The 57671-nt window shown below is 71.7% G+C and carries 54 protein-coding genes (2 of these 54 only partly in view); 21 read left to right on the forward strand and 33 right to left on the reverse strand.

The features are described from left to right. The 3 genes from ACYVIP_RS34285 to ACYVIP_RS34295 form a co-directional block, all read right to left on the reverse strand. Nucleotides 1-66, reverse strand: partial view of a hypothetical protein gene (locus tag ACYVIP_RS34285; protein ID WP_460404002.1) — the 5' portion only. It extends 1512 nt beyond the left edge of the window; the window shows 66 of its 1578 coding nt (coding positions 1-66); it begins with the start codon at nt 64-66; its stop codon lies beyond the left edge, outside the window. 151 nt (nt 67-217) lie between these two features. Beyond that, complete coding sequence (locus ACYVIP_RS34290; protein WP_460404003.1) at nt 218-430, reverse strand: hypothetical protein; 213 nt, start codon at nt 428-430, stop codon at nt 218-220. Nucleotides 431-546: 116 nt separating this feature from the next. After that, nucleotides 547-831, reverse strand: coding sequence for a hypothetical protein (locus ACYVIP_RS34295; RefSeq protein WP_460404004.1), 285 nt, complete (start codon nt 829-831; stop codon nt 547-549). Nucleotides 832-936: 105 nt separating this feature from the next. Here ACYVIP_RS34295 and ACYVIP_RS34300 point away from each other — a divergent pair, with 105 nt between their 5' ends. Next, nucleotides 937-1821: a helix-turn-helix domain-containing protein gene (locus tag ACYVIP_RS34300; RefSeq protein ID WP_460404005.1), complete on the forward strand. Its 885-nt coding sequence runs from the start codon at nt 937-939 to the stop codon at nt 1819-1821. 21 nt (nt 1822-1842) lie between these two features. Beyond that, nucleotides 1843-2025, forward strand: a complete 183-nt coding sequence (locus ACYVIP_RS34305; RefSeq protein ID WP_460404006.1) for a DUF397 domain-containing protein — start codon at nt 1843-1845, stop codon at nt 2023-2025. Nucleotides 2026-2078: 53 nt separating this feature from the next. Here the strand turns inward: ACYVIP_RS34305 and ACYVIP_RS34310 are convergent, their stop codons facing one another. The 5 genes from ACYVIP_RS34310 to ACYVIP_RS34330 form a co-directional block, all read right to left on the reverse strand. After that, complete coding sequence (locus ACYVIP_RS34310; protein WP_460404007.1) at nt 2079-2468, reverse strand: hypothetical protein; 390 nt, start codon at nt 2466-2468, stop codon at nt 2079-2081. 123 nt (nt 2469-2591) lie between these two features. Next, nucleotides 2592-3443, reverse strand: a complete 852-nt coding sequence (locus ACYVIP_RS34315) for a M23 family metallopeptidase (protein WP_460404008.1) — start codon at nt 3441-3443, stop codon at nt 2592-2594. Nucleotides 3444-3551: 108 nt separating this feature from the next. Beyond that, a complete protein-coding gene (locus ACYVIP_RS34320) occupies nt 3552-5234 on the reverse strand; it encodes a serine/threonine protein kinase (RefSeq protein WP_460404010.1) in 1683 nt (560 codons plus the stop codon). Beyond that, nucleotides 5231-5782, reverse strand: coding sequence for a hypothetical protein (locus ACYVIP_RS34325; protein WP_460404012.1), 552 nt, complete (start codon nt 5780-5782; stop codon nt 5231-5233). The genes ACYVIP_RS34320 and ACYVIP_RS34325 overlap by 4 nt, the downstream gene beginning before the upstream one ends. Beyond that, the gene (locus ACYVIP_RS34330) at nt 5779-6321 is read right to left on the reverse strand and encodes a hypothetical protein (protein WP_460404014.1); all 543 of its coding nucleotides are present in this window, start codon (nt 6319-6321) and stop codon (nt 5779-5781) included. The genes ACYVIP_RS34325 and ACYVIP_RS34330 overlap by 4 nt, the downstream gene beginning before the upstream one ends. 141 nt (nt 6322-6462) lie before the next feature. Between ACYVIP_RS34330 and eccD the strand changes: the two genes are divergently transcribed. Then, nucleotides 6463-7845, forward strand: a complete 1383-nt coding sequence (eccD, locus tag ACYVIP_RS34335) for a type VII secretion integral membrane protein EccD (protein WP_460404016.1) — start codon at nt 6463-6465, stop codon at nt 7843-7845. A 1-nt stretch (nt 7846) separates the two neighbouring features. Then, entirely contained in the window at nt 7847-9256 is a 1410-nt protein-coding gene (gene eccB, locus ACYVIP_RS34340; RefSeq protein ID WP_460404019.1) for a type VII secretion protein EccB, read from the forward strand. Nucleotides 9257-9430: 174 nt separating this feature from the next. On the opposite strand, the gene ACYVIP_RS34345 is transcribed toward eccB, so the two are convergent. From ACYVIP_RS34345 to eccCa, 3 genes are read right to left on the reverse strand one after another with little or no spacing between them, the layout of a single operon-like run. Further along, a complete protein-coding gene (locus ACYVIP_RS34345) occupies nt 9431-11125 on the reverse strand; it encodes a hypothetical protein (RefSeq protein ID WP_460404021.1) in 1695 nt (564 codons plus the stop codon). Next, nucleotides 11104-11457, reverse strand: coding sequence for a hypothetical protein (locus ACYVIP_RS34350; RefSeq protein WP_460404023.1), 354 nt, complete (start codon nt 11455-11457; stop codon nt 11104-11106). Before ACYVIP_RS34350 ends, ACYVIP_RS34345 begins: the two co-directional genes overlap by 22 nt. A 19-nt stretch (nt 11458-11476) precedes the next feature. Further along, nucleotides 11477-15445: a type VII secretion protein EccCa gene (gene eccCa, locus ACYVIP_RS34355; RefSeq protein ID WP_460404025.1), complete on the reverse strand. Its 3969-nt coding sequence runs from the start codon at nt 15443-15445 to the stop codon at nt 11477-11479. Between the two features lie 151 nt (nt 15446-15596). Between eccCa and ACYVIP_RS34360 the strand changes: the two genes are divergently transcribed. Beyond that, nucleotides 15597-15908, forward strand: coding sequence for a hypothetical protein (locus tag ACYVIP_RS34360; RefSeq protein WP_460404027.1), 312 nt, complete (start codon nt 15597-15599; stop codon nt 15906-15908). Between the two features lie 15 nt (nt 15909-15923). Then, nucleotides 15924-16226, forward strand: a complete 303-nt coding sequence (locus ACYVIP_RS34365) for a hypothetical protein (protein ID WP_460404029.1) — start codon at nt 15924-15926, stop codon at nt 16224-16226. Nucleotides 16227-16304: 78 nt separating this feature from the next. On the opposite strand, the gene mycP is transcribed toward ACYVIP_RS34365, so the two are convergent. Further along, the gene (gene mycP, locus ACYVIP_RS34370) at nt 16305-17573 is read right to left on the reverse strand and encodes a type VII secretion-associated serine protease mycosin (RefSeq protein ID WP_460404031.1); all 1269 of its coding nucleotides are present in this window, start codon (nt 17571-17573) and stop codon (nt 16305-16307) included. Between the two features lie 128 nt (nt 17574-17701). Here mycP and ACYVIP_RS34375 point away from each other — a divergent pair, with 128 nt between their 5' ends. Genes ACYVIP_RS34375 through ACYVIP_RS34390 form a run of 4 tightly spaced genes read left to right on the forward strand, consistent with a single transcriptional unit; the run spans nt 17702 to nt 25399 of the window. Continuing rightward, the gene (locus ACYVIP_RS34375) at nt 17702-18094 is read left to right on the forward strand and encodes a YbaB/EbfC family nucleoid-associated protein (RefSeq protein WP_460404033.1); all 393 of its coding nucleotides are present in this window, start codon (nt 17702-17704) and stop codon (nt 18092-18094) included. Further along, nucleotides 18091-18438, forward strand: coding sequence for a hypothetical protein (locus tag ACYVIP_RS34380; protein ID WP_460404035.1), 348 nt, complete (start codon nt 18091-18093; stop codon nt 18436-18438). Before ACYVIP_RS34375 ends, ACYVIP_RS34380 begins: the two co-directional genes overlap by 4 nt. Before the next feature lie 11 nt (nt 18439-18449). Beyond that, complete coding sequence (locus tag ACYVIP_RS34385; RefSeq protein WP_460404037.1) at nt 18450-25034, forward strand: WXG100-like domain-containing protein; 6585 nt, start codon at nt 18450-18452, stop codon at nt 25032-25034. Then, the gene (locus ACYVIP_RS34390) at nt 25031-25399 is read left to right on the forward strand and encodes a hypothetical protein (RefSeq protein WP_460404039.1); all 369 of its coding nucleotides are present in this window, start codon (nt 25031-25033) and stop codon (nt 25397-25399) included. The genes ACYVIP_RS34385 and ACYVIP_RS34390 overlap by 4 nt, the downstream gene beginning before the upstream one ends. Here the strand turns inward: ACYVIP_RS34390 and ACYVIP_RS34395 are convergent. The 6 genes from ACYVIP_RS34395 to ACYVIP_RS34420 all read right to left on the reverse strand — a co-directional run bounded on the left by ACYVIP_RS34395 (nt 25389) and on the right by ACYVIP_RS34420 (nt 33786). Further along, nucleotides 25389-27491, reverse strand: a complete 2103-nt coding sequence (locus tag ACYVIP_RS34395) for a transglutaminase family protein (RefSeq protein WP_460404041.1) — start codon at nt 27489-27491, stop codon at nt 25389-25391. The two genes, ACYVIP_RS34390 and ACYVIP_RS34395, sit on opposite strands and share 11 nt — an antisense overlap. Continuing rightward, nucleotides 27488-28645, reverse strand: coding sequence for a DUF58 domain-containing protein (locus ACYVIP_RS34400; protein ID WP_460404043.1), 1158 nt, complete (start codon nt 28643-28645; stop codon nt 27488-27490). The genes ACYVIP_RS34395 and ACYVIP_RS34400 overlap by 4 nt, the downstream gene beginning before the upstream one ends. Beyond that, the gene (locus ACYVIP_RS34405) at nt 28645-29619 is read right to left on the reverse strand and encodes an AAA family ATPase (RefSeq protein WP_460404045.1); all 975 of its coding nucleotides are present in this window, start codon (nt 29617-29619) and stop codon (nt 28645-28647) included. Before ACYVIP_RS34405 ends, ACYVIP_RS34400 begins: the two co-directional genes overlap by 1 nt. Then, entirely contained in the window at nt 29616-31757 is a 2142-nt protein-coding gene (locus ACYVIP_RS34410; protein WP_460404047.1) for a fibronectin type III domain-containing protein, read from the reverse strand. Before ACYVIP_RS34410 ends, ACYVIP_RS34405 begins: the two co-directional genes overlap by 4 nt. A 101-nt stretch (nt 31758-31858) precedes the next feature. Continuing rightward, on the reverse strand, nt 31859-33106 hold the full coding sequence (locus ACYVIP_RS34415) for a sensor histidine kinase (RefSeq protein WP_460404050.1): 1248 nt from the start codon (nt 33104-33106) through the stop codon (nt 31859-31861). Continuing rightward, entirely contained in the window at nt 33103-33786 is a 684-nt protein-coding gene (locus ACYVIP_RS34420; RefSeq protein ID WP_460404052.1) for a response regulator transcription factor, read from the reverse strand. Before ACYVIP_RS34420 ends, ACYVIP_RS34415 begins: the two co-directional genes overlap by 4 nt. A gap of 143 nt (nt 33787-33929) precedes the next feature. Between ACYVIP_RS34420 and ACYVIP_RS34425 the strand changes: the two genes are divergently transcribed. Genes ACYVIP_RS34425 through ACYVIP_RS34440 form a run of 4 tightly spaced genes read left to right on the forward strand, consistent with a single transcriptional unit; the run spans nt 33930 to nt 38300 of the window. After that, nucleotides 33930-35285 (forward strand): type VII secretion protein EccE, encoded by a 1356-nt coding sequence (locus ACYVIP_RS34425; RefSeq protein ID WP_460404054.1) that lies wholly within the window; start codon nt 33930-33932, stop codon nt 35283-35285. Beyond that, complete coding sequence (locus ACYVIP_RS34430; protein WP_460404057.1) at nt 35282-35983, forward strand: helix-turn-helix transcriptional regulator; 702 nt, start codon at nt 35282-35284, stop codon at nt 35981-35983. The genes ACYVIP_RS34425 and ACYVIP_RS34430 overlap by 4 nt, the downstream gene beginning before the upstream one ends. Continuing rightward, nucleotides 35983-37629 (forward strand): right-handed parallel beta-helix repeat-containing protein, encoded by a 1647-nt coding sequence (locus ACYVIP_RS34435; RefSeq protein ID WP_460404059.1) that lies wholly within the window; start codon nt 35983-35985, stop codon nt 37627-37629. Before ACYVIP_RS34430 ends, ACYVIP_RS34435 begins: the two co-directional genes overlap by 1 nt. A 23-nt stretch (nt 37630-37652) precedes the next feature. Beyond that, nucleotides 37653-38300 (forward strand): response regulator transcription factor, encoded by a 648-nt coding sequence (locus tag ACYVIP_RS34440; RefSeq protein ID WP_460404061.1) that lies wholly within the window; start codon nt 37653-37655, stop codon nt 38298-38300. A 46-nt stretch (nt 38301-38346) separates the two neighbouring features. On the opposite strand, the gene ACYVIP_RS34445 is transcribed toward ACYVIP_RS34440, so the two are convergent. From ACYVIP_RS34445 to ACYVIP_RS34455, 3 genes are all read right to left on the reverse strand, one after another. Next, on the reverse strand, nt 38347-38943 hold the full coding sequence (locus ACYVIP_RS34445; protein ID WP_460404063.1) for an LURP-one-related/scramblase family protein: 597 nt from the start codon (nt 38941-38943) through the stop codon (nt 38347-38349). 86 nt (nt 38944-39029) lie between these two features. Further along, nucleotides 39030-39443 (reverse strand): PIN domain-containing protein, encoded by a 414-nt coding sequence (locus ACYVIP_RS34450; RefSeq protein WP_460404065.1) that lies wholly within the window; start codon nt 39441-39443, stop codon nt 39030-39032. Continuing rightward, the gene (locus ACYVIP_RS34455) at nt 39434-39562 is read right to left on the reverse strand and encodes a hypothetical protein (RefSeq protein ID WP_460404067.1); all 129 of its coding nucleotides are present in this window, start codon (nt 39560-39562) and stop codon (nt 39434-39436) included. The genes ACYVIP_RS34450 and ACYVIP_RS34455 overlap by 10 nt, the downstream gene beginning before the upstream one ends. Nucleotides 39563-39638: 76 nt before the next feature. Between ACYVIP_RS34455 and ACYVIP_RS34460 the strand changes: the two genes are divergently transcribed. Next, nucleotides 39639-39956: a DUF4873 domain-containing protein gene (locus ACYVIP_RS34460; protein WP_460404069.1), complete on the forward strand. Its 318-nt coding sequence runs from the start codon at nt 39639-39641 to the stop codon at nt 39954-39956. Between the two features lie 42 nt (nt 39957-39998). Here ACYVIP_RS34460 and ACYVIP_RS34465 read toward each other — a convergent pair whose 3' ends face one another. From ACYVIP_RS34465 to ACYVIP_RS34495, 7 genes are all read right to left on the reverse strand, one after another. Then, the gene (locus tag ACYVIP_RS34465; RefSeq protein ID WP_460404071.1) at nt 39999-40745 is read right to left on the reverse strand and encodes a hypothetical protein; all 747 of its coding nucleotides are present in this window, start codon (nt 40743-40745) and stop codon (nt 39999-40001) included. A gap of 208 nt (nt 40746-40953) precedes the next feature. Further along, nucleotides 40954-41835: an alpha/beta fold hydrolase gene (locus tag ACYVIP_RS34470; protein WP_460404073.1), complete on the reverse strand. Its 882-nt coding sequence runs from the start codon at nt 41833-41835 to the stop codon at nt 40954-40956. Nucleotides 41836-41904: 69 nt separating this feature from the next. Further along, nucleotides 41905-43590 (reverse strand): alpha/beta fold hydrolase, encoded by a 1686-nt coding sequence (locus ACYVIP_RS34475; RefSeq protein ID WP_460404075.1) that lies wholly within the window; start codon nt 43588-43590, stop codon nt 41905-41907. A 21-nt stretch (nt 43591-43611) separates the two neighbouring features. After that, on the reverse strand, nt 43612-44805 hold the full coding sequence (locus tag ACYVIP_RS34480) for an ABC transporter permease (protein WP_460404077.1): 1194 nt from the start codon (nt 44803-44805) through the stop codon (nt 43612-43614). Continuing rightward, entirely contained in the window at nt 44799-45464 is a 666-nt protein-coding gene (locus ACYVIP_RS34485; protein ID WP_460404079.1) for an ABC transporter ATP-binding protein, read from the reverse strand. Before ACYVIP_RS34485 ends, ACYVIP_RS34480 begins: the two co-directional genes overlap by 7 nt. Further along, nucleotides 45461-46507: a peptidoglycan-binding protein gene (locus tag ACYVIP_RS34490; RefSeq protein WP_460404081.1), complete on the reverse strand. Its 1047-nt coding sequence runs from the start codon at nt 46505-46507 to the stop codon at nt 45461-45463. The genes ACYVIP_RS34485 and ACYVIP_RS34490 overlap by 4 nt, the downstream gene beginning before the upstream one ends. After that, entirely contained in the window at nt 46507-47001 is a 495-nt protein-coding gene (locus ACYVIP_RS34495) for a hypothetical protein (protein ID WP_460404083.1), read from the reverse strand. The genes ACYVIP_RS34490 and ACYVIP_RS34495 overlap by 1 nt, the downstream gene beginning before the upstream one ends. 135 nt (nt 47002-47136) lie before the next feature. Here ACYVIP_RS34495 and ACYVIP_RS34500 point away from each other — a divergent pair, with 135 nt between their 5' ends. The 3 genes from ACYVIP_RS34500 to ACYVIP_RS34510 are packed head-to-tail and all read left to right on the forward strand — an operon-like array spanning nt 47137 to nt 49602. Then, on the forward strand, nt 47137-47820 hold the full coding sequence (locus ACYVIP_RS34500) for a response regulator transcription factor (protein ID WP_460404085.1): 684 nt from the start codon (nt 47137-47139) through the stop codon (nt 47818-47820). Between the two features lie 3 nt (nt 47821-47823). After that, nucleotides 47824-49059, forward strand: coding sequence for a sensor histidine kinase (locus tag ACYVIP_RS34505; RefSeq protein WP_460404087.1), 1236 nt, complete (start codon nt 47824-47826; stop codon nt 49057-49059). A gap of 6 nt (nt 49060-49065) precedes the next feature. Then, nucleotides 49066-49602 (forward strand): hypothetical protein, encoded by a 537-nt coding sequence (locus tag ACYVIP_RS34510; RefSeq protein WP_460404089.1) that lies wholly within the window; start codon nt 49066-49068, stop codon nt 49600-49602. Here ACYVIP_RS34510 and ACYVIP_RS34515 read toward each other — a convergent pair. The 4 genes from ACYVIP_RS34515 to ACYVIP_RS34530 form a co-directional block, all read right to left on the reverse strand. Further along, nucleotides 49599-49910 (reverse strand): DUF4387 domain-containing protein, encoded by a 312-nt coding sequence (locus tag ACYVIP_RS34515; protein ID WP_460404091.1) that lies wholly within the window; start codon nt 49908-49910, stop codon nt 49599-49601. The genes ACYVIP_RS34510 and ACYVIP_RS34515 overlap by 4 nt on opposite strands. Next, complete coding sequence (locus ACYVIP_RS34520) at nt 49903-51258, reverse strand: acyclic terpene utilization AtuA family protein (RefSeq protein WP_460404093.1); 1356 nt, start codon at nt 51256-51258, stop codon at nt 49903-49905. The genes ACYVIP_RS34515 and ACYVIP_RS34520 overlap by 8 nt, the downstream gene beginning before the upstream one ends. 155 nt (nt 51259-51413) lie before the next feature. Next, nucleotides 51414-52352, reverse strand: a complete 939-nt coding sequence (locus ACYVIP_RS34525) for a phosphoglycerate dehydrogenase (RefSeq protein ID WP_460404095.1) — start codon at nt 52350-52352, stop codon at nt 51414-51416. Next, nucleotides 52349-53590 carry an MFS transporter gene (locus tag ACYVIP_RS34530; RefSeq protein WP_460404097.1) on the reverse strand — a complete coding sequence of 414 codons (1242 nt, stop codon included), beginning with the start codon at nt 53588-53590 and terminating at the stop codon, nt 52349-52351. Before ACYVIP_RS34530 ends, ACYVIP_RS34525 begins: the two co-directional genes overlap by 4 nt. Nucleotides 53591-53711: 121 nt before the next feature. On the opposite strand from ACYVIP_RS34530, the gene ACYVIP_RS34535 reads away from it, so the two are divergent. Next, complete coding sequence (locus tag ACYVIP_RS34535; RefSeq protein ID WP_460404099.1) at nt 53712-54410, forward strand: GntR family transcriptional regulator; 699 nt, start codon at nt 53712-53714, stop codon at nt 54408-54410. A 208-nt stretch (nt 54411-54618) separates the two neighbouring features. On the opposite strand, the gene ACYVIP_RS34540 is transcribed toward ACYVIP_RS34535, so the two are convergent. Next, nucleotides 54619-55455 (reverse strand): NAD(P)-dependent oxidoreductase, encoded by an 837-nt coding sequence (locus tag ACYVIP_RS34540; protein ID WP_460404101.1) that lies wholly within the window; start codon nt 55453-55455, stop codon nt 54619-54621. A gap of 86 nt (nt 55456-55541) precedes the next feature. On the opposite strand from ACYVIP_RS34540, the gene ACYVIP_RS34545 reads away from it, so the two are divergent. Next, a complete protein-coding gene (locus ACYVIP_RS34545; protein ID WP_460404103.1) occupies nt 55542-55895 on the forward strand; it encodes a winged helix-turn-helix transcriptional regulator in 354 nt (117 codons plus the stop codon). Between the two features lie 75 nt (nt 55896-55970). Further along, nucleotides 55971-57671, forward strand: the 5' portion of a protein-coding gene (locus ACYVIP_RS34550) for a 2OG-Fe(II) oxygenase (protein WP_460404105.1). It continues 564 nt past the right edge of the window; only the first 1701 of its 2265 coding nucleotides appear in the window; it begins with the start codon at nt 55971-55973; the stop codon falls past the right edge of the window.

Below are 57671 nucleotides of genomic sequence, written 5' to 3' on the forward strand. Positions count from 1 at the left end.
GTCGTCATCGCTGTCGGCGAGCTGGATCGGCACGAGTACGGCAGCGAGCAGCACGACGGCCAGCACCGGAAATAGCAGCCAGAGCCAGTGTCGAGGCTCCTTCTGGGGTGGCTGTCGGGGTGGTTGGAACCGCGACCGCGGATACTGTCCTCGCGGACTCCAGGTCGGTTGGTTGGCATGACTCACGTTTTCCCCCAGGATCGCGACGAAGCCAACTTCAGTGTTGCGGGCCGGCGAGGCGCACACATCGTTGGCACGGAACGGAACATGGCCGGCGAAGTGCGGGATCGAGCACCACCGCCCGGCCGCACATCGACCAGCCGATCGGTATCCGCCGGAAGACCATCCGGTCGGCGTCGGGCAGGACGGCGTGCAGCCGGTCGGTGAAGTAGCCGGGCAGCCACGCCGGCCGGTCGGCGGACGCGGTCACAGCGGTGGGCCGGCCAGGAGCGCCAGGCCGCAGACCGCGAACCCGACCCACTCCAGGGTGGGTTCGAGGATCGAATGGCCCCAGCCGGCCTCGGTACCGTCGCCGGTCGACACGGGTCACTCCGGTGCCGGTGGCGTGACCCAGACCAGCCGGGCGGTCACGTCCGGGGCCTGGCACAGCGCCTGCCGAACCCGCTCGGGGCTGCGGAGACTGAATACTGAGCCGCGGCCGGCCACGGCGGTGGTGTGGTCGGCGAACGCCATGCCCCACGCGGCGATCCGGCCGTCGACACGCTCACCCAGCTCCTGGACGACGGCGAACAGGCGTGGCGCCTCCTCGTCGACCATCTCCTTCACCAGCTCGGTGAACTCTTCCTCGCACATCGCGGGCAACTCATCCATAGCCACATCCCGTGTTCGATTGATCACCTGACGTGAGATACGATCGTCCACGCCAACTTGGATGAAAAGTGGGAATCCCATTTTCCACTCGAAAGGGGGTATGGAGTGTCCGAAGAGAACAAGTGGGTGGTCACCGCGACGGTGCGGCAGTGGCAGCTCACCGAGACGTTGCGTCAACTGCGCGAACAACACGGCTGGACGATCGATGAGGTGGTCGAGCGGCTGACCAAACTTGGTGGCAAGTGGTCGTCCTCGAAGCTCAGCCGAATCGAGACACGGCAGCAGGGCGTGAAGTCCTTCGACGTGGAGCGGCTACTCGACGTTTACGAAGTGTCCGACCCGAACACCCGCGAGTGGGTCATGGGCCTGTCCGCGCGGGCCGGCGAGCGCGGCTACTGGCTGGCGATCCGCAAAGACCTGCCGGTGGACTTCCAACAATTGCTGCACGTCGAGGCGACCCTGCTCGCCGTACGACAACTGGAGACGCTCGTCGTACCGGGCCTGTTGCAGACACCGGAATACACACGAGCACTGGTAAACGGCTCGAACCCGGGACTGGACTTCGAACTGACCGAACGCCGGGTGATCGCCCGGATGGCTCGGCAACGAGTGCTGAATCGCCCCAAACCGTTGCGATACCACGTAGTTCTGAGCGAGACGGTGCTGACCACCCCGATCGGCACGTCGTCGGTGATGCGCGGCCAGCTCGCGAGGTTGGTGGACGCGGCCGAGGCCGAGCACATCACCATGCAGGTGCTCCCCCGCTCGGCGGGCGCGACGCCGGCGGTCAATGGCCCCTTCTCGATTCTCACTCTGCCTGAACCGATCCCCGACTTCGGCTATGCCGAGAGCCCAGGTGGCGCGATGTACATCGAAGACCGCGAACACGTGCGGTCACTGCTGGAGAAGTGGGGCATCCTCACCGGTCGCGCGCTGACGCCAGCCGATTCACTGGACGCCATCAAGGCCGCCGGGGAGACTTGCGGGTAGGACAAAACCGGAAGGATTCCCATGACCCTCACCTGGCGTAGGAGCAGCTTCTCCGGCGACGGAGGCACTGGCGGCGGCAACTGTGTGGAGGCCGCCCGGTTGGAAGCCGACCGGTTCGCCTTACGTGACAGCAAGAATCCCCGCCCCACCCTGGAACTCTCCAGTGGTGGTCTGACCGCGTTGCTACGGCACCTATCCGACTGAGCTCGGTGGGGTCGTCCGGCGGCGGCCGTTCGCGGTCGCCCCGGAACGCTCACTCAGGAACAGACCGCGTCAAGTTCGTCCAGCTGATCCCGCACACTGGTCTTGAATTCCTCGATGTACCGCTCGAATTCTGGATCCTGCTGGAGTGCGGTCGGTCTCTTGGACATGTCCGGACTGAAGTCGGTGAAAGTCTGCGACAGCTTCGTGAAGGCGGCCTTGACATCTTCGTCGTCCGCGTCATCGGCTCGCTCCTTGAACTCCGGAGCCACCCCTTCCGCTAAAGTGACCATAATTTCCGGCGGGCCACTCTCGATCATCCCCTGCACATATTTTCCTTGCTTCTTACCCGCCGTGCACGCTTCCGCGGACGCCTCACTGAGACCACATCCACTGACAGAAAACGCGGCGACAACTGCCATGAACCCGAGGATTCTTACCTTCATGAGGGCAAGCCTACGAGGCCCAACCCGGATTCGACACGTGGCGACCGGCGGAATATTCCGCCCCGGCAGCACCACCGCCACCTCGTGCCGGGCGAACAGGGTGCTCGCCCGGCACGAAATGTCTCAGCCGCAGTGTTCCCATGGGCTGGTGTACGTGTTGGTGCCGATCTTGCCGCCCCACTTCACGCAGGTCGACGGGGCCGATTTGCGGACCGGGCCGGCGTAGTAGGAGAACGAACCGGAGTCCGTCGCCCTGGTGCCGCCCTGGGGTTCGACGAACGCCGACATCGAGGTCGCGCTGCCCAGGTTGGTCGACTTGAGCGTGACCACGCAGTTGGTGCCCCCGGACTTGTAGAGCAGGTACACCTTGCCGGCCGAACCGAGCGCCGCCGAGTCGATCACCGAGTAGCCGGCGCCGCAGACCTCGGTCGGCGTGTACGGGTTGCCGCCGCCGCCACAGTTGTTGCTCGTGTAGTTGCGAGAACCCCAGTACAGGATCTGGGAGCCGTTGAACTTGATCTTCACTGCCGAGCCGCCGGAGCGCTGCTCGTAGTGCAGGTGCGCGCCGGTGGAGCCGCCGGTGTTGCCGACGTCGCCGATCCGCTGGCCGCGGCTCACCGCCTGGCCGACGCTGACCCGCTGCACCGAAAGGTGGGCGTACCTGCTGGTCCACCCGCTGCCGTGGTTGATCTCGATCCACCGGCCGTAGCTCGTGCTGCCCTCGTTGGCGACCCTGGACACCGTGCCGGCGGCGGAGGCGACCACCGGGTCACCGGAGTCGTTGGTGCGGTTGAAGTCGACCGCGTTCGCCGGGCTGTGGTTGGTCCTGGTCTGTCCCTGCCACGTCTGCCCGCAAGGGAAGGGCATCTGGAACGCCGGCGCGGCACTGGCCTGCGGGGTGCCGACCAGGTTGACGACCGTGGTGGCGACTAGTGCCGCGCCAGCTAATGCTGCTAACCATAGTGAACGTTTCACTTTCCCTCCAAGTGTCACAGCAACTTGACGTGACCATCCGAACACATGGAGGCTCGTTCGCATAGAGGTTTCGAGAAGGTTCTTTAGGTAGTTACCTCTTCACCACGATCACTTCTGGCAGACGGCACCGCGCAACGGCCGCGGTCTGCTCTCGTACACCTGGTCACCGTCAGACGCCTGGATCAGGAAGCAGTACCTGCGGTTCGGGTCGACGTCGACGGTCATCGAGTGCGCCCGCTCGGCGAGCAGCACCTGCGTGCGCTGCCCTTCGGCGGCGATGACCACGGCGAAGTCCAGGTCGCGGGTGGCCTTCCAGGTGAGCCGCACGGTGCTGCGGAGGTCGGTCGGCTCGGCGAGTTCGACCGTCACCGCGTCGGTGTCCACGCCGTTGGCGACCGGGACTCGAGGAGTCGTGGAGATCTCCTCGGGGTCGCCGCGCAGCAGGAGCAGGGGGACGAGCGCGAGCAGGGCGAGCAGCAGGGCCGCGCCGGCGAGCAGGTCGTAGCGGATCAGTCGGCGGCTTGGTTGGTCCGGTCGTTCCAGTGGGCCGGCCAGGACCGTGGCCCGGGCGGCGGCACCGAAATCGTCGGCGAAACCGTCGTCGGTTTCGACGGTGCGGCGGGGGGCGCTGAGGACGACGCCGGGTTGGGTGGATGACGGGTGTGGTCCGGTGGTGGCCGGTGGCTCGGCATCTCCGGATGCCGGCGGCAAGACCTCGACCGGCGCGACAACATCCGGCGGCGGGGCGGCTGGCGCCGGCACACCCTCGGACATCGGAGCCTTGACCGGTGGCACTGCGTCCGGCGAAACCGGCGGGGCCGAAACCAGTGGTGGCGGGGCGATCGGTGGCGGCCCACCACGCTCGACCGGCGACCACCCCGTCACCTCTGGTGGTGCGGGCATCGGTGCCCAACCAGCACCAGGCCCGAAGTCGTCGAAGTCCGGGGGGCCCTCCGCCATCACCGGCGTCCCGGCCGCCGGCGCGTCGAAGTCGTCCCAGTCCTCGGTTCGGGGGGTCGGTGGGTCGGGGAGCATGAACGTCAACTGGTCGGCCACGGTGGCCGCCTCGCCCGGGCGGTGTTCCGGGATGGCCGCCAGGAGTCTCGCCACCAAAGTAGACAGTCCTACCGGGACATCCGGTCGGTTGAGTGCCGGCACCGGCTCGCCGAGGATGCGCAGCACCCGCTCGCCCGGCTGTTCGCCCAACCGCCCCGGGTGCGGCGACCTGCCGGTCAGCGCGAAGTGCAGCACCGCGCCCAAACCGTACAGATCGGTCAGTTCGTCCAACGTGCCGGTTCGCAGCGTCTCCGGTGGCAGGTACTCGATGGCGTGCAACGGATCCCTGGTGAACGCCTGCCGCAGCGTCACCCCGAAGTCGCCCAGCGCCGGCTCGCCGTTCTCCCGGAACAGCACATTGCTCGGCGACACCCCACCGTGCACCACCCCAACACCGTGCGCCGCGGCCATGGCCACCGCCATGGCCCGGCCGAGCACCGCGACGTCGGCCGCCGCCAGCGGGCCGGACCGCTCGATCAGGCCGGCGAGCGACTGGGTACACAACTCCATCCGCAACGCGGGCTCACCGGTCGGCAGGTCCTCGACACCGTCCACCATCAGCACCGAGGTGATCCGCCGGACCGTCGACAGCTTGGCCTGTTCCTTGGTGAACGCCGACATGGTCCGCTTGTCGAACCGTTTGGGGAACACCTTGAGTGCCACCGGCACCCCGGCTCGGTGTCCTGAATAGACAGTCGCCACCGGACCGTCGGCTATCCGGTGCAGGTCGGTCATCTGGCCTTGTCCAGGTAGCCGCAGCTGTTGGCCAGCAGGGGGCGCACGTCGGCCAGCGCCTCGGCCGCCAGGCCGGCCGCCGGCACCGCGACGCCGCCCACCTTCAGTCGGATCTCACAGGTGTGCCACAACGTCGGCGCCACCGCCGCCCACTGCCACAACTCGTAACTCCCAGCGGACAACACCGCGGGCTCCTGGCCGGGCAGTCCGACGGCGTACGCGTCGGGCAACTCCGGGGTGTTGCCGAGGCCGACCAGCAGGGGGCGTAGGCGGTAGGTCATGGCGAACTCGACCGCGTCGGTCACCGCGACCAGCAGGCCAACCGACAGCAGCCGCCGTACCGCCGCCTCCGCCTCGAGTAGCTCGGCTTTGGCCGCCAGTGACAACAGGTCCTCAGTACTCCACCGTGGACTGTCCTGATGGGACAACACCCAGACGCCGAACTCGTCGTCGGTCATGGTCTGGTGTTCCAGGCCCACGCGGACGTGGTGCAGGCCTTCGGGGTGCCGCACGCCGACGTAGTGGCCGATCGGGAACACCTCGCTCACGCCGGTCCCCCGATCCGCACGTCGAAACACGCCACCCGGGCCGCCAACAGCTCCGGCGCCGTCGCCAGCGCCCCGGCGAGCACCTCCGCCGGATCGGTCTGCGTCGGCTCGTCGACCCCCGCCCGCGCCGCGACCGCCGCCGCCTCCTGGCAGGCCGACCACAGATCCGGCGACAGGTGCGCCCACTGCCACAGGTCATACAGCGGCCCGGTCATCGCCAGCATCGGCTGGTACAGCAACCCGACGGAGAACAGCCACGGTTCGTCGACGGCGTTCCCCAAGCCCAACGCCAGCGGCAGCAACCGGTGGCCGGACGCGAACGCCACCGGATCGGACACCTCGGCCAGCAACCGGCGGTCCAGCAACGCCCCGGTCATCGGGTCGTCCCGGCGCAGCTGGTCGGCGTGTGCCGACGACCAGGCCACGTACTGACTCTCGGACAGCTCGGCCAACTCCGCGCCGACCCGAACCTGCCTGGCACGACCACCGGCGCCGTCGTGCACCACCCCGAGATCGTGGCCGACGGGCACCAGGTCCACCAGCCCACCTCCCCCGCGGTGTCCGCAAGCTGCCGAGGCCGTTCCCCGGCTCTCTCCTGCCGGACATGGTAAGTGCGTCCATCCGTTCCGTCAGACCCGTCGGCAGGAACCTGTCGTCGACGGCCGGCAGCGAGGAGCGCCATGAACACCACTGGCCTGGTGCGCGTCACCGTCGCGGCGCCCGCCCGCCGGATCGACCTCGCGCTGCCGGAACGCTCGCCGCTGGCCGAACTGCTCCCCGGTCTGCTCCGGCACGCCGGCGAGGACCTCGCCGACCTCGGCGCACCGCACGGCGGCTGGGTGCTGCGCCGCGCGGACGGCACGGCGCTCGACTCCGCCCGCACCCTGGCCGCGCAGCGGGTGCGCGACGGCGAGGTCCTCCACCTCACCCACGCGCACACCGACTGGCCGGAACTCGAGTACGACGACCTGGTCGACGCGATCGCCACCGGCTCGGCGCGCACCGGAGCCAGCTGGGGACCACGGCACACCCGGCAGACCGGGCTCGCGATCGGCGCGATCTCGGTCGGGCTCGCGATCGCCGCCGTCACCCGGTCCGGACCGCCGTGGACCGGGCCGGCGTGGTGGTCGATCGGGGTCGCGGCCGTGCTGCTCACGGCGGCGCTGTTGTTGGCACGAGCCGGGGGTGACACCGACGCCGCCGCGATAGCGGCGGGCGTCGGGTTGCCGTTCGCGTTCATCGGTGGGGCGTTGATGTTCGCCGGGGACCGTGGGTTGCTGGACCTCGGCGCGCCGCAGTTGCTCGGTGCCGGCGCGGCGCTGCTGTTGGAAGCGGTGGTGGCGCTGCTGGGGGTGGTCGATCGGCTGCCGTTGTTCGTCGGGGCGGCCACGGTCGCGGTGTTCTCGGTGATCGGCGGCTGGCTCGCGACCCTCGACGTGTTCGACGGCCACGAGGCCGCCGCGATCATCGCCGGCGCCGGGCTGGCGTTCTCCCCCGTGCTCGCGCCGCTGTCGATCAGGCTGGCCAGGGTGCCCATGCCGGTGCTGCCGAAGGTCGCCGCCGACCTGCTGCGCGACGACCCGCAGCCACCGCGCTCGGCCGTCTACGCCGCCGTGTTGCGCGCCGACGGGCTGTTGACCGGCATGGTCGCCGGGCTCGCCGCGGTCGTCGTGCCCTGTCAGGTCCTGCTGATCACCAGTGGCAGCGAGGCCGGCCTGATCCTGGTGATGATCCTGACCGCCGGGTTCCTGCTGCGTGCCCGGCTGTATCCGATCGTGCGGCAGCGGGTGCCGTTGCTGGTCGCCGGGCTGTCCGGGGCGGTGTGTCTCGGGCTCGGGCCGCTGATGGCCGAACGCGCCGAGCTGCTCTCGGTCGCCGGGCCGGTGCTGCTCGCGGTCGGGGTGGTGGCCGCGCTGCTCGGGGTCGTGCACAGCGTCCGGGAACCCAGTCCCTATCTCGGTCGGTACGCGGAGATCCTCGAGGTCGTGCTGGTGTTGGCGATCGTGCCGGTGCTGTGCTCGGTGCTCGGGCTGTACGGCTTCGCGCGCGGGCTGGCCGGCTGACATGGCCTCCAAGCGCGACCAGCTGCACGCCTACCAGTTCCTGGTCCAGCGGGTGATCTCCGCGCTGGTGACCAGGGAGACCGACCCCGAGCAGCCGCCGTTTCGCCGCCCGGTCAACGGCGCGTTCGGCGGCATCGCGATCGCGGTCATCGCGCTGGCCGCAGCCGGGGTGTACGGGCTGATCAATCCGGGCGGCAACGACGCGTGGATGGACGGCAAGTCGGTCGTCGTCGAGGAGGAGACCGGCACCCGGTACGTCTATCTCGACGGGCGGCTGCATCCGGTGGCGAACTACACCTCCGCGCTGCTCGCGATCGGCGAGCACGCGCGGACGGTCACCGTGTCCCGCGACTCGCTGTCGGGGGTGGCGCGAGGGCCGAGGATCGGCATCCCGGACGCGCCGGATTCCCTGCCGGGCAAGGACGGGCTGCTCGGTGGTGGCTGGACGCTGTGCTCGCAGCCGAGCAGGGACCTGACCGGGACGGTCGTGCCGACCTCGGTGCTGCTGGTCGGCCAGTCGCTGCGGGGCGGGGCGTCGCTGGCGGAGCGCGCGGTGCTCGCCGACGTGCCGGAGACCGGTGAGCGATATCTGCTCCACCGCGGCTACCGGCATCTGATCGGCGATCCGGACGCGGCCGCCGTCGCGCTCGCGCTGCGGCCGACGCCGGCCGTCCGGGTCAGCCCGGCGGTGATCGAGTCGATTCCGGCCGGGCTGCCGATCGCGCCGATCCCGGTGGCCGGGATGGGGGAGCCGGCGCATGTGGCCCGGCCCGAGGTGCTCGCCGGGCAGCTGTTCGCGGTCAGCACGTCCGGTGGGATCCAGTACTACCTGGCCGAGGTCGGGCAGCTGCGGCCGATCACCGAGCTGCAGTACGACCTGCAGCGGGGCTACCAGGCGACCGCGAAGGCCTATCCGAACGCCGAGCCGGTGGCGCTGCCGATGGGGCTGATCGAGGCCGGCGGCGCGCCGCGACCGTCGGTGGCCTCGGCCAGGGCGGGTGATCCGCCCGCGGTGCGGCCGGAGTTCGTGCTGGCCGACGACGGCGCGTCGGTGTGCCTGATGTTCGCGCCGGGGGCGGGGACGCCGGTGGTGACGATCGCCCCGCCGATGCCGTCGGCCGATCCGCTCACCGCCACGCCGAGGCGGACCGAGGAGGGTGCGGTGCTCGCCGACCGGGTGCTGGTGCCGCCGGGGCGTGCCGCGGTGGTGGAGGCGGTGCCGACGATGGACACGCCGAGGGGCACGTTTCTCGTGGTGACCGATCAGGGGGTCACGCATCCGGTCGCGTCGGCGGATCTGTTGCGGGTGCTCGGCTATGAGCAGGTGCGGCCGGTGCGGCTGCCGGCCGGGCTGGTGGCCCGTATCCCACTCGGCTCCGGACTCAGCCACGAGGCCGCGCTGCGCCGGTAGCCGGTGGCCGCGAACCGCGATGAGGGCGTCCTGCGCTGCCGTGAAATGCAGTGAAGGGTCCCTTCGCTGCGGTGGGTGCAGTGAAGGGACCCTTCGCTGCGTTCTTCGGCGCGGGCGGGCACGAAACTGCGGCCCCGAGGCGTTTGTGCGCCTCGGGGCCGTTGTGCTCCTGGGTCAGTGGGCTCGGTGTGTCGGGGCGGTGATGCGCTCGTCGGCGGCCGGTTTCTGGTCCACCTGCCAGAGGTCCTCGTCGATGAGCTGGACGGTCGTCGGCACGTCGGACTCCTCGGTCTGCCGGCGGCCCCGGCCGGCGAACGCGTTCACGTCCGCCCAACCCGCCTTGCCGCTGAGCATCACCGGTAGGCCCGGCGTGACGACGTCCTTGCGGCGGTTGTTGCGGCCGTTGCCACTCGCGCGGGAGCCGGTGCCGGCGCCCGGCCCGCCGCCGGCACCACCGGCGCCCATGCCCATCGGCGGCATCATCGGCGGCATTCCGCCGCCACCACCCATGGCCGTGCCGCCGGTCGTCGAGGACAGTCCGGGTGGCGTGGTGGGGGCCGCGACGGCCGGCGCGGCCGTGGCCGGTGCCTGGACCGGGGTCGAGGCCGCCGGGATCGTCGGGCTGCCCGCGCCAGCACCGAACCCGCCAGCACTGACGCCAACTCCGCCGACGCCGCTCCCACCGCCACCGCTACCAACGCCGCCTGCGCCGATGCCGGCACCACCGCCAACGCCGCCCAGGCTCACGCCGGGCAACTTCACGCCACCGGACCCGACACCCGGACCGCCGCCACCCGGTCCGCCGCCGGGACCGCCGCCGATGGGCGGGATGACGGGACGGACACCGTTCGGGCCGCCGCCGACCCCACCAACCGGCGGGATGACCGGCGCGGTGACCCCGCCACCACCGCCGCCCGGCGGCACGGCGCCACCACCGGGCGGAGCCGTCGGCACCGTCGGCGCGCTGACCGGCGGCGTGCCCCCGAGTCCACCGCTCAGCTGCGGATCCTCGCTCTGGCCGGTCAGCGCCGGATCGCCGCCGACGTCCGGCCCCCCGGTCAGGTTCGGCGCGGTGACCTGCGGACTACCCGTCGGGCTGACCCCGTTCGGCGCGGTGACCTGTGGGTTGCCCGTCGGGTTGACGCCGTTCGGCCCGGTCTGCGGCAGGTCGGTCCTTGGCACCGTCGTGCCCTGCAGGTCCGCACTCGGCACGCCGACCGGCGTGCCGGCGGGAGTACCGGTCGGGGCAGCCCCGGCGACCGTGCCGCCGGTGCCGCCGTCGGTGCCGCCGGTGACCGATGGCCGCTTGGGCGGCTTCTGCTCAACCTGGTCGTTGACCCCCTCGTACTTACCGCCGGACGAGGCCGTGTCCACCGCCTTGGTCGCCCGCCCGTACAGGTCGGCGATCCGGTTCATCATCGACCCGGACAGCTGGCGCCAGTTGTACGGCGGGTAGATCTCGGCGCCCTCCCTGGTGTACCCCTCCTTGGTCAACGCCTCCTGGTTCTCCGCGTACCACAGGTCGAACTGCTTGATCTGGTTGGTCAACGCCGCGTGGGTCGTCGGGATGAGCGTGGCGAGTTCCCCGAGCACCTGGTCCGGCTTGGCCGTGGTGATGTTGTGGTGCCACTTGGCCAACGTCTTCTCGGTGTTGCGCGCCCGCTCGACGAACTGCTGACCGGCGGTGTCCTTCCAGTCCGGCTCCAGCTTGTCGGTCTCCTTGCCGATCTCCTTACCGGCCTTGCCCAGCTCCGCACCGGCCTTGTTCCACATGGTCGACTTGGCCTCGAGCATGTTGGTGTTCTTGGCCTCCTGTCCCATGATCTTCAGCTGCGCGGCCAACGGCATCACCTCATAGTTGGCGGCCATTCCGACACCACCCCCACCCTGCTGGTCACGTTGCTGATCGGCTCGTGGAGCCGGCTGATGCCCTTGATTCCCTGCTCGGCCGCCTCGTCGGAGTCGAGGTAGTCGTGGCCGGCCGCCTTGGCCTTGGTGTTGTAGGCGTTCGCGCCCAACGCGGCGGCCTGCACGAACTCGACGAGGGTCCTGGTCGCCGGGGCGTCCTTGGCCTGGTACGTCTTGCCCTCGTCCATCCCGGGGACCAGGTCGGCCGCTGGGTTGATCAGCGGACAGCTGTTGGTTTTCCAGTGCAGCATCGTTTCTGGCTTGCCATCGATTTCGTCCTCCGGGCCTGCCATCGATCCCTCCTTCTCGAGTTCACTCGGTCGGTGGCAGCCACGCGAGCTGCACGAGCAGTGGTTCGCCGCGGCGGGTCACGAGCTTGGCCCTGCCTGGCGGGAGTTCCTCGGCCTTCTGGCCGCCGATCAGCTGACCCTCGGCCTTGTCGCCGGACAGCAGCAGCCCGATCGCGCCGACGTCACGCAGGCGGGTGAGGAACTGTTCGAACAGCGCGCGGCCCGCGCCACCCATCCGGCGGGTGAGCACCACGTGCAGCCCGATGTCCCGTCCCTGCGCCAGGAACTCCAGCAGCGGCAGCAGCGGGTTGTCCATCGACGTGGTCACCAGGTCGTAGTCGTCGACCAGCACGAACAGCTCCGGGCCGGTCCACCAGCTGCGCCGGCGCAGCTGCTCGGGGGTGACGTCGGCGCCGGGGAGCCGGCCGCGCACACCCTGCGCGGTCGCGGCGACCAGCTTGGTCGTGGTCGCGCTGTCGGTGCCGTAGCCGAGCAGGTACTCCGCCGGCACCTCGCCGAGCAGGCTGCGACGGTGGTCGACGAGCACGATCCGGGCCTGCTCGGGGCGGTAGGTGTCGACGATGCGGCGCGCGAACGCCCGGATGAACGTCGTCTTGCCGGAGTCGGCATCGCCGAGCGCCACCACGTGCGCGTCCGCGTCCAGGTTGAGCCGTACCGGGCCCAGGTTGGTCTCGGCGATGCCGACCGACAGCGCCCGGCGGTTCGGGTCGTCGGCGGGCAGTTCCCGGTAGGGCAGGCGACTGGGCAGCATCCGCACCGCGGGCGCCGGCTCCCCCGGCCAGGCCGTGCGGAGCCGCTCGACCAGCTCGGCCACGCCGGCGGACAGGTCAGCGGTGGTCCCGTCCAGGCGGGGCAGCGCGGTCAGGATCTGGTGTTTGGACGGGCCGATCCCCCTGCCGGGCGCGTTCTCCGGCACCCGCAGCGCGCCCGCGCGGTCGATCATCGTGTCCATCGGGTCGCCGAGGCGCAGCTCGATCCGGCTGCCGAGCAGGTCCCGCACCTGCGGGCGCAGATCGAACCAGCGGGCGCAGGACACCAGCAGGTGCACCCCGTAGGCCAGGCCGCGCTGGGCGATGCTGGTGACGATCTCCTCCTGGTCCTCGAAGTCCTTGCGCAACGTCAGCCAGCCGTCGATGACCAGGAACACGTCGCCGTGCGGGTCCTCGACCGTGCCATCGGCGCGCAACGCCCGGTAGCTGGGCATGCCGTCGACGTCCAGCTCGGCGAACCGGCGTTCCCGCTCGGCGAGCACGGTGGCCACCTCGGCGACCGTCCGGCGCACCGCGCCGCTGTTCTGCCGGCCGGCGACCCCGCCGACATGCGGCAGCGCACGCACCGAGCCGAGGGCGCCGCCGCCGAAGTCCAGGCAGTAGAACTGCACCTCGCGTGGGGTGTTGGTGAGCGCGAGCCCGGTGATCATCGCCCGCAGCGCGGTGCTCTTGCCCGACTGCGGGCCGCCGCACACGACGCCGTTGCCCGCCCCGCCGGCCAGGTCGAGCACCAGCGGGTCCCGGCGCTGGTCCAACGGCCGGTCCACGATCCCGAACACCGCGTGCAGCGCGCCGTTGTGGGTGGCGTCGGTCGGTCGCAGGCCCCGCTCGGGGTCGACGGTCAGCTCGCCGAGCACGTCGGTGAGGGTCGGCGGCGCGTCCAGCGGCGGCAGCCACACCTGGTGGGCGGGCACGCCCCGGTCGGCGATCCGGTCGACCAGGATGTCGAGCAGGCTCTCGCCGACCGCGTCGTCGTCGACCGCGTCCGGTGGCTGTTCGTCCGGTTCCGCTGCCAGGTCGGGGGCGACGTAGCCGGTGGAGTAGACGTTGAGGCCCAACGGTTCCTGGCCGTCCGGTTGCGTTCCATGTGGACGGTCGGCGCGGTGCACGCCGGAGACGTAGGCCGAGCGGAACCTGGCCATCGGCTCGTCGCCGTAGCGCAGGAAGCCGTGGCCGGGGGCACGCGGCAGGGAGAACGCGTCCGAGACGCCGAGCACGGTGCGCGAGTCCATGTCGGAGAACGTGCGCAGGCCGATCCGGTAGGACAGGTGGGTGTCCAGGCCGCGCAGCCTGCCTTCCTCGAGGCGTTGGCTGGCCAGCAACAGGTGCACACCGAGCGACCGGCCGACCCGTCCTATTTGGACGAAGTTGTCGATGAAGTCGGGGCGCGCGGACAGCAGTTCGGAGAACTCGTCGACCACCACGAACAGGGTCGGCACCTCGGGCAGCGGTGCGCCGGCGGCGCGCGCCTTCTCGTAGTCGCGCAGGGAGGCGAAGTTGCCGGCCGCGCGCAGCAGTTCCTGGCGGCGGATCAGCTCGCCGTTGATCGCGTCGGCCATCCGGTCGACCAGTGGCAGTTCGTCGACCAGGTTGGTGATCACCGCGCTGGTGTGCGGCAGGCGATCCAGTCTGGCGAAGGTGGCGCCGCCCTTGAAGTCGATCAGCGCGAAGTTCAGCGAGTTCGGCGGATGGGTGATCGCCAGCGCGAGCACCAGCGTGCGCAGCAGCTCGGACTTGCCGGAGCCGGTGGCGCCGATCAGCAGACCGTGCGGGCCCATGCCGTCCTGGGCGGACTCCTTGAGGTCCAGCTCGATCGGGCTGCCGTCCTGGCGGATGCCGAAGCGCACCCGCAGCCGGTCCCGGCTTGGCCGGGGCACCCAGGTGTCCTGGGGGTCGTAGCCGTACGGGTCGCCGAGGTCGAGCAGTTCCTCGAGGCCCAGCTCGGAGCTCAGTGGCTGCTCGCCCCGGGTGCCCTCGGTGAGCCGCAGCGGCGCGAGCTGGCGGGCCAGCGCCTCGGCGGCGGCCAACGGGAGCGCGTCGGCGCGGCCGAGGTCGACCTCACCGTCGGCGCCCGCGCTGGTCAGCCCGCCGTCGCTGGCGACGTGCAGCACGACCGCGGACCGGTCCGGGGTGCGCGGCGGCGGCGAGGTCAGGTCGATGACCGTGGCGCCCTCGACGCCCGCGCCGGCCATCAGGTGATCCGAGCCGGCGGTCTCGCCGCCGTCGAGGACCACGACCAGATGCGGCCCCGGCACCCGGGTGACCCCGTCCTCGGGGTCGAACCGGGGGCGGTCGCCGAGCAGGTCGTCCAGCAGCGCCTCGAGCATGGTGATCGTCGGTGCGACCAGCCGGACCGGGCCGAGGGCGTCGGTGCGTTCCGGGTGCAACGCGTGCGGCAGCCACTTGAGCCACTCCCACTCGCCGCGCCGCCTCGGGTCGACGCAGACGGCGATGCGCAGGTCGTCCGGGGACTGGAGGGTGGCGAGCTGGGCGATGAGCGCACGCGCCAGCCCGTCGACGCGGTCGCCGCCGCGGAGGTAGACGCGGCTGAACCCGTTGACGGCCATGGCGAGCGGCAGATCGGCGACCGACGAGTACGTGGTGATGAACCGGCGAAGCGCGAGCGCGGAGAGCGGCTCGAGCTGTTCCATCGGCCTGGTGTCCGGCGCGATCAGTTCCGTGGCAAGGGTTTGCGCGCCGAGCCCGATCCTGGCCACGCCGAAGTCCACGTCGCCCCGGCGGCGTTCCCACAGCCGGTAGCTCGCGGCGACCGACCACAACGCGGTCGGATCCGGGTGCAGGTACCAGAGCGCGGTGCGCTGCCGCCGAGCGGTCCGGCCGACGCGAACTCGGTGCTGGGCAAGGGAACGCAGGTACATCCGGCGGGCGTAACCCATCTCCCGCTTGCTCGGCCCGCCGCCCTGCAGGAACGCGGCCACGACCATCAGCAGCATGGCGACACCGAACATGCCGAACACCACGAACCGGATCGCGACGAAGGCGCCGCCGCCGCCGAAGCTCCCGCTGAACAACAGGATCATCGCGCCCATCATCAACACCATGGGCAGCACCATGAGCACCTGCGACCACTGCCGGCCGGCGGGCGGCGGGATCTCCGGCGGGGCGTCGAGCACCAGCTCACCCGCTGGCATCTCCGGCGCGGCCCGGCGCAACGGGCGGCGCACGACCACGGTCCCCACGGCGAACCTCCTCTGACGGTGTTCGCGCCAATCCTGGCTCGCCGCGGCGGGTCGGGCGATCGCCGTGGCAGGAAGGTGCCGGTGGCCATCCGCTCGGGCGGCGGGCGACCTAACGTCAGCGCCACGATCGCCCGTGTGAGGGAGTTGAAGCATGGCCCTGAACAACATCCATGTCGAACAGACGGCGATGTCAAGCGCCGTAGGGAAGTCGTCCGACACGCAGACCGCGATCATGGACTACGAGCGTCAGCTCAGTGGCATCGCGGACATGGTGAAGGCGGTGTGGGGTGGTCGCGCCAAGACGGCGTTCGACGCCAAACACCAGGAGATCGCCGCGAGCCTGGGCATCAACTCCCAGGACGCCGGCCGGATCTCCGAAGGCACCAACCAGGCACTGAACATCAGCCTCACGGCCGACGACGACGCCTACGCGATCATCAACGCCATCAACGGCCAGCACTGACGAGGAGCCGACCCAGTGGTCAACCCTGATGCGATCTCCGTCAAGTTCGAGAACCTGCAGGAACTGCGCACGGCCATCCAGACCGCGCAGACCATGCTCAACCAGAACCGTACGGACTGGATGACCTTCACCACCAACACGATGTCGGCCGGCTGGGCCGATGACGCCGGTGAGGCCAACCAGTTCCGCAACGCCGACTTCAGCAAGTACGGCGAGGAGAACGAGATCTTCCTGGCGAACCTGATGGCGGCGGTGGAGAAGGCGGAACACGAGCTGCGGGGCGCGGTCCAGCGATCCCGCGCCGCGATTCAGGCGTGACACCATGTGCTGATCGCGCCACCCCGACCAGCCTCCGGCCGCCACCCCGGCCGGAGGCTGTTCTGTGCTCGACAGGAGCTATTTGCCGACCGGGAACAGGAACACCTGATCCGGTGTCTCCTGGCGGCCCGGCGTCTCCGGCAGTGCCGGCCGGCGGGCGGCCGTCCACCGACGCCGGCTGGCTCTCGGTAGCGCGATCGCCAAGACCACGGCCACCACGATCGCCGCGAACACCACCCCGGTGCCGAACCGCGCGCCGGCCCCCATGTCCCGCCACCACGCGGCCTCGCGCAGTGCCGCCGGGTCCGGTGGGGTCGGCTCGATCGGGGCGACGGCCAGCGGTTCGCGTTCGGTGAGTTTCTCGGTGACCGCGCGATAGGGGTCCACGATGCCCGCGCCGTACTCCAGGCTCGCCTTTCCGCCCGGTGCCGGTGCGGCGGTCGCGCGTAGCCGTTGGGCCACCTCCGGCGCGGTCAGCTCCGGGTACGCCGCGCGCACCAGCGCGGCCACGCCGGACACGAACGGCGTGGCGAAACTCGTACCGGCCCAGTAGTGATGGCCGGCGACCCTGGTCGCGGCCAGCACGTCCTGCCCGGGGGCCACCAGGTCCACATAGGGCCCTGTCTGCGACCCCGACGCGCGGATCCCTTCGATGTCAATGGATCCGACACCAAGCACGCCGTCGTAGGACGCCGGGAACGACGGCACCGGACCCTGGTCGTCCCGGTTGCCGACCGCCGCGATCAGCAGCGCGTCCCTGGCCTGGGCGTAGGCGACCGCCTCCCGAATGGCCGGGAAGTCGCCGTAGCCGGACAACGACAGGTTGATCACCTTCGCGCCCCGGTCGGCGGCATACCGAATGCCGTCGGCGACGACCGACGGGCTGATCGGGGTGGCGTTGCCGCCGTCGTTCAGCTCGCGGTCGGTGATGCGCACCGGCAGGATGCGTGCGCCGGGCGCCACGCCGCGGAAGCCGACCCCGGTAACCGGCGCCGCGGCGATGATCGACGCGGCCGCCGTTCCGTGTGACCCGCAGTCGAAACTGCCTGGCAGGTCACCGATGAGGAAGAAATCTCTGCCGCGCAACACTTTTCCGCGTAGTTGCGGATGGTCGGCGTCCACTCCGGAATCCACGACGGCCACCGTCACGCCGGCGCCGGTGCTGTGCGGCCAGGTGCGGTCCAGGTCGAGCAGTTGTTGTGCCCAGGGCAGTTGGCTGATGGCCGCCCGCGCCGGTTCCGGCTCGCCGCGGCAGGCGCCCGCGGGAGGCGCGGCGGTCGCCGTCGCCGGCAGGCCGAGTGTCGCGGCGAGCACGAGTAGCAGTGCGGCGCCGGCAACCCCTTTCATGGCTGGCGATCCTGCTGGCCCGCGCGCCACTGTGGCGTGCTCGTGGCCGGAACCGGTCATGGCCACCGAGAACCCGGCACCGCGCGGTCATCCTTGGGTTCCGCCTGGAGATCGTGGGAGGCCATGAAGTGGAGCGATCGACCACCGAGCTGACCGGACGGTTCGCCGAGTACGCCCGGCTCGCCGAGCAGGTGAAGGCCATGCGCGACCAGGTGGACGAGATTCGCGGCACCGGCTACTCCGACGACGGCCTGGTCACCGTGGTGGTCGGCGGCCGGGGCGAGGTGCGTGAACTGGAGCTGGACCCACGGATCTACCGCGACCAGAACTCCGCCGAGCTGGCAACGAAGATCCTCGCCGCCATCAGCGCCGCGGCCGAGGACGCCGATCGGGAGGCGACGAAGTTCGCCGAAGGGCTGCTGGCGCCGCGACGACCGGGCGACCAGGAGATCGACCCGATGTTCGACCCGGTGCTGCACCTGCTCGACGAGACCACCTCGGCGATGGAGGACCGGAGATGACCAATCCCGCCGACGGCTGGACCGGTGTGGACGTCGACGGCGCCGGCATCGACATGTTCCCGGTGCCGGCCGAGTCGCTGATGAAGAACATCGCCACCCTGGTGTCCGAGATCAGGACCCAGTGGGAGTCGACCAACGGCACGATTCTCGCGCTGGAGAGCAAGCTCGGCGACGGCCCGCTCGGCCGGCCGGTCGCCGAGCGATACAACCCGACGGCCAAGCAGTTGCGCAGCTTCATCACCGACATGCTGGCGCGCACGCAGAAGCTGTCGGACGCCGGCGTCAGGGCCGTGCCGATCTACGTGACCGCGGACAACCTCGCCGGCCAGCACTTCGAGTTCTAGGTCGATCCGCCATGGCGATGCCGGAGCCCTCCGATCCCGTCGGATTCTGGGCATCGGTCAAGGACAAGTCGATCGACCAGCTCTGGCCGCCCGACAGCGAGCAGGACGCCTGGGAGCTGGCGGCGGAGTGGAAAACCGTCGCGAAGCTGATGGACCAGACGGCGCACACGTTGGCCGGGCAGGCCAACGTGTCGGCGCAGGTGTGGACGGACACCGCCGGGGCGCAGTTCGCCCACATCCTGCGGCAGTTGCCGGAGAACTTCCGGTTGATGGCCGAGGACATGCGGGTGCTCGCGGACGGCGTGCACGACTACGGCAACCAGATCCGCGAGGCGCGGCTCAACATCATGTTCGAGCTGATCGTCAACATCGCGCTGTTCGCCGCGCTGTCGTGGATTCCCGGGGGCGGGTTCCTCGCGCAGGGTCTGGCGCGGGCGGTCGCCGGGCGGCTGACGACGATGCTCCGGACCATGGTCGGCCGGACGCTGGCGGGCCCGCTGTCCCGCGCGCTGGAGATCGGCGCGCTCGGCGGAATGGAGATCGCCAAGGAGGCGTTCGACGAGAGCCTGATCAACATGGCCACTCAGCTGACCAGCATGGGGATGGGCACCCGGGACAAGTTCGATTTCGGCGAGCTTGGCAAGGCGGCCGCGGCCGGCGGACTCGGCGGGGTGCTCGGTCCGGCCGTCGGCAAGCTGGCGGCGCCGTTGAACCGGGCGACCGGTGCCGGGCTGGGGGCGGTGCTGCCCAACGGCGTGGCGAGGAACCTGTCCGCGGGCCTCAACTCGGCGGCGAACAACGCGGTCACCTCGCCGACGGCGGGCTACATCGTCGAGAACTACGACAATCCCGGCGCGCTGACGAACGTCAGCGGTTACGCGGACGCGATCGCGGACAACGGGCTCGCCGCGGGGATCACGGGCGCGCCGCGGTCGATGGTGATCGACGGGGTGCAACAGCTTAACCCGGGTGGGGAGGCTCGGGTCAACCAGTGGGCGGACCGGTTCGCGGGGAATCCCGGGGCGGGACAGGGTGGTGCGCCGGCGGGGAATGGGGTGGTGGCGGATCCGCCGGCGACGCGGGGCGGGGGGTCGCCGGTTGGTGGGGGTGGCGACGGTGGGGGGCAGACCGGGAATCCCGGTGGGCAGCCGGGCGATACAGGTGGGCAAACCGGGGGCACGGGCCAAGCCGGGGACACCGGTGGCGGGCAGACCGGCGGGCAGACCGGCGGGCAGACCGGCGGGCAGACCGGCGAAGCCGGCGGACGGCCCGGCAACACGGGCGGGCAGACCGGAGATGTCGGCGGCCAAACCGGGGACACCGGCGGGCAGACCGGCAACACGGGCGGCCAGACCGGGAACACCGGCGGCCAGACCGGCAACACCGGCGGGCAAGCCGGAGATGTCGGCCGGCAGACCGGCGACATGGGCGGCGGGCAGACCGGGGGCCACACCGGGGACACCGGCGGACAGGCCGGGAACACGGGCAGCGGTCAGGCCGGGGACCACGGCGGCACCGCGGGCGATCGCACCGGGAACACGGGCGGGCAGACCAGCGGCCATACGGGAAGCGCCAGCGGACAAGCCGGGAACTCCGGCGGGCTGACCGGCGATATCAACAGCGATACCAGCAGCGGCCCGACCGGGGACGCGAGTGGACAGACCGGCGGGCACGCTGGGGACACGGTCGGCGGTACCGGCAGCCAGACCAGCGACGGCGATTCCGGGGGAAGGGCCGCACCGGACGGGCAGCCCGGCGGCGTTCCCGGAGACCACAGTGGACAGGCCGACACCACCGAACCCGGCCGCCAAACCGGCGACCACGCTGGGCACACCGGGAACGCCGACCACCGATCCGGCGACACACACCAAACCAGCGGCTCCGGCACCGTCGACAACAGCGCCCAGTCGGGCGTGCGTGACAGTGGCACGACCCAGTCGACCAGTCCCGGCAGCGTCGGCACCACAGGTGCCGTCACCGGCAACCCGACCTCCGCCCCACCCCAACCGGGGCCAACGCAAACAGGCCCCAGCCGGACTGCGCCCACCCACACAACATCCACCGGCGCACCGAAAGCCACACCGCCGGCTGAAAACCCGGACGCCGCCACAGCGCCCACGACGTCACCAACACCGCCGCCCACCACGCCAGACAACCCAACCACCACCGATCAGTCCACACCGGACTCCGTGCCGATGGTGGCGCCCGCGGGTGCCGCGATCGCCGCACAGGCCGCCGTCAGTACCCCGTCGGCGGGCCCGGCCAACACGCCGGACAAGCCACAGCCAACACACACGAGGATCGCCGAGCCGCCACCGCGCACCTGGCCGGACCCGCAACCCGACCAGACTCCGATGCGCCCGCTGCACACCGCCCCCGCCACCATGGGCACGTTCGCCGAGGAACGCCTCACCAGGGACGACACCGGCCGAATCACCACGATCGACGGCATCCCGGTCGAGGAGAAGCTCCGGCAGCTGGCCGACATCCGCGTCGAGCAGTACTGGAACGCCCAACGCCACGACGACCCGACCCGTTTCACCGGTCCGAACGCCACCCGCCGGCCCCCGGTTCCCTTCGACACCCGGCCACGCCAGCAGCCGGACGTCCCGCTGAACCACGAGCTGGTCACCGACGAGGACGGCACCCAGCGGACCCAGAACCGGAACCTGACCGGCAACGTCATGGCGCTGGTGATCGACGTCAGGTCCGGCGAGGTCTTCGAGGCGGTCAACGGTCCGACCGCCGACGTACATCCCAAGCTCCTGGCGCGCTTCAACGCCATGGTGATCCCGCAGGGCTACGTCACGATGAACCAGGCGGGCCAACCGATCGCCGGCCAGCGCCAGGACCAGCCCTACGGCGCGGATCCCCTCTCCCACGCCGAGGTCCGCGCGACCAACGCCGGCCTGCATGCCCGGCCAGCCGCCGAGTTCAGCGACTTCATCGCCGACGTCGGCTTCCTGCGCGGCAACGGTGTGCGGCCGGCATGGTTCTGCGCCAACTGCTCCCACCTGCTCCACGACGTCCCGACCAACGTCGGCAAACGCGTCTACGACCCCAGCGGCTACCTCGACGAGCCCGGTCACTTCGCCGACGACCCCAGGGCCCCCGCGCGCCGCCCCGACCAGCCGCCCCGCCTACGTGGCAGCCCAAGTCCTGCGCCGGGGCCGAGGGCCCGCGTGCACAGCGTCGCCGCCGTGCCACACTCCCGGTTCGCCGTCACCCCGCGCGCCGGGTACGACCACGCCAGGGTGATGGCCAACGCCAGCCGCGCGATCCTGACCATCACCGACGATGCCGGCGTGCACGCCGTCCGCCGAGTCGGCCCGAGTCGGTTCGAGGTCACCCGCGCGGACGGCTCGACGTTCCAGGTCTGGCTCACCACCACCATCACCGACGGCGACCCGGCCGAGATCACGGTCACCGGGCCGGCCGAGGTCCAGGTCCGGCTCTCCGGTCACGCCAAGCCCGCGATCATCGACCGCGCCGTGGCCAACGCCGTCGCCCAGGGCAGCTCGATCCTCGGCGGCACGCAGACCACCGACAACCTCCTCGACCACCACAGCCATCCCGGCGACCACACCGAGCTCTCCGCCGCCGACCATGGGCGCCTGGCCGAACTGCGCAACCTCGACCGCGCGAAGGCCGAGACCGCGCGCCTGCGCGTCCTACGCCGACACCGGATCGCCGCCGAGATGAAAGCCCTGGTCGAACAGCTCGGTGTGCATCCGGACGACCCGGCCGCGCCACCGCGCACGGCCGTCGCGCCCGAGGTCGGCGACACCGTCGCCAACCATGTCCGGGCCGGTGACCGCAGGCCGGCCTGGGCCAGGCCGCCGACCGGGTATCCCGCCTGGAAAGCCTTTCTCCTCTACCATCTGCCGGCCGAGATCGCGCCCGGGGTCGCCGCCGGCACGACGATCGCGGTCACCGGCCCGGACATCGTGGGTGTCGGTGTCGGCGTCGCGGCCATCGCCAACGGGGTCTCCGGCACGATCATCAAACGGTGGTACGGCCGGCGCGAGAAGGCCACTGTGGACGGTGGGCACGGCGTGCACGGCGACATCCGCGCCTACGAGGCCGCCATGCGGCGCAAGCAACTCCACGACCAACTCCTCGCCCGCGCGAGAGCCGCCGGCCATGCCACCCCCGGCCCAACCGAACCCGAGCCCGACCGCCAGCTACCGCCGACCCACCAACCGCTGCGCGCACGGCTGCTCGCCCGGGGCGGCGCGGCCACCGTCGGCGCCACCGCGGGCAGTTCGCTCATGCTCGCCGGGCTCCCGCTCTGGAACGCCGCCGCCTTCTGGGGAGTGGCCGCCGGGGCGACCGCCATCGGCACGATCGCCGAGAAGTACTTCCGCAACCGCATGGTCCGGCGCGAATGGGCCATGTTGGACAACATCGGCCGGGAGCAGGACGCCGTGGCGGCCGCGTTCGACGAGCGGTTCGCCGAACAGCTCTCCGCGCTGTTGGACCGGATCGACAACCTCGCCGGCACCATGCCCGCCCCCACCGCGCCGACCGCCGATCCCGTGCGGTCAACAGAGGTCGACCGGGCGGGCTGGCTCACCTACGGCGGAAACCAGTTCGCCGGCCAGTCCGGGGACATCGCGCGCTCGGCCGCGGACGCGATGTCCAAGGCGATGGAGAACCTCTCCGGCGGACCGAGCTCCATGGGCACCGGCGGCATGCGGGCCGCCGTCGGCACGCTGATCAACGCCTTCCTCGACCGGCAGTTCATCGCCAACGAGTACACCGAGATCGTCGCGCAGGTCGTGCACGACTTCGGCAACACGACCGCCGAGCAGATCACGCTCGAACAGCGGGTACTGGACATCGTGCTGGCCGACCTCAGCAGCCAGCTCGACGGCGCCGAGACGCTCGTGCACCGGGTCAACACCACGCTCGCCAGCAGGCTCGCCGATCTGCGGGCCGCCGCACCGCCCGTGCCGACGCCGGCCGATCCGGCCGACCGGCCGGCGGGACACCAGCGCTGGCAGGCGTTCCGCGCGCTGCACGGCAAGCAGGCCGCGACCATGTCCGGGCTGATGGCGGGCGCGGCGGCCATCTTCGACCAGGGCGTCGGCGGGGTGATCACCATCGGCGCGGTGTCTGCGGCCATCGCCGGTTCCTTCGGGCTGCGTTATCTGTTCCGGCGAAGCGAACAACTCGCCGTCGACGAGACGATCTTCGCCGACCGGGCGAGGGAGCGTCCCGTCGAGGAGGCGGAAGCCACCGCGCGCCAACGGTTTCTCGTCGAGTTCTGGACCAGGGAGATCGACGCCGCGATCCTCGGACAGTCCACTCCGGACACTCCGCCGACCCGACCGGCGGTACCGCGGTGGCCGCGGCGCGCCGGTCCGGCCTATCCCGACCAACTCGACGCGCTCATCGCCCACGAGCGCGAACTGATGTTCCACGAGCCGCGGCCGTGGTCACTGGTCGGGCCCCGGCTGGTCGCGTTGCGGCGACTGGAACGCCTGACCGGGCGCATCCGCGACTTCGACGCAGGCGGGCACACCAAGCCGAGCGAACAGGCCCGCAAGGACCTGCACAAGCTCTGGCAGGCCTACGACCAGCTCGTCACCGACGGCACCCCGATGCCGACCGACCTGGAGCTGCTGATCAACGAGAAGCCGGACGGGTTGCGCGGCGGGCTGCCCGGCTCCGCGCCACCGGCCGCCCTGAAGTCCTATGTGGACGCCAGCGTCCGTACGTCGGCGGGCCGCGCCTACTACGCCCATGGCGACGAACTGCTCGCCGAGGCCGGCCAGGTGCCCCCGGAGCCGGGCATGCACACCATCGACATGCACGGCGGCCAGGACTTCGTCCGGATCGGCGAGACCAGGCTGACCGCCGAGGACCTGGCCGCGATGATCCGGGCCGACCCGACCTGGCACGGCCAGCCGATCCGCCTGCTGGCCTGCGAGACCGGCCAGCGCGCCACCGGGTTCGCCCAACAGCTCGCCGACCGGCTCGGCGTCACCGTGCACGCGCCGTCGGACGGTGTCGGCCTCAGCCCGGACGGCGAACTGTTCGTCACCTCGACCGAAGTGGACGCCGCCGGCATCGTCGTCCCGAAGATGCCGCCGACCGGCAGGATGCACGCCTTCGAGCCGACCGCCGGACCCGAGGCCGAGCCGGAGACCCGTGCGGCGCATGACCTGTCGTCTGGCCTGTGGTGGCCTGACCACCAGCCGATCGAGTTCGGTGACAGCCGTGCCCTCGCCCCGACCGAGGAACTCGGCGAGCTGACCCTGCTGCGCGACGGCCCCACCGTCTACACCGGACCAGAGCGTCTCTGGCCCGACGAGCTGGCCGAGCTGGTCACCGACAGCGCCGACTGGGCCGGCGGCCCTGCCCGGCTGCAGATCCGCGCCGGGCACGTGGATCCCACGTTCGTCCAGCGGCTCGCCGACCTGCTGCGCGCCCCGGTACTGATCACCGCCGAGGCGGCGGCCGGCGAGTTCCCCGCGCTGTCGTCGGGCACCATCGAGGTGTACAACGAACCGGCACCGGTACGGCGCCCACCCGGAGACTGGCTGGTCTACCAGCCACGCGACATCCCCGCCGTCAAGGAGGCCAGATGAGGATCGCCCAGCTGTTCGACGCGCGCGACTGCGACGGGCAGTGGGCCTTCGCGCCCGACCACCCGCGCATCGCCGACCACGACGAGCGGGCGCGCATCGCGAGCTTTCTCAGTGGCGGCAAGGTGATCCTGCGTGTCTCGGGGTCCGATGTGGACCGGATCGAGCCGGCCAACGGGTTGGTCGTTCCGCTGTCCACGCTCACCGACGGCGTCTGGATCTGGGGCGCCGCGCTGCGTTACTACGTGCGGACCCACGGCATCGCGCCAGAACCCGACTTCCTCGCGCACATCGCCGCGCACGAGTACCTCGCCCCCCAACCGGACGAGCCGGCCTGGCGCGCGGCCCTCGACCAGCTCATGGCCTGAACAGGGTCGCCACGTCCAGCGCCGCCCGCACCCTGGCCGCCAGTGGCCGGGTGGCCAGGCCCTGGCGCAGCACCCGCACCGCCGACCACGCCTCGGCCACGGTCGTCGGACTCGGCCCGGCCCGCGACCACAGCGCGACGTCGACCGACCGCGCCAGCTCGTGCAACCCGGTCACCACCGGCCCGTCCACCACCGGCGAGGAGATCCCCGCCAGGTCCCGCACGGTCATCCCGGGTGCGCACGGCACCCCGTGCGCCCGCAACAGATCCCGCGCCTCGGCCCAGGCGCCGACCACCGCCCGCGCCCCCGGTCGCCGCCGCCGTGCCCAGCCGCGCGCGACCCTGGCCAGCGGCACGCCGACCACCCACAGCACCATGAGCGCGGCGAGCGCCACCAGGATCTCGGTCACCGGCACTGAGAACCCGCCGCCCGCCGCCCGCTCGTCCTCAGTGGACTCCCGGTCCGGCAGTTCCGGGTCCTTCACCTCCGCCGGCGGCGGCAGGTCGGCCCTGGCCCGCGCGGTCGCCTCAGCCAGCCCCTTGCGTTGGGCGCCGGCGCCGCTGGGGGTGCCGGCCGGGTCCAGCGGCACCCAGCCGACGCCGTCGACCGCGACCTCCGGCCAGGCCAGCACATCGCCCCGGCGCACCACGACGTCCTCGCCCGCACCGCCTGCCCGGTAGCCGACCGCGACCCTGGCCGGCAGGCCGATGATCCTGGCCAGCGCGACATAGGCGGTGGCGAACTGGGCGGTGGTGCCCCGCTTGGTGTCCAGCAGGAAGGTCGACAGCTGCGGCCAGCCGTTGCCGCTCGGCAGGTCCGGGCCGGTGGCGTGGGTGTAGTTCTCCCGCAGGAACCGTTCGAGCACCAGCGCGGTCTGGAACGCCGGCCGCTGCTCGCGCACCGCGGTGCGCGCCAGCTCGGTGATCTCCGGCGGCACCTCGCCGAGGTCGCCGACCACCTCGGCCGGGTCGATCGCGGCCGTGCCGAGGGTGCCGGCGGCCACCGTCGGCTCCCACCACGACAGGTCGTAGCCGACCGGGCCGTCGCGGCCGGGGACCAGCAGCGTGCCGGTGGTCTCGTCGACCAGCGGCGCCAGCCCGTCGACCGCGGCCGGCAGGGGCTGGCTCGGCAGCCACGGCCCGTCGACCCCGCCACACTCGACGTGCGCGCGATGCCTGGTCACCGGCACGGTCACCGCGGGCGCGGGTGGCAGCGCGGTGCCCAGCCGGCGCGGCCGCACCCCCGGCTCCCAGGTGACGCCGTTGAACTGGTCGAGCACCACCAGCCGCCACCGGTCGACCTCGGCGTCGGTGGCGTAGCGGAACACCTCCTCGTCCGGGTGCTGCAGGTGTTCGCTCAGCTCGTCGAGCGGGCTGGCCACCCGCTCCGGCGGCAGCGGCGCGAACTGCTTGTCCCGCAACGAGTACGCGCGCGCGGCCACCGGGTCGACGGCGGTGCCGAGCAGTGCGCCGACCACGGCCAGTACGAGGGTCGGCACCACCAGCAGCAACGCGACCACGCCTCGGCGGGCAGGCCCGCCAGCCGAGGCCACCACCCCGGCCAGGACCGCGAAGCCGAACGCGGCGAGCACGGCGGTCAGCCCGGTCAGCGCGACATAGGCCTGACTGAGGCCGAGCACCGCGAGCCCCGGCAGCAACGCCACCAGCGGCCACCGCAGCCTGGCCAGCAGCTCGACGGCCAGCACGCTCGCGACGAGCACCGCGAGCGGCACGAACAACAGCAGCTCGGGCACCGGCCTGGCCGGCCAGGTCGACTGCAGGGTCAGCTGCCAGGACTCGGTCAGCCCGGCGGCCAGCGCGCGCAGCGTCTCGCCGGTCGGCAGGCCGGCGGCGGTGGTGGCGAACAGCAGCGCCTCGGTCAGCGCGAGCAACCCGACGACCAGCACGAGCACCGCCCGCCAGGCCACCAGCACCGGCCAGCGCCGACTGGCCTCGACCACGGCGAAGCCGGTCACCGCGACCAACGCGAGCGGCACCACCAGCGCACCGAACCCGAAGACCGGCGCGAACAACAGCCCCGGCCCGGCGGCCGAGCCGAGCACGGCCAGCACCGCGAGTCTGGCAGGCGTCACCCGGTCACCACCGTGTTCCAGCGCCGGGCCGCGGCGCGCGCGTCCGGCGCGGCGATCACCTTGGCGCCGGGCACCCGGACGGTGACCCCGGTGTCCGTGCCGCCGGCGAGGGTGAGCACCACGGTGGACGCGTAGTGCTGACGCAACGCCGCCAGCGCGGCCAGGTCATCGTGGTGGGCGCCGGCCAGCACGACCACCAGCGAGCCGCCCCGGCCGGCCGGCCGGGTCAGCGGCGCCGGGACCAGCGGCGGCGTGCCGGCCGTCGGCGTCAGCTCGCACAGCTCGTCCAGCACCTGACGTACCGCCTGCTGACCGCCGCGCGACCGCAGGTCCAGCCCACCAGGGGTCACCAGCCGGCACCAGTAGCCCGCGCCGGCGGCCGCGACCAGCAGCGACGCGGTCAGGTCGACCGCCTCCTCGAACACCTCCCGGCCAAGCAGCGCCGAGCGGGTGTCCAGCAGCGCGGTGAACCGGGGCTGGTTCGGGTCGACGTAGTCGCGGACCATCAGCTGCCCGGTGCGCGCGGTCGCCTTCCAGTGCAGGTGCCGGACCTCGTCGCCGACCACGTACTCCCGCACGTCCCGCAGGTCGAGCGACCCGTGCGGCGACTCGTCGGTGGTCGCGCCGTCGTGGTGGTGGCGGGGGAAGCCGGCGATCAGCGCCCGCACGGGATGGACCACCGGATGCACCCACATCGTCGTGGTGTCCCCGGTGGTCAGTCGGCTGCGGCCGAGGCCGAGCGGGTCGACGCGCTCCAGGGTCAGCGGGCCGACCTGGATGCGGCCGCGGCGGGTGGTCGGCAGGTCGTAGTGGTAGACCGCGTCCGCGCCGGGGGCCAGCGGGCGCACCGCGACCGCGTGGAAGCCGCCGTCGACCTGGTCGCCCGCGGTGAACCCGCCGTGCCGGCGCGGATTGTCGTTGTGCACCCGCAGCCGGGCGAACGCCGGCCGGCCGCGCCGCACCCGGTCCGGGTAGGCCTCCCGGTCCACGGTCACCCTCGGCCGGCGCGCGGTGACCACCAGCGCGGCCGCCACCGCCCCGACCCCGGCGCCGCCAAGCGCCCGCAGCACGGGAAAGCCGACCACGACACCGGTCGCGTAGGCGAGCACGGCCGCGACCAGCACCGCCCAACCACGGCGGGTGAGCCGGGGCACTACGCCACCGTGCTGGTGACGCCGACGCCGTTGACCGCCGGCGCCGGGATCGCGGCCAGCACCTCGTCGACGATGTCGCTGGTGGCGCGCTGGTTCAGCTCCGCGTCGGAGGTGCGGATCAGCCGGTGCTCGAGTACCGGCCTGGCCACCTCCTTGATGTCGTCGGGGGTCACGAAGTCCCGGCCGTAGGTCGCGGCCATCGCCTGGGCCGCCCGCACCAGCGCGATGCTGCCCCGAGGGCTCGCGCCGTAGCGCAGGGCGACGTGCGTGCGGGTGGCGGCCGCGAGCCGGGCCGCGTACTCGCACAGCACCGGATCGACGTGGGCCGCGCGGACCTCCTCGACCGCCTGGCGCAGCGTTGGCAGGTCGACCACCGGGGACAGCTCGTCCGGCCCGACGCCAGCGCAGTCACTCATGATCACCAGGACCTCGGCCTCGAGGCTGGGATAGCCGACCGACAGCCGCATCAGGAACCGGTCCAGCTGGGCTTCGGGCAGCCGGTAGGTGCCCTCCATCTCGATCGGGTTCTGGGTGGCGATCACCAGGAACGGGCGCGGCACCTCGTGGCGGACCGAGTCGACGGTGACCGTGCGCTCCGACATCACCTCCAGCAGCGCCGACTGGGTCTTCGGCGTGCCGCGGTTGATCTCGTCGGCCAGCACCACGTTCGCGAAGATGCCGCCCCGGCGGAACTCGAACTCCTCGGCACCCTGCCGGTACACCTGCACCCCGGTCACGTCGCCGGGCAACAGGTCCGGGGTGAACTGGACGCGGTTGTAGCTCCCGCCGATGCTGCGCGCCAGACAGCGGGCCAGGGTCGTCTTGCCCAGACCGGGGACGTCCTCGATCAGCAGGTGTCCCTCGGCGAGCAGGCCGGCGATCGCGAGCCGCACCAGCTGGGGCTTGCCCCGGATGACGCCCTGCACGTTGGCCGCGATCAGCTCGTAGACCTGACCGGCGGTTGGCTGGCTCATGCGGCTTTCTCCCAGACCAGATCGTTGGAACGGGTGACGGTACCGTCCGGCGCGGTCACCGTGACCCACACCGTGTCGCCCTCGACGTGGTAGGCGAACTGGTCGGTCACGCAGTAGCCGTTCGCGTCGCTTGGGCAGTCCCCGCCCTCGTTGGCGTAGGTCGGGGCGGTCGAGTGCGGCATCAGCCGGTAGGGCGTGTTGGGCTGCATGCCGACCAGCTCGACGTGCATCCAGGCGCAGTCCGGGTCGCCGCCGCAGTCGCCCTGGGTCGGCGGGCCTCTGGTCAGCAGCACCTGGCCGGTGGCCTGCGGCGGCGCCTCCACGGTGTGGCTGGCCGGGGCGCCGCGCAGCCGCTGGCCGGCGGTGTTCTCGGTGACGGCCAGGACGGTGAGCACGGTCGCGCCGGTCCCGGACACCGCGACCGTTGCCGACTCGCCGGTGACCGTGACATCGGCGCGGCCGGTGACCCCCACGACGTAGTGCACCAGCCGGCCGCCGCCGAGGTCGGCCGGTTGGTCCCAGGTGAACAGTCCCCGCTCGGCCGGGGCGTCGACCGCGACGTCGAGGTTGGTCGGCCGGCTCGCCGGTCGGGCGGGTGCGGCCGGGGTGACCGGGTTGGTCGCCGCGCCCGGTCCGGCGCCAACGCCGTTGACCGCGCGCACGGTGAACACGTAGCGGGTGCCGTTGGCCAGGCCGCTGATCGTCGCCCGCCGGTCGCCGGGGCCGGTCGTGGTTTGCCCACCTGGCCAGGTGATCCGGTAGGCGGTGATGGCGGATCGGTTGTCCGGCGCGGCATTCCAGGTGACCGTCGCGGTCGCGTTGCCGGCGCTCGCGCGGACATCACCCGGCGCGCCGGGCACGGTCGGCGGCACCCGCACCGGCGGCGGATCGGGCTGTTCGACCGGCGGCGGGTCCGTGACCGGCGGCGGGTCGGCCGGCTTGTCCGGAGTGGACGGTGTGGTCGGCTCGGTCGGCTTCGGCCCGGCGGCGGGTTTACCGGTGTCGGCGGCCGCGCGCTCCTTGTCCGTGCCGGCCCCCTTCTTGTTCGTGTGCTCGTCGGTGATGGGCACGTCGGTCAGTGCGCCGTCCCGGTCGACGACCACGACGTGGCTGCCCTCGTCGCCGTCGACGTAGATGCGGTTGTCCTCGCCCCTGGTCAGCCGGGGGTCGCCCTTCTCCGCCGGCAGCTGTTTGGTCAGCTTGCGCTCGCCCCGGTCGTCGAAGGTCATCAGCTGCCGGGTGTCCCGGTTGACCACCGCGACCACCAGACCGGTCGACACCGGCCCGGTGTACTCGCCACCACCGAGGTCGACGGTCACCGGCGGGCGCGGCTCCCCCCGGCCGTCCAGGTTCACGTCGACCAGCTGCATCCGCGCCCCGTCGAGGAAAACCAGTCGCCCGGCCACATCGCTGCTCGCCAGCCGCACGTCGTCGGCCACGTCCACCCCGAGCGGGCGGGCCGCGCCCAGCCCGTCGTCCTCGACCACGTGCACGGTGTCGGCCGTGGTGTCCACGAACACCACCCGGCCGTCGATCACCGACAGCACACCGGCGTGTCCCTTGGGCAGCAGGACGGCGCACGACACGTGCGTCGCGCCCGGCTGCATCCGGCACAGCAGGCCCGCGTTCGTGCGCGGCAACCACAACGTGCCGTCGCGGGTGGCCAGCGGGGTGCCGACCGGGCCGCCGAGCGCGAGCACCGCGTGCGGCTGGCCGAGCCGAACGACCTTGCCGTCCTCGCGGTAGACCAGATAGGGACCGCCCGCGGTCTCCACCCCGACGGGCAGTTCGCGCGACGGCGGGGTCGAGGTGTCGGCCACCGCCAGGCTCGACCTGCCGAACTCGGTGATCCGCGAGCGACCGACCACATAGCCGCTGGTGTCGCCCTGCAGGACCTGGTCTCCCGGTGCGCCACGCAGGTGCGCGCCAGCGTCCACATCGCCGGTCGCACCGTCCACATGGAACACTGACTGCAGTCCGGCGTGGTAGACCCAGTGGCCAGGTAGGACGAACTGGACGGCGGACACGGGGTTCGCGGCGCCGGACACGGCGACGAGCAGACCGGCCACACACGCGATGACCACGGCGACCATCGGAACGCGGGTGCGCCAGAACTGGCGACGCCCCTGGTTTGTCACGGCCACACCGTAAAAGTAATGGGATCTCGCTGTCCATCACTGATCGCTGGCCGGTAGCTGCCAGCCGTCTTGCGCGACCATTTCCGGTGGTAGCCCATAGTTCAGGACACGACAGGCAGTGCCAGCTCGAAGATGGCGCCGGCGTCCTCCGCGTTGTAGACCGACAGCGTCCCGCCGTGCGCGGTGGCCACCCAGCGCACGATCGACAGTCCCAGTCCAGACGAGCCGCTCCCGGTGCCGAACCGGTCGAACGCCTTGTCCACGAACTCGCCGTGCACGCCCGGACCGTGATCAGCCACGGTGACCCGTCCGTTCGCGACGGTGATGTGCACGACCGCTGGCTGGTCGGGTTGGTGACCGTAGCGCACGGCGTTGTCCAACAGGTTGCCGATCGCCCGCTGTAGCAGCGTCGGGTCGACCAGCACCTTGCACGGCGCGGCGGTCAGCGTGATGGCCGCGCCGTCGGTCGGCGTCTCCTCGACCACGCCGGCCACCAACTGGTCCAGCCACAACGGTTGCACGGCCAGCCGTTCCACCCCGGCCGCGAGCCGGGCGCGCACCAGCAGCCCGTCGATGATGCCGCCCATCCGGGAGGCGAGCCGGACCGTGCGGGGTAACAGGTCGCCGCGCTGGGTCGGGTTGCGCAGCGCGGTCTCCGCGAGCGCGCGCAACGCGGCCACCGGGGTGCGCAGGTCATGCGCGGTCTCGGCGAGCAGCGTCTCCTGTTGTTCCAGCGCGCTCAGCGCCGGGCGGATCGCGCACGCGGCGATCAGGTGGCCGGCGAAGGCCAGGCTGCCGGTGAGCACCGCGGCGCCGATCACCACCCACAGCACCAGTTCGTCGTGGTCGGCGAGCACCGGTTCGGCGTCGGTCACCGCCACCACCGCGCCGAGATAGCCGGACTCGCCCCGGAACGGCTGGGCGCGCACCCGCAGCATCCGGTCGTCCTCGCCGCTCTGGTAGCCGTAGACCTCCCGGCCGGTGCGCACGGCCTGTTCGGCCAGTCCACCGAGGATCGCCGGATCGATGCGCACGCACTCGTTGTCCGAGAACAGCCCGTCGAACCCGCCGTCGGCCCCCGGCAGCACCGCGAACTGCGGGCACTGCTGGTTGATCTCGTCCTGTCCGACGAGCGCGGTGATGATCGCGTCGCCGTCGCGGCCGAGCAACCGGGCCACGGTCGAGGTGACCCTGGCCAACTCCAGGTCCATCGTGGTCTCGCCGCTGTCCTTGTCCGCCTGGATCGCCAGCCAGGCGAACACGATGAGCCCCACGGCGTTCATGGCGGTGAACATCAAGGTCAGCACCCACCGCAGGCGCCGCAGCCGGTCGGCCGACGATCGGTTCACGAGACCGAACCGTACGCTCCGAACCGGTAGCCTCGGCCGCGAACGGTGTGGATCAGCTCCGGCGGCCCGAGCTTGCGGCGCAACCGTTTCACCACCACATCGACCACATTGGACATCGGATCGGCCACCGCGTCCCAGCAGTGCTCGATCAGGTCTGTCCTGGACACCACCTGCTCCGGCCGGATCGCGAGGAACTCGAGGACCGCGAACTCCTTGTCCGACACCGTGAGCAGCACGCCGTCGCGGCGCACGGCCCGGCGCGCGCAGTCCACCTCGAGGCCGGCGTGGCGCACCAGCGCTGGCCGGGTGTCGCCGCGTCGGCACAGCGCGCGGACCCGCGCGGCCATCTCGGCCACGGAGAACGGCTTCACCAGGTAGTCGTCGCCGCCGGCGGCGAACCCGGCGACCCGGTCGGCGACCGAGTCGCGTGCGGTCAGGAACAGCACGGGCACGTTCCAGCCGGCGCGGCGGCGGTGTTGGACGTAGTCGACCGCGTCGCCGTCGGGCAACGTCCGGTCGAACACCGCGCAGTGGAACGGGCCAAGGGCCAGCAGCGCGTGCGTGGTCGCCAGGTCGGGTGCCGAGACCACCTCGCAGCCGGCGGCGCCGAGTTCGACGGACACCGATATCCGCAGGTCCTCGTCGTCCTCGACCACCATTACCCGCACCGAGCGCCCCATGTCATCGAAACCTAATGTGCCGTCGCCAATCGTGTGGCCGGTACCGGAACGGTAGCTCCCGGACCCGACGGCCGACCCCGAGCTGGCCGGAACAGGACGTGGCCGCCGTTCCCGACAGAAGTCTCGCCAGCAGGAGGTGACCGGTGACCGCTCCCGCAGGGGACTCCGGCGCGGCCGCCATGCCAGGCAGCACGACCGCGCACGCGGTCGGCCACGCCGGTGTCGAACTGGTCACCGTGCGGGCGAGATCAGCGGCGCCGCCAGTGCGGATCGCCGCGGCCGGGCGGGCGGTAACCCCCACCGCCGCCCGTCCGGCTCCCCACCCGGTGGCCGAGGCCGACCCGCACACCCGCCCACTGGTGTTGCCGCCACCGCCGTTCCAGCCGCCGCCGGTCACCGGGCACCATGGGCCGCCGCCGAAGCGGACCTGGTCGCGGCACGTGCGCGAGTACCTCCGGCGGCTCAACCCGGTGCAGGTGCTGTGCTGGCAGGTCGCCGCGTTCGCGGTGGTGCTGTCGGTACGCCAGCCGTGGCCGGTGCTCATCGCCATCGCGGCCGCGGCGGTCGTGCTGCTCGCGCTGACCGCGGTGCGCAGCGGCGGTCGGTGGCTCTACGAGCTGGTCGGGTTGGCCGCCGGTTTCCTGACCCGCACCCGCCGCCAGGACCTGCCCAAGACCGGTGGCCCGGCCGGCACCACGGTGGCGTTGCTCGGGATGCTGCTGCCCGGCTCGACGATCCGCACCCTGGAAACCAGCCAGGGCCAGGCGATGGCGATCAGCCACGGCGGCGGCCTGACCGCGCAGCTCAGACCGGCGGCGCTCACCCCGGAACTGCTCGCCACCCTGCCGATGCCGGCCGCACTGCTGCCGACGGTGTCCGACGCGGGACACCAGCTGTTCGGCGTGCAACTCGTGCTGCACGCCGGGTTGCGGGCGCAGACCCCGCGCCGGCTGTTGGTCGCGGTACACGCCGCGCGCACCGTCGAGACCCCGGTCGACGCCCAGCTGACCCTCACGTTGCGCAACGCCCTGCGCCGGGTGCGCCGGGCCCTTGACCGGGCCGGGGTGGCCGCCCAGCCGCTCGCCGAGGAGCAGGCGCTGTCCGCGATCGCCGGGCTGGCACACGTCACCGGCGGCCGGACCGAGGTGCGCGAGGACTGGCGGTTCTGGCGCACCGGCCCGGTAAACCAGGCCACCTTCGGCCTCACCGGCTGGGCCGCGCTCACCGACACCCAGGCACGCGGGCTGATCAGCGCGCTGCTCGCCGGCGTGCCCGGGGTGGCGGTGACGGTGACCCTCGCCGCCAGCACCCAACGCCGGGGCGAGCCCATCGGCAGCGCCACCATCCGCCTCGCCGGCACGACCGAGGCCGCCGTCGACGCCGCGGCCGGCGCCATCGCCCACCGCGTCACACCCCGCGGGATCCGGCTCGCCCGACTCGACGGCACACAGCTCACCGGGGTCGCCGTCTCGCTTCCGATCGGAGTCTTCCTGCCATGACCGTGCTCGCCGACCGTCAGGACAACCCGGTAGCCGTCTTACACCCGCATGCCGTCCGCAACCCCTCCAGCGCCGGGGTCGAGGCGTTGCTGGCCGGCGCGCGCACCGAGGTGCTCGTGATGAGCACGCTGACGGTGGTGGACCGCGACCCGATCGGCGCGGTGCGCCGGATCGACCACGAGAACCTGCGCCGGGGGGTGCGGTACCGGGTGATCGTGCCGGACACCGCGCGCACCGCGCAGGCGCTGGCCAGCCAACTCGGCGCGCTCGCGCTCGCCGGCGCGGACACCCGCACGGTGGCCGAGGTGCCGACCGACGCGTTGGTGGTCGACGGCCGGGTGGTGGTGCTGCCGGTCGACCGCACCTCCGGCGGCACTTCCCTTGGCACGGCGGTGTTCCGGCTCGCCAGCGTGGTGACCACGACGATCGAGCTGTTCGAGCGGGTGTGGCTCACGGCGGTGCCGATGAGCCCGTCGGACCTGCCGGAGGCCGCCGAGCTCAACCCCCGCGAGCGGGAGCTGCTGTCGCTGCTGTCGGCCGGCAGCACCGACGAGTCGGCCGCGGTGCGGCTGGGGGTGTCGGTGCGGACCGTGCGGCGGATGGTCGCCGACATCATGAACCGGCTGGGCGCGCGCAGTCGTTTCCAGGCGGGCGTCAAGGCGGCCGACCGGGGCTGGTTGATCGCGAGGGCGGGCTGATGACCACCATGGGGTCGCGGACCCTGCTGGTCGCGCCAGGGCGCCACGGCGCGTACCCGACGATCGGCGACGCGCTCGGCCACGCGCCGGACGGGGGTGTGCTCGCCGTGGTGGCCGGCACCTACGCGGAGACCTTCGAGCTGGCCGACCGGCGGCTCACCATCCGCGCCCACGAGGGCGGCGAGGTGGTCCTCGACGGCGCCGGCGGCGACTGGCCGACGCTGCGGGTCCGCGGCGGATCGCTCGCGCTGCACGGCATCACGCTGCGCTCGGGGGCGGCGGCGGTGCTGGCCGAGGACGTCGAGCTGACCATGGAGCGGTGTGTGCTCGCCGCCGAGACCGGGCCGGCGATCGTGGTGCGCGACTGCCGCAGGTTCGCGCTCACCCGGTGCACTGTGGACGGTGCGGAGCAGGGCATCGTGGTGGAGAGCTCCTCCGGGCGGCTGGACGAGACCACGGTGTCGAACGTGGCCGGCGACGGCGTGGTGATCGGTCTCGGCGCCGACCCGGAGCTGCGCAACTGCCGGATCACCGACTGCGGGCACCGGGGGATCTACGTCTACCAGTACGCCCGGCCGCTGATCGAGGCCTGCGAGGTGGCCAGGACCGGGCACGAGGGCATCGCGGTCGCCCAGCGGAGCAGGCCGGAAGTGCGCCGGTGCAAGGTGCACGACGTCGGCGGGGTCGGCATCGCGTTCGCCGCCGGCTGTGCCGGGGCCATCGACTCCTGCCAGGTCGACAACTCCGCGTCGCCGGGGGTGTTCGTCGCCGACGGCGCGACCCCGACGGTGACCGAGCCGGCCAGGCGGGTGGCCACCAGCGGCGACGCCGACATCGACGAGCTGCTGTCCGATCTGGACGGCATGGTCGGCCTGCCAGGGGTGAAGGCCGAGGTGCACGCGGTGGTCGACGAGATCCAGGTGAACGAGTGGCGCCGGCGGGCCGGGTTGTCGGTCGGCACGGTCAGCCATCACCTGATCTTCGCCGGCGCGCCGGGCACCGGGAAGACCACGGTGGCCCGCACCTACGGCCGGCTGCTCAAATCCCTTGGCGTGCTGGCCAAGGGCCAGTTCCGCGAGGTGTCCCGGCGGGACCTGGTCGGGCAGTACATCGGGCACACCGCGGAGAAGACGTCGGTGGTGTTCGAGGAGTCGTTGGGCGGGGTGCTGTTCATCGACGAGGCCTACACGCTGTCCCGCCAGGCCGGCTCGGGTGGCGACTTCGGCCAGGAGGCCATCGACACGCTGGTGAAGCTGATGGAGGACCACCGCGACGAGGTGGCGGTGATCGTCGCCGGCTACACCACGGAGATGGCCGCGTTCCTGGACGCGAACCCCGGTCTGGCGTCCCGGTTCTCCAAGACCATCGAGTTCGAGAACTACTCGCCGGCCGACCTGGTGCAGATCATCGGCCGGATGGTCACCGGCGGCGACTACCGGCTGGCCGAGGACACCGCCCCCGTGCTGCGGGAGTACTTCGGCCGGATCGCGGACGACCAGAACTTCGGCAACGCGCGCGACGCCCGCCGGCTGTTCGAGAGCGTGCGCAAGGTCCAGTCCCAACGCCTGCGGCTGCTCGGCCGGATGCCGGACCTGACCGAGCTGCGGACCCTCACCTCGGCCGACGTGCTGGCCGCGACGGGCTAGCGCGCGGCGGTAATGTCGCGACCGTGCGGGTACTGGTGGTCGAGGACGACGAGGATCTCCGGGTCGCGGTCGCCGGCTCGCTGCGCGCGGCTGGGTTCGCCGTGGACGCGACGGGTGACCTGCCAGCCGCCGACGAGGCGTTGTCGGTCAATGCCTACGACTGCGCGGTGTTCGACCGCATCCTGCCCTCCGGGGACGCGCTGAGCTACCTGCGCGGCCGGGGGCTCGCGGTGCCCGTGCTGTTCCTCACCGCCCGCGACGCGGTCGCCGATCGCGTCGCGGGCCTGGAGTTCGGCGACGACTACCTGGTGAAGCCGTTCGCGACCGAGGAGTTGGCCGCGCGCGTCCGCCGGCTGTGCCGCCGGGTGGCGGGCGGGCAGCGGCCGGTGCTGCGCTGCGGAGACCTGGAGATCGACACCGGCCGGCACGAGGTGCGCCGCACGGGGGTGCTGCTCACGTTGACCGGCAAGGAGTTCGACGTGTTGCACCAGCTGATGGCCGGCCAGCGCACCCCGGTCAGCCGGGCGGACCTGATCCGTGAGGTGTGGGACCCGGTCGTCGACCCGACCTCGAACGTCCTGGACGTGGTCATCAACCAGCTACGCCGCAAGCTGCGCGACCCACCGATGATCCACACCATTCGCGGGTTCGGCTACGTCCTGGACGGTTGAGCCGGCCGACCCGAGTGGGCGGCCGCCATGCTCGTGCCCCACGAGCTCACCGCGACTGCAACGCGTCCAGGGCGATGGCCAGTGCGAGCACCAGTCTGCGGTCGAGGGTGGGGTCCTCGATGCGGACCAGGTAGTGGTCCCGGAAGCGGGTCTTCTTGACCACGGTGCCGACGAGGGTGTCGTCCCGGGTGAGCTCGAAGTGGTACTTCCACGGGAACGGGACGTCGCTGAACGGGAGGAAGTCCCATACCCGGCGGAACAACGCCATGGCCAGGCTGCGTTCCCTGGCCACGACCGGCTGCTGTCCCGGTTGGTCGAGCTGCCAGGTCGAGCGGAACAGCGACTTGCCGAACCGCTTACCGAAAACCCCGATCGGGGCGCCGTCCGCAGTGGTCACGTCGTAGGCGCTGGCCAGGTCGATCACCTTGCGGGCCGTGAAACCGGCGAGCACCGACTGCTTGCTCTCGTCGGTGAAGAGGGTGACCTGTTCCTTGAACGCCATCCGCTTCTGCTCGACGAAGGCGACGGGCGCCCCCGGCTCACCACGCGCGTCGTCGGCGAAGACCTCGTAGCGGTTGATCATCATGGTGATCTTCTGGTGCACGTGGAACTGTTGCTGCGCCTGGAGCCACCGCACGTCCACCGGAATTCCTCTCGACCAGCCGCGCCGGTCGGCCCCCGCCGCGATCGGCACAGCGTATGTCAGGTAACCGAAGCGGGAATTACGGGTCAGTCGACCGTGCCGCGTGCCGTCACCCACTGGGTGGGTTGGCCGGTAATCTGCGCGATCAGGTCGAAGTCCCGGTCGTAGTGCAGCACGGACAACTCCATCCGCAACGCCACCGCGGCAATGATGAGATCTGGCATCTTGCACCCCTTGAGCCCCAGGGCGGCGAGCGCCCGCTGGGTTTCCCTGGCCTGGTCGAAGTCTGACGACACAACGTCCACCAGCGGGAAAGCACTCAATGCTCGTTGCAGAGCATCCCACTCATTGCCATTGCGGGCGAAGAAACCGATTTCGAGGTCTGACATGGTGCACCGGCCGACCCGGCCCTGCTCCACGAGCGATGTCACCGCTGCGCGCACCTCGCTGTTCGGCAGGCGAGTCAGCACACTGGTATCGACCAGCCAGGTCAGCGCCACGCCTGCACTCGATCGGCGAAATCGAAGGCAGCCAACGTGTCCAGGGCTGCTGGCACGTCCGAGCGCTGATGCGCCTCGCCTGCGGCGAGACGAAGTGCGGTGTTCACCGTGTCCTTCATCGTCGCCGTGCCGAGTTGCCGCCGCGCGGCACCCTCCCTCTATCGATTACCTATTACTTCCGGTAACATGTACTGCATGAGTGAGCACGACGAGGACGGTTACTCGGGTACGGCGACGCTGACCGTGGCGGACACCGAACTCGCCGTCACCGTGACCCTGGCCGGGAACTTCGAACCGATCAGCGGCCGGTACCAGTGGTACGGCCGGATCCAGCGGCACGACGAGCTGGCCGAGCTGGTCGGCGGCCGCAAGGGCAGTGGCCTGCTGCGCACCCCGCACGGCGAAGCGGCCGGACAGCTCACCGACCCCGACCCGTGGGGCCGCTACCGGATCAGCGGCACCAGCGCCCCGCCCTTCCCGATCCCCACCTCACTCGAGGACCTGGACGAGTGACCGGAACGGGCGTGACCCTGGTCGCCCGTCCCGGTCCCGCACTCAGAGCCCGGTGGCACACCACTCGCCGCCGGACTCCTCCATCTCGACCGTGATGCCCTCGGTCTGGTCGCCCAACGACAGCTCGATCCTGGCCTGGGCGGTGTCGCCGGACTCGGACACGTCGTCGAGCCGCACGGACACGTCGAGCCCCTCGAGGTTGGACAGCTCGCTCTTGAGCGCGGTGGCGTCCGACGAGCTGCAGGCGTAGTCGTCGATGGCGTCGTAGTCCTGCTCCTCGATGATCGTCACGACCATCTCGGCCAGGTCCTCCGGGCTGCCCGTCCCGCCGGAGCCGCCGCCGGAGCTGTCACCGTCGTCCTCGCTCGCGCCGGCGCCCTCGCTGTCGGAGCCACTGTCAGAACCGCTGTCCCCGGAACCGCCGTTGGGGCCGGGGATCTGGACCGACGGGTTCCCGCTGTCGTCCGCGGTGTTCGACGACTTCTTGTCATCGTCGTCGCCGCCAGTCAGCACGAGGACCAACACCAGCGCGACCACCGCGGCGAGCACGGCCCCACCGACGCCGATGATCAACCCGGTATTGTTCTTCGGCGGCGGCGGTCCCCAACCACCCGGCTGCTGCGGGCCGTAACCCGGCGGCTGTTGCGGCGGATAGCCGGGAGGCTGCTGCCAACCGCCACCCGGCTGCGGCGGGTACCCGCCACCCTGCGGCTGGTTGAATCCGCCGGATGGCGGACCGTAGCCCCCCTGGTTCGGCGGGTAGCCCCCGCCCTGCTGCGGGTATGTCACTGCGTGCGCCCCCTATATACGAGATGTGTTGACGCGACGCAGCGTAAACCCTTGCGCCGCCGGTGGGTGCCGGTTCAGCCGACGTGCGACACGGTTGGCCGGAACGCACTCCGCGGACACGTCAACCGCCAGGTCGCGTTGTCGTCCAGCGCGAAGCAGCAAGGTAGGCAGCGAGGTAGGCAGCGGGGAGGTCGTTGCCGCCCCGCGATCAGCCTTGGTCGCCGGCCTGCTCGGCGACGCGTTGGACGGCCTCGACGACGATCTCCGGCTGGTCGACGTAGATGTAGTGGGTGCTCCGCTCCGCGACGCTGAGCTTGCTGCGGCTGGACAGGGCGAGCCACTTCTCCTGCCCCTCCGACCAGATGCGCTCCAGGTCCGGCCCGTACTCCGGAATCGCCGTGAGGAACTCCGGGCCGTGGGTGAGCACCTCGACCGGGATGTCCCCGGCGGAGCTGACCTCCCCGTCGGCGATCGTGAGCAGCTCCGGGTTCTCCCCCTTGCTCATCGCGACCATCTGCGCGCGCACGTCGGCCGCGGGGCTGGCGGCCGTCTCGGGCACCAGCGCCAGCGTGTCCGCCACCGCGGTCGACGGGGTGGCGTCCACCAACACCAGGCCCTTGACCCGGTCCTGGTGCTCGGGGGTGTACCTGGCGGCGATCAACCCGCCGAGCGAGTGCCCGGCGAGCACGACCGGATGGTCACCGGCGGCCTTGTCGAGCACCGCGGTCAGCACCTCGCCGCTGCTGGCGAAATCCTGCGGGCCGGCTGGCTGGTCGCTCTTGCCCGCGCCGAGCCGGTCGTAGGAGCAGACCCGGTCCTGCTTGCTCAGCGTCTCCTGGATACCGGCCAGCTTCTCCAGCCCGTCGCCCGCGCCCGCCAGTAACACGATCACCGGCCGGCCCTCGGCCAGCTCGCCCGTGCACGACACCTGCACCGACCTGCCGTCCACGTCGATCTTCTCGGTGCCCGCCAGCAGTTCCTGCTCGGTGCTGGTCGAGGCCGGTGGGTTGGCCGGGGGCGTTGCCTCGGACGCCTCTTCACATCCGGTGAGCGCGACGCCGGCGACCACGCAGCTCAGTGCGATTGCCACGGGCGCCCTGACAGTGCGAAACACGTTGTCCTCCATGGAGAATCGTTGCGGTACTCGACCACGGGACGATCACCGCCAGATGGACTGACGCGCGCTGGCGGCCTCGACCCTGGCGTGCAAGGTATCGGCCGACCGGACGACACCCGCACCGGCATCCGGAGCATCGTCGGGCGGCACCTGGGGACGCGGCTCGTCGGCGCACTCCGAGCGCGCGGGCGGCAGGACACCGTTGATCAGGTAGTCATCGACCGCCTCGGTGACGCACGGGTTGGCGCCGTAGTGCCCGTGCAGCCCGCTGTCGCGCACGGAGATCAGCTGGTGGCCGAGCTTCGCGGCCATCGCCGGCCCGCCGGCGTACTGGGTGGCCGGGTCGCCGTCGCCCTGGATCACCACGCCGTTGGGGTAGCCGGCGCGGGCCAGCTCGACCAGCGGCTCCGGCGGGGTGAACAACCGGAACGCGCAGTTGGTCGGCGCGGCGCCGACCACGCCCGCGCCGTTGCCGTCCGCGTAGGGGTAGCGGTCGCGGTAGTGGCGCATGTCCTCGTAGTAGGTGTCCAGGTCGGCCGGCCAGTCGGCCTCGCAGGTCACCGTGTCGTACACCCCGGGATCGACCTTGGGAATGGGCGACAGCATGCCGACTGCCCGGCTGGCGTCCTCGGCCAGCGCGGTGTTCCCCTCGGCGGCCGCGCGCAGCTGCCCGATCACCTCGGCGACCACGTCCCAGACCGGCCGGGTCGGTGCCGCGGTGGCCAGGAACCTGTCCAATGTGGACCGGTCGACTTCGGTCGGCCAGTACGCCGGCCAGTTCTCCGGTCGTTCGCGGTCCAGCGGGACCGCCCGGTCGGCCAGCGCGGCGGCCAGGGCCTCGGTGGTGGCCAGCACCTCGTGCTGGCTCGTGCCAAGGTGGTAGGTGCCGTCGCGCTCGGCGACCCAGGCCGCCCACTGCTCCACGTTGAACCGGACGCCGACCGACTGCCGGCGGGCCTGCTCGTGCCAGATCCAGTCGGGGTGCACCGCCGAGTCCAGCACGCTTCGGTTGAGCCGCTGGGGAAACAGGCTGCCGTAGACCGCGCCGAGATAGGTGCCGTAGGAGTAGCCGAGATAGTTGACCCTCTCCTCGGCGAGCACGGCCCGGATGACGTCCATGTCCCGCGCGGTGTTCGCCGTGTTGAGATACGGGCGGACGCCGCCGCTCGCCCGCTCGCAGGCGTCCTCCTTGGCGCGGGCGTAGGCGGCGTAGAGCGGGAACTGGTCGTCGGTCGGGCGGGTGGTGTTCGGCCGGATGTCGGGCACCCGTTCGCACTCGACCTCACTGGACGGGCCGACGCCGCGGGGATCGAACCCGATCAGGTCGAAGTGCGTGGCGATCTCCTGGTGGCGGGCCCCGAGCGGCATGCCGAGCCCGCCGCCGCCGGGCCCGCCGGGGTTGAGCAGCAGAACTCCCTTACGCCGGGCGGGATCGGTCGCCCGGTGCCGGCTGATCTCGATCCGGAGCCGGCCGGCGTCCGGGTCACGGTAGTTCAGCGGCACGGTCACCATGGCGCACTCCAGGTACTTCCACTGGCCCTGCCACGGATCGATGATGATGCCGTCGTCCGGCTGCTCCGAGGGGTCCGGTGGCGGCCGGTCCTGGCACTGGTACCAGTTCGGCTGTTGTTCGTGGAACTCCGCGAGGGGGTCGGTGGCGGCACTCGCCGGCGCCGTCAGCGCGGTGGCCAGGACCGCCAGGGCTCCCGCGGTCATCCGGAATCGCATCGATACTCCTTTGTGGACTGGTCAGGTGGTGGCCAGTGCGGTGGTGGGGTCGAGCCGGGCGGCGCGGGTGGCCGGGTAGAGACCGGCAAGGCCGCCGACGGCCAACGTCGCCAGCACGCCCCCGGCGAGCACCCAGGGCGGGACGACCGTCGGCCAGCCGCGGACCAGCGCGTAGCACGCGGTCACCGCCATGCCGAGGACCGCGCCCGCCGCGCCGCCGAGCGCGGACAACAGCAGCGACTCGCTGAGGAACTGGCCGCGAACCTGGCCCCTGGTCGCGCCGAGCGCGCGGCGCAGGCCGATCTCGGCCCGGCGTTCGAGCACGGAGATGACCATCGTGTTGGCCACGCCGATGCCGCCGACGAGCAGCGCCACGGCGCCGAGTCCCAGCAGCAGCCCGGTGAACGCCTGATCGGCGGCGTGCTGGGCGGCCAGCGCGTCCGAGGGCCGGGAGACCGCGACGTCGTAGGGGCGTTCCGGGTTGGCCGTGGCGGCCAGCACGTCGCGGACCTGGTGCACGGCGTCCTCGCGGGCGCGGGTGTAGATGGTGGTCGGGTGGCCGTCGAAGCCGAAGTACCGGGTCGCGGCGTCGTGGCCGAGCAGCACGGCGCTGTCGAGCTCGGGGGCCAGCGGCGCGGGGGCGAGGATGCCCACCACCGTGGCCCGCCGGCCGCCGACCAGGATCTGGACGTCGGGCCTGGCGGTCGTGATGCCGAGCCGTTCGGCGGCCTTGGCGCCGAGCACGACCGCCGGATAGCGCGCGGTGGCGCGGGTGAGCCACTGGCCGTCGGCGACGGTCGCGCCGACGGTCGCCGGCAGGTCCAGCGCCGTGGCATAGGTGCCGATGGCGTTGGTCTCGGCGGCCGGGATGTGCTCGTTGCGGTAGACCTTCGCCTCGGGGACCTCGCCGATCGAGGACACCGACTCCACCGGGCCGATCCGGCCGACCATGCCGGCGGCGGCCGAGGGCAGGGTGGGGTTGCCGCCGGCCAGGCCGGGGCCGGGCGCGACGGTGAGCAGGTTGGTGCCGAGGGTGTCGAGCGCCCGGTCGAGCTGGGCGCGGCTGGAGCCGGAGATGCCGACCACCGCGACCATCGCGGCGATGCCGATCGCGATGCCCAGTGCCGACAGGAAGGCACGCATCGGCCGGGTCCGCAGGCCGGTCGCGCCGACGTGCAGCCGGTCCCGCACGCTCAGCCTCGCCGGGGTCAGCATGTGTCGGCCTCGACCCGGCCGTCGCGCATCGAGATCCGCCGGCCGATGGCGGCGGCGATCTCCCGGTCGTGGGTGATCACGATGACGGTGGTGCCGCCGGCGTTGAGGTCGCGGAGCAGGGTGAGCACGGTCTGGCCGGAGCGGGTGTCGAGGGCCCCGGTCGGCTCGTCGGCCAGCAGCAGGCTCGGCTCGCCGACGATGGCGCGGGCGATCGCCACCCGCTGTTTCTCGCCCCCGGACAGCTGGTGTGGCCGGTGGCCGAGCCGGTGCGCGAGGCCGACCCTGGCCAGTGCGTCGGCCGCGCGCCGGCGGCGGGCTCCTGGGCGGGTGCCGGTGTAGAGCAGGCCGTCGGCGACGTTGTCGAGCGCGCGGACGCCCTGGGCGAGGTGGAAGTGCTGGAACACGAAGCCGATCCGGCCGGCCCGCAGCGCGGACAGTTGCCGGTCGGACAGGGTGGCGAGGTCGAACCCGTCGATGACGACCTGGCCATCGGTCGGCCGGTCCAGCGCGCCGACGATGTTGAGCACAGTGGACTTCCCCGACCCGGACGGGCCGACGATCGCGGTCAGCTCGCCGGGCGCGATGTCGAGGTCGACACCGTCGAGCGCGGTCACGCCGCCGGGGTAGTCCTTGCGGATGCCGCGCAGGCGCACGATCACGACGGCACCCCCACCCGCTGGCCGGCCGCCAGGTCCGGGGCGGAGACCTCGACCTGGCCGCCGGCGAACATGCCGGTCTCGACGGCGACGATCCGGCTGGTTCCCTTGTCGACGACCTCGACGCCGTAGCCGCCCTCGGCGAGCGCGAGCAGCGCGGCGACCGGCACGGTGAGCACGTCGGCCCGCCGCTGCGCGACCAGGTCGACGTCCACCGGGGTGCCGCCCTCGAGCGCGGCGAGGCTTTTCTGGTCGGCGACGGCCATGGTCAGCCGAACCGCCGCGGCGTCGTCCTGCTTGTCGTCCACAGTGGACAGCGTGGTGGCGGCGGTGACCTTGGCCGTGGTGGCGCCGTCGGGGAGCTGGACGGTGACCGGGTCGCCGACCTTCGCCAGCCGCTGGTCGGCGGCGTCCAGGTCCGCGGTGACGACCAGGGTGGCGCCGGTGTAGGACAACACGGGACCGGTCGCCGGCCCGCCGAGCTGTCCGGTCCACTCGGCGATCCGCACGGCGGCGGGCACGAACACCACCCGGCCGCGCTCGACCGTGCCGGTCTCCGCCAGCCCGAGATCGTCCTGCCAGTCGCGTACCGCGCTGGCCGTGGCGGCGGTGTACTCGGCGTCGACGTCGAACCCGTCGTACCCCAACGCCCGCAGGTTCTTCTCCAGCTGCGTGACGTCGCCGCCCTCGCTGCCGGGGCGCAGGTCCCGGTACATCGGCACGGTGCCGTACATGGCGATCACCGGCCGCTCGTCCACTGTGTACAACGGCGCGCCCCGCTCGACGGTCTCGCCCGCGCCGGCCAGCCACGTCAACGTGCCGGCCTGCCCGCCGACGATCTCGTGCGCCGGGCCGTAGTCCAGCGCGCCGGACACGGTCCTGGTCTCGGCGAGGTCCTGTTTGGTCACCGGCGCGGTCGCCAGTGGACGCGCGGCCGGCGACTCGGCCGGGGAACCGGTCAGCGCCATCGCCGTGACCGTCGCGCCGACCGCGACGACCGCCACCGCGACCCCGCCGCCGATCAGCCAGCGTCGTGCCCGACCCATCACTGGTTCCCCGGCCACAGCGACTGACAGGCCTGGTCGGCGGCGGCCAGCTTCTCGGCGTCCGCACCGGTCATCGCGGGACCGCTCATGCTGCCGTCCGGCTCGGGATCCGGCATCTCCACCCCCTTGTCCCGCATGCACTTCGCGTACGCGCGCAGCTGGTCGAGCTCCTCCGGAGTGATCTGCGCCGGCTCACCGCCGTCCGGCAGGTACTGCTTGCAGGCCGTGAGCGCCCTGTGCTCCTTGGAGTCCGGCGGCCCGTCGACCACCACCGGCGACTTGCCCGGTTCCGGGTCGGGCAGGTCGACCCCGTTCTCCCGCATGCACTTCGTGTACTGGAGGCCGGCGTCGTCGCCGGCTTTCGGCGTTGGCGAACCGCTTTCGGACTCGGTGCCGCCCGCGCTGGCGACCTTCCCGGAGTCGTCAACGGGTTCGGCCGAGCCGCAGCCCGTCATGGCCACCAGCAGCAGGCCCGCCGTGATCCACTTACGCATCAGTCACCTCTCGTCGACCGGTGCGGACCGCACGACGCGGCCCGGCAACGGCGAGGAGCATGCCCAGCGGCGGCTGATCGTTCCCTGAAACCGATCATCAGGGTTCCTTCAGGAAGCTGTGGCAGCGTGGGGCCGGTGCGCATCCTGGTGGTGGACGACGACGAACGACTCGCGTCGCTGGTGAAACGTGGCCTCGAGGCGGAGGGCTTCGCCGTCGACCTGGCGTTCACCGGCACCGACGGGCTGTGGCTGGCCCGCGAGCACGACTACGACGCGCTGGTGTTGGACGTGATGTTGCCGGGCCTCAACGGGTATCGGGTGTGCGCGCAGCTGCGGGAGGAGGGCCGCTGGACGCCGATCCTGATGCTCACCGCGAAGGACGGCGAGTTCGACCAGGCCGAGGGCCTCGACGCCGGCGCCGACGACTACCTGACCAAACCGTTCTCCTACGTGGTGTTGGCCGCCAGGGTCCGCGCCCTGTTGCGCCGGGCGCGGATCAGCAGGCCAGGCGGCGCCCGGATCCGGTTGGGCGACCTGGAAGTCGACCCGGCCGCCGCGCGGTGTCTGCGCGCCGGGACGGAGATCTCGTTGACCGCCAAGGAGTTCGCGATCCTGGAGTACCTGGCCAGCCGCGCGGGCCATGCCGTGTCGAAGACCGCGATCATCGAGAACGTGTGGGACTTCGCCTTCGACGGCGACGTCAACACCGTCGAGGCGCATGTCAGCAAGCTGCGGCGCAAGATCGACACCGCGTTCGGCAGGCGGGCCATCGAGACCCTGCGCGGCATCGGCTACCGACTCGCCGCCGACGGCGGCTGAGCCGTGCTCGCCTCGATCCGGGCCCGCACCACGCTGGTCGCGACCGTCGTGGTGGCCGTGGCGCTCGCCGCCGCGATCGTGCTGGTGACCTGGCTCGTGCGGGGGAATCTCACCGCCAGCGCGGAGAACCAGGCCCAGGTGGCGCTGGACACCGTCTCCGCGCAGCTCATCGCCGGGGAGAACCCGAGCATCGTGTCCGACGGCACGACGACCGTCCAGATCCTGGAGCCGGGCGAACAGCCGAGGACACAGACGCCGACCGAAGGGGCCGTGGCCTTCCTCCGCCTGGTGGTGACCGACCGTGGCACCTACATCGTGCAGAGCCAGACCTCGTTGGAGGCAACCGAGAGCGCACTGTCCACACTGGCCTGGTCATGGGGCGGGATCTCCGTCGTCGTGCTGCTCGCGGTAGCCGTCATGACCCGGCGGTCGGTGCGCAGCACGCTGGCGCCGATCGAGCGGATCCGCGCCGAGTTCGCCGACATCACGACCAACGACCTCCACCGCCGCGTCCCCCTGCCACCCACCCGCGACGAGGTCAGTCAACTGGCCGGCACGATGAACGCCACCCTGGACCGCCTCGAACACGCCGTCGGCCAGCACCGCCAGTTCGTCGCCGACGCCTCCCACGAGCTCCGCGGCCCGATCGCCGCCCTGCGCACCGAACTGGAACTGGCCGTCGACCACCCGGCCGGGACCGACTGGCCGGCCAGCGCACGCGACGCGCTGGCCGACACCCACCGGCTGGCCCAGCTCACCGACGACCTGCTGTTCCTGGCCCGCATGGACGCCGACGAGCCCGCCAGGAACACCGAGGTCGACCTGACCGCCACGCTCACCGAACTGACCAGACGCCGGGAGGCGGTCCGCACCCACGTCCCCGACGGTCCGGTCACCGTGCACGGCAGCGCGCCCCACCTGCAACGCCTGCTCGGCAACCTCCTCGACAACGCCCACCGCCACCGCCGGCACCACGTCGACGCCCACCTGCACGCGACCACCGGCGCGGTGGTCATCAACATCGAGGACGACGGCAACGGCATCGCGCCGGCCAACCGGGAGCGGATCTTCGACCGCTTCACCCGCCTGGACGAGGCCCGCACCCGCGACCGCGGCGGCGCGGGCCTCGGCCTGGCCATCGCCCGCGACATCGCCCACCGCCACGGCGGCACCCTCCAGGCCGACGCCGCCCCCACCGGCGGCGCCCGCTTCACCCTCCAGCTCCCTGTAGCAAACTGACGGTCCATGACGGCGATCAGGCCCGCGGCGGACGCGGCGGCGGCGCGGTGGCTGCTGCGGACCGATGTCGACTGGTGGGACCTCGTTCGGTACGGCCCGCCGGGCTTCGACGTGTACGTGCGGATCGCCATGGCCCCGGCGGCCGATCCGATTCGCGTGGCACTCGCGACCCTCGCCGCCCACACGGCAACCCCGGCCAGCGGGTATGTGGCGATCTGGGAGGGCTGGACGGGGGACCCGGTGCCGCAGGCACCACGAGTGCCGGTTCCCCATCGGGAGATGCTGCTGTTCACCGGCCCGGTCGACGTGCTCCGAGACGCGCCGTCGCTGGCCTGGTACGGCGCCGCGACCGGCTCCCAGGAACCGCACCTGGTGTGGCCGGCGGATCAGGCCTGGTGCCTGGCCTGCGAGGTGGACGAGGAGATCGAGTTCACCGTCGGCTGTTCGGTCGCCGCGTCCAGGGCGCTGGCCACGGCCCTGCCCGGCGCTGTCCGCCAGGTGCGCTACGGCGAACAGACGCCGTTGTACCGCGACCCCGCCTAGGGCAGCGGGAGCATGGCCAGCGGCACATGGTGCTGGCCGGCGTGGATGTCCCGGTCGCGCAGGCTGCCCTGGGCGACCGGCCGGGGGAAGGAGATCTTGACGACGTCCAGCGACGGGACGCGGAAGATCCGCACACCGTCGGCCGGCACGCCATACAGCCGCCCGATGACCTCCTCGTTCAGGAAAGCCGGGTCGGCGGCGACGGCGTAGGCGGCCTCGTCGCGCAGGAACAGCTCCATGGTGACCCAGAACGGGCCCGCGTTCTTGGACCGGACCTCGAGCGCGAGGTCCTGCAGGGTCTCAGGCACGGGCTTCCCCCATCTCGGTGCGGAACATCGCCGTCGGGCTGTCGGCGTCGACGACGTGGTTGAGGACGAACTCGTACACCGCGCCCCGCTCGGTCTCGGCCGGTGAGGTCGCGAACGCCAGGCTCGGCAGGTACGCCATGTCGGCCGTCGGCAGGTGCAGCATCAGCGGGTTGGCGACCTTCGCGACCGCGGTCGCGGTGGCCTGGTCGGCGGCGCGCACCAGCAGCATCACCCCGACCTCCCTGGCCGGGCCGGTCGCGGGGTCGAGGTCCTCCAGGATCGCGTTGTGGCCGTAGAGCCGGATGTCGACCTGGTAGTCGTCATCGCCGAGCGCGAGGGTCTGGTGAACGCGGTCGGCGAGCACCTTGGCCAGCAGCGCGGCCCAGTCCTCGATGTTGGCCAGGATGTGCGGGTCGCGGATCGCGGAGAACGACATCGTCTCGTAGCCGCTGATCCTGGCGCCCTCGAGCTTGATCGTGTGCTGCTCTGCCGGTTCGAAGACCGAGTTCTCCACGCGCACGACGCGGTCGGTCACCGCGCGGTAGGTGGCGTTGGTGACGTCGAGCGTGCCGGCCGGTTCGCGCATCCGGAACGGGTTGGCCGTCTCGTAGAGCATGTGGGCGGCCACCGACGCCGGGGTGCACGCCGAGGCGGGGTCGAGCGGCTCGATCGTGAAGCCGTCGTGGTCGATCGTGGCCAGCACGCCGCCGGTGCGCGGGTTGGTGGTGCACTGGCCGCCGCACTCGACGATCTTCGCCGCGTGCCACACCGGCCCGGCGGGCAGTCCGTGCAGCAGCGGGACGGCGGCGGCCACGGCGGTGTCGGTGGCCCGGCCGGCCAGGACGACGTCCGCGCCGGCCAACAGCGCGGCCGCGATGGGCTCGTGGCCCATCATGCCCACGATGCGCGCGCAGCCGTCGATGGTCGCGGCGTCGAGCGGGCCGTGCGGCGGCAGCGGGTGGATGGCGTGGTCGGCCAGGCGTTGCCTGAGGTGGGCCGGGGACTGCTCGCTGTAGATGGTGGCGACGGTCAGCTGGAGGTCGTCCTCAGCGAGGATGCCGGCGGCGATGCCCGCCAGCCAGTCGACGCCGCTGTCGGCACCGCTGGTGCCGCAGGATCCCACGATGAGCGGAATGCGGGCCTTGGCCGCCGCGCGCAGTGCGATCCGCAGGTCGTGCGCGACCGCCGCGGCGGAGGTCTTCGGGGTGCCGGAGCCAAGGTAGTACGGACCGGAGTCGGTGGAACCGCCGTCGATGGCGATGACGTCCGCACCGAGCTCGAGCCCTCTGGCCACCGACTCGGCGGTGAACCCGGCGCCGATCATGCCGGTAGGCACCAGCACCCGCACCTGTCCCGCCTCCCCGGAATTGAATGTGTTGGTCGCGTTGGGGACCGCGGGTGCTGGTTGAGTACGTACTTGTGGCTGGGTTGCGTCACGTTCCCCTGAGGTGCGGTTGGGAAGTCCTCGGGATGAACTCGATCCTGAGCTTGCCGGAGGGTGTTTCACAGCGTCTCCTTCGGGGTGTTCAGGGGAAAGCGGGGTTCGCCGCGGAGGGCGGCGAGTAGCTCGTCGGCCGCGGCCAGTGCGGTGGCTCGTCTGGCCTGCGCGGTCTGCCCGGCCAGGTGTGGGTAGACGGTGATGCCGTCGACCGTGCGCAGTGGGCTGTCCGGCGGCAGCGGCTCGGTGTCCACGACGTCCAGCGCGGCGCCCGCGAGCCGGCCGCCGGCGACCGCGTCGACCAGCGCGGCCTCGTTGACGAGCGCGCCGCGGGCCGTGTTGACCAGGATCGCGGAGGGCTTCATCAACGCGAGGGCCGTGGCGTCGACGAGATGGTGGGTCCTCGGCGTCAGCGCGGTGTGCAGAGACACGTAGTCCGCGCCGCGCAACAGCGTCGGCAGGTCGGTGAACTCGACGTCCACAGTGGACGGATCGGGATGGTTCGTGTGGCAGCGGACCGTCATGCCGAAGGCCCTGGCCAACGGCACGACCGCGCGCGCCGCCGCGCCGAACCCGACGAGCCCGAGGGTCGCGCCGCGCAACTCGTGACCGCTGCCCCTGGGCCACTCGCCGGCGGCCACCCCGGCCGCGGACACGACCAGCCGGCGCGCGGCAGCCAGCAGCAGGCCGATCGTGTACTCGGCGACGGCATTGCTGTTGATCCCCGGCAGGTTGCTGACCCGGATGCCGAGCCGGGTGGCCGCGGCCACGTCGACGGCGTCGTACCCGACCCCCGACCGCACGATCGCCCGCAGCCTCGGCGCTTGCGCCAGCACGGCCGCGGTCAGCGGATCGTGCCCGACGATCACGCCGGTGACCCCGCGCAGCGCCGCGACCAGGTCACCGCCAACGTGATGCTGGACCCGGTATCCGGCGGCCTGGAGAACGGCGGCGGCCTCGTCGCCCGGACGCGAGTAGTCGGTGGTGACCAGGACGTCGTTCACAGCGCGGCACCGACCCGATCGCGCGCCAGGACCTGGATCCGCAGCACGACCACGACGGCGAGCACCGCGAGCGCCGCGGCGTTGACCAGCATCAGGTCCCAGCTGGTGAGGTCGACCATGCCGCCGACCACCGCCGGGCCGACGAACCCGCCGGAGTACCAGCCGACCGTGTACAGCCCGGTGTAGGTGCCGACCACCCGGCTCGACGGCGCCAGGTTCCACAGCAGCACCGCCCCGTTGATCATGAACCCGGCCGCCCCCGCCGCGCCCGCGCACAACGCCACCACCGTCCCGGTCGGGGTCTGCACCAGCGTGCCGGCGACCATCGACCCGGCGAACAACGTCATGCCGGCGGCCATCACCCGCAACCGCCCGACGCGCTCGGACAACAACGCCAACGGGAACGCGGCGAGCAGGTAGGCCACCCCGCTGAGCAGGGTGAGTCCACCGGCGTCCCCACGGGACAACCCGAGCGTCTCCATCCCGTAGGTGGTGATCAGCGACCGCGAGGAGAACCAGGCACAGCCGAACAGGAAGATCGCGAGGATCACCAACAGCCTGCTGCGGTCGGCATCGCGGACGATGTCGGCCAGGACGTCGCGCATCCGGGATGTCGGCGCGGTCTCGCCCGCCTCCTCGGCGACCGCGGCCCGGTAGGCGGGCGAACTGCTGTCGCGCACCCGGGACACGAGCACCGCGACCGAGCCGAGCATCAGCACCGACGGGATCCAGAACGACAGCACCGGGTACGAGTCCACGAGGAACGTGCTGATCAACGCCGAGACGATGACCGTGAGGCTGATGGCGATCTTGACCACGGCGTTCGCCCGGCTGCGGCGCTCGGGGCGGATGAAGTCCGGCAGCAGCGACTCCCCCACCGGCTTGAGGCTGTTGGCCACCAGCGCGTAGCTGAACATCACGACGATCAGCACGGGCAGCGTCGAGGCGAGCGGGATGGTGGCGAACAGCAGGGCGGCCACCGGCATCCCGACGGCCAGGTAGGGGATGCGGCGGCCCCAGCGGGTGCGGGTGTTGTCCGAGCGGTTGCCGATCCAGGGCTGGATCACGATGCCCAGCATGTTGTCCATGCCCATCAGCAGGCCGATCAGCGCGGCGCTGCCCAGGTGTTCGCGCAGCAGGGGCGGCACCTGGGCGTCGTAGAAGTTCCAGGTCGACTCCTGGGCGAAGGCGGCGAGTGCCACGTAGAAGGTGATGCGCCGCCCTGTGCCCGTCCTCACGTCCGGTTCCGCTGCGGTCATCGTCGTCCTCCGGGAGCCGCGGTCGTGTCGTCGCGCAGGTTAATTACGCTATAGCAAAACTGTCAACAGTTGCATAAACGTATGCCATACGATGACGCTCATGAGCCAGGCCCCGCCGTGGACGGAGACCCTCGCCGACCGCACCTACCGTGCGGCCAGGGACGCCATCGCCGCCGGCGAGCTACGCCAGGGGGAGAAGATCACCGAGCGCGGCCTTGCCGAGCGCTTCGCCGTCAGCCCCACCCCGGTCCGGGAGGCGATCCGCCGCCTGGAACAGGACGGCCTCATCGAACGCGTCGGCCCACGCACAGTCGTCGTGGCCACCATGGGCGACAACGCGATCCAGGAACTGGCCGAGGTCGAGATCGCGCTGCGCGGCCTGGTCGCGCGCTTCGCCGCCCGGCACGCGACCCCCGCCCAACTGGACGACCTGGACACCATCCTCGACGAGGCCGACGACCTGCTGATCGTCGCGCGGAAACGGCACGCCGACGGCCAGCCGGTCGACCGCCAGGTGAACAAGCTGCTGGACACCATGCAGCGGTTCAACGACGCGGTGAGCACCTGCGCCAGCAACCCCGTGCTCGTGCGCCTGCTGGAGCAGACCCGGGTGTTCTCCCGCGCCGAGCGCCGCACCCGCCTACTCGACCACGTCGCCGCCAACGACCGTTTCGGCCTCGACCGCTACGCCAGCCACCGCGACCTCGTCCGCGCCCTACGCAACGCCGACGCGCCCGCCGCCGAACACATCGTCATGACCGACGCCCGAGGCGGACTCGTCGAACTACTCTCGAGCTGACGCGCTCACCTGGCCAAAAAGCCGGACACAAGTCCGCGATCGCGACCGCGGTTAGGCGCTCAACCAACTCGGTGAACGACGCACCCGGCGCGAGCGGGTCGGTGGTGTCCCACAGCAGCCTGGTCGAAACTCAGCTCCTCGATCCGCCGGAACCGCGCCAGCAACTCGGCGGCCGGCGCGTCCTACATGACGATCACCCCGAAACGGGTCATGACAGCAGCTCGATCACGCTCGGGAAGTCGTCACCGCCGAAGCCCTGCTCGACGCGGCGGCGCATCAGCGCGAACAGCGGGTCGGACAGCTCGGTACTCACGCCCTGGGCGCGGCTGACGTCGTGGATGCCGTCGTTGGCCACCTGCATCGACAGGTCGGACTCCGTGGCTGTGTAATCGCCGGAGTCGATCTGGCCAGCCATGTCGACGAGCGCGGGGAACATCGCGCGCAGCCACGGGATCAGCAGCGTCTCGGTGAACTCGACGACCGGCGTGCCCTCGGTGCGCACCATCGCCGCCGCCTGCACGAACCCGCCGAGCATGCCGTACATACCGGTGAGCATCGCGATGTCATGCAGCGCCGCCAGGCCCGGCTCGGCACCGAGGTAACGCCGTTCACCGAAGGCCGCGAGCACGTCCCCCACGCGCACAAACGCCTGCTCATCACCGCTGTAGAGCACGACAGCGGCCGGCGTTCCGATCATCGACGGAATGGCCATGATCCCGCCGTCGAGGAAGTCCGCGCCACGCCCGGTGATCAGCGCTGCCAGCTTCACCGCCTCCGCCGGAGTGCCGGTGGTGAGGTTGACGACCGTACGGCCGCTGAGGTCCAGGCCGTCGAGAACCGCGACGACCGAGTCGAAGTCGAGCAGGCACAACACAACCAGCTCGTTCGCGGCGACCGCGTCGGCGGCGGTGGTCGTGTGTGTGACGGCGAGGTCGGCCGCGCGGCCGGGAGTGCGGTTCCAGACGGTGGTGTCGTGGCCGTTGTCCACCAGTGAGGCGGCGAGCGCGCGGCCCATCTTGCCGAGTCCGATGACTGTTGTGTTCACGCGGAAGACTCTGCTTCTGTGCCGTACAGTAAGGCAAGTACCTACCTAAAAGTCAGGTACCCACCAAAAGGTAAGGATCCAGGCAAATGCCGGCACACGGCCCATACACGTGCGGTCTCGACGCGGCGCTCGACATCGTCGGCGGGAAGTGGAAGTCACTCATCCTGTGGGCACTGGCCGAGACGCAGGCAATGCGCTTCGGCGAACTGCGACGCGAGGTGGTCGGCATCACGGAGAAGATGCTGATCCAACAACTGCGACAGATGGAGTCCGACGGCCTGATCCACCGCGAGGTGTACCGACAGGTGCCCCCGAAGGTCGAGTACTCGGTCACCGAGTTCGGCCGCTCCCTCAACAAAGCCCTGACCCCACTAGGCGACTGGGGCGAACAACACATGACCCGAATCGCCAGCCGGGACCCCCGCGCTGCCTCCAGGTGAGGAGCGACCATCGTCTGGATCCCCGTCGGCCCACTCTAGGGTCGGGCCCGGCAGCAGCACGGGAGCGAGGGACACATGGCGACGACGGCTCGGGAACGGCTGGCGCGACTGCTCGACGACACCGAACCGGCCGGGTCGTTCAGTGCTCAGTTGCTGGCGCCGGCTCAGCTGCTCGAGTTGGAGGTGTCCGGCGTCGGGCCGGTACGCCTTCCCCTCTGGGCGCCGTCGGCGAAGAAGCTGGTCGCGGCGGCGCGGCCGGCCATGTTCGGCCAGGGCGAGGAGACGCTGACCGACACCGACGTCCGCGACACCTGGGAGCTCACCCCGAACCAGATCACGCTCGGCGGGCCCGGCTGGACGGCGCTGCTGGACGGCGCGCTGGCGCACTTCCGTGATGAGCTCGGGCTCCCCCGGACGGCACGGCTGCGGGCCGAACCGCACTCGATGCTGGTGTACGGCAAGGGCCAGTTCTTCCTCCCCCACCAGGACTCGGAGAAGCACGACGCGATGGTGGGCACGCTGGTGGTGTCACTGCCATCGGCGCACACGGGCGGGGAACTGGTCATCGACCACGCCGGGGAGACCCGGACCTACCGCGCGTCGAAGGAGGACCTAACCCTCGTCGCGTTCTACGCCGACTGCCGGCACGAGGTCACGCCGGTCAGGTCCGGGTACCGGGTGACGCTCACGTTCAACCTGCTCGCCGATACCGAGAGCGCTGCGCGGGTGACCGGCCCCACCACCGAGCTGGCGCACTGCCTGACTGAGCACTTCACCACGCCGGCCACCCAGCGGTACGGACGTCAGGACCTCGACCCGCCAAATCGGCTGGTCTTCCTGCTTGACCATGAATACACCCAGCGCGGCCTGACCTGGCATCGGCTCAAGGGCGTCGACGCGGAACGCGCCGCGCTGCTGCGCGCCGCCGCCAAACAGGCCGGGTGCGAGACAGTGCTGGCACTGGCCGAGGTGCAGGAGACCTGGGACGCCCAACCGTCCGACGGCGGGTGGGGCTATCACGACGACGAAGACGCCGACGAAGACGACTATCAGCTCACCGATCTGATCAACGACGACATCACCCTCGGCTGGTGGACGGGCCCGGACGGCACCGATGGTGAGCCGATCTCGGTGAGCATCCCTCACCACGAGGTGTGCGCCACCACGCCGAGCGCGGACCTGGAGCCCTACCAGTCCGACTACGAGGGCTACATGGGCAACTACGGCAACACACTGGACCGGTGGTATCGGCGGGCCGCGATCGTCGTGTGGCCACGGGACCGGGCGTTCACGGCGCGTGCCGAAGCCGGGTCACAGTGGGCGCTCCGAGAGCTCCGTGAGCGCATCGACGCCGGTGACCTGGCGGGCGCACGTGCCGCGGCGGAGTCGCTCGCGCCGTTCTGGAAAAGGACCGGGTCGCGGGCGGAACTGCTTGGCGCCGCGCTGGACGTGGCGGCGGGTCTTGGCGTCGCCGAGACAGCCACGATGCTGCTCGAGCCGTTCCGGGTGGAGACGCTCACGCAGGAGCATGCGGACTGGCTGGCGGCGGCGGCCGGCCAGTACGGCGAGGAGTGGACGCAGAGCGTCATCAACGGTTGGTTCGAATCCAGGCACCACTACGGAACCGACCGGCACGAGTGGGTCGAAGAGCTGCCAGGGCTGTGCGGAGCGCTGCGCACCACCAGGAGTACGGAGGCGGCACGGCTGCTGGCCGCCAGAGCCTGGCAATGGCTGGACGACGACCTGCTGACCTGGACCAAGACCGCACGAACCGAG

The sequence above is a fragment of the Actinophytocola sediminis genome, from assembly GCF_054779715.1.

What these genes read in the sequence shown, in the direction of transcription:
- ACYVIP_RS34495 (WP_460404083.1), bottom strand. Translation starts at nt 47,001, where the DNA reads ATGCGTAAGTGGATCACGGCGGGCCTGCTGCTGGTGGCCATGACGGGC.
- ACYVIP_RS34360 (WP_460404027.1), top strand. Translation starts at nt 15,597, where the DNA reads ATGGCCCTGAACAACATCCATGTCGAACAGACGGCGATGTCAAGCGCC.
- ACYVIP_RS34545 (WP_460404103.1), top strand. Translation starts at nt 55,542, where the DNA reads ATGCCGGCACACGGCCCATACACGTGCGGTCTCGACGCGGCGCTCGAC.
- ACYVIP_RS34435 (WP_460404059.1), top strand. Translation starts at nt 35,983, where the DNA reads ATGACCACCATGGGGTCGCGGACCCTGCTGGTCGCGCCAGGGCGCCAC.
- eccD (WP_460404016.1), top strand. Translation starts at nt 6,463, where the DNA reads ATGAACACCACTGGCCTGGTGCGCGTCACCGTCGCGGCGCCCGCCCGC.
- ACYVIP_RS34305 (WP_460404006.1), top strand. Translation starts at nt 1,843, where the DNA reads ATGACCCTCACCTGGCGTAGGAGCAGCTTCTCCGGCGACGGAGGCACT.
- ACYVIP_RS34310 (WP_460404007.1), bottom strand. Translation starts at nt 2,468, where the DNA reads ATGAAGGTAAGAATCCTCGGGTTCATGGCAGTTGTCGCCGCGTTTTCT.
- ACYVIP_RS34390 (WP_460404039.1), top strand. Translation starts at nt 25,031, where the DNA reads ATGAGGATCGCCCAGCTGTTCGACGCGCGCGACTGCGACGGGCAGTGG.
- ACYVIP_RS34380 (WP_460404035.1), top strand. Translation starts at nt 18,091, where the DNA reads ATGACCAATCCCGCCGACGGCTGGACCGGTGTGGACGTCGACGGCGCC.
- ACYVIP_RS34480 (WP_460404077.1), bottom strand. Translation starts at nt 44,805, where the DNA reads ATGCTGACCCCGGCGAGGCTGAGCGTGCGGGACCGGCTGCACGTCGGC.
- ACYVIP_RS34490 (WP_460404081.1), bottom strand. Translation starts at nt 46,507, where the DNA reads ATGGGTCGGGCACGACGCTGGCTGATCGGCGGCGGGGTCGCGGTGGCG.
- ACYVIP_RS34460 (WP_460404069.1), top strand. Translation starts at nt 39,639, where the DNA reads ATGAGTGAGCACGACGAGGACGGTTACTCGGGTACGGCGACGCTGACC.
- ACYVIP_RS34295 (WP_460404004.1), bottom strand. Translation starts at nt 831, where the DNA reads ATGGATGAGTTGCCCGCGATGTGCGAGGAAGAGTTCACCGAGCTGGTG.
- ACYVIP_RS34350 (WP_460404023.1), bottom strand. Translation starts at nt 11,457, where the DNA reads ATGGCAGGCCCGGAGGACGAAATCGATGGCAAGCCAGAAACGATGCTG.
- ACYVIP_RS34385 (WP_460404037.1), top strand. Translation starts at nt 18,450, where the DNA reads ATGGCGATGCCGGAGCCCTCCGATCCCGTCGGATTCTGGGCATCGGTC.
- ACYVIP_RS34475 (WP_460404075.1), bottom strand. Translation starts at nt 43,590, where the DNA reads ATGCGATTCCGGATGACCGCGGGAGCCCTGGCGGTCCTGGCCACCGCG.
- mycP (WP_460404031.1), bottom strand. Translation starts at nt 17,573, where the DNA reads ATGAAAGGGGTTGCCGGCGCCGCACTGCTACTCGTGCTCGCCGCGACA.
- ACYVIP_RS34320 (WP_460404010.1), bottom strand. Translation starts at nt 5,234, where the DNA reads ATGACCGACCTGCACCGGATAGCCGACGGTCCGGTGGCGACTGTCTAT.
- ACYVIP_RS34420 (WP_460404052.1), bottom strand. Translation starts at nt 33,786, where the DNA reads ATGGGGCGCTCGGTGCGGGTAATGGTGGTCGAGGACGACGAGGACCTG.
- ACYVIP_RS34455 (WP_460404067.1), bottom strand. Translation starts at nt 39,562, where the DNA reads ATGAAGGACACGGTGAACACCGCACTTCGTCTCGCCGCAGGCGAGGCG.
- ACYVIP_RS34535 (WP_460404099.1), top strand. Translation starts at nt 53,712, where the DNA reads ATGAGCCAGGCCCCGCCGTGGACGGAGACCCTCGCCGACCGCACCTAC.
- ACYVIP_RS34510 (WP_460404089.1), top strand. Translation starts at nt 49,066, where the DNA reads ATGACGGCGATCAGGCCCGCGGCGGACGCGGCGGCGGCGCGGTGGCTG.
- ACYVIP_RS34430 (WP_460404057.1), top strand. Translation starts at nt 35,282, where the DNA reads ATGACCGTGCTCGCCGACCGTCAGGACAACCCGGTAGCCGTCTTACAC.
- ACYVIP_RS34345 (WP_460404021.1), bottom strand. Translation starts at nt 11,125, where the DNA reads ATGGCCGCCAACTATGAGGTGATGCCGTTGGCCGCGCAGCTGAAGATC.
- eccB (WP_460404019.1), top strand. Translation starts at nt 7,847, where the DNA reads ATGGCCTCCAAGCGCGACCAGCTGCACGCCTACCAGTTCCTGGTCCAG.
- ACYVIP_RS34405 (WP_460404045.1), bottom strand. Translation starts at nt 29,619, where the DNA reads ATGAGCCAGCCAACCGCCGGTCAGGTCTACGAGCTGATCGCGGCCAAC.